A 57,671-nucleotide genomic window follows, 5' to 3' on the forward strand; every position below is an offset into this window, starting at 1 on the left:
GGGCCTTATGTGGTAGGCTTTGCCGGTTTGCACGATGGGCGGTTATGACCCGGTGTTTCGGCACGGGCGTTCTGATCGTCCCATTTGTCCGCCTTCAGGAGTTCTCATGCGTCTGACCCAGATTTTCGCCGCCGCCGCCATTGCGTTGGTCAGCACCTTTGCCGTCGCCGATGACGCGGCCGACAAAGCCATCCGTAAAAGCCTGGAAAACCTCCAGCTCGAGGTGCCGGTAGAAACCATTACCGCCAGTCCATTGCCCGGCCTTTATGAAGTCAAACTCAAAGGCAGCCGCGTGCTCTATGCCAGTGCCGACGGTCAGTACGTGGTGCAGGGCTACATGTTCCAGCTCAAGGACGGCAAGCCGGTCAACCTGACCGAGAAGACCGAACGCCTGGGCATTTCCAAGCTGATCAACGACATTCCGGTCGCAGAAACCGTGGTCTACCCGGCCATCGGCGAAACCAAATCGCACATCACCGTGTTCACTGACACCACCTGCCCGTACTGCCACAAACTGCACGCCGAAGTGCCCGAGCTGAACAAGCGCGGAATCGAAGTGCGTTACGTGGCGTTTCCGCGCCAGGGCCTGGGTTCACCAGGTGACGAGCAGCTGCAGGCGGTCTGGTGCTCGAAAGACAAGAAAGCGGCCATGGACAAAATGGTCGATGGCAAGGAGATCAAGGCCGCCAAGTGCGATAACCCGGTTTCCAGGCAGTTCGCCCTCGGTCAGTCGATCGGCGTGAACGGCACGCCGGCCATCGTTTTGGCCGACGGTCAGGTGATTCCGGGCTACCAGCCGGCGCCACAAGTCGCCAAACTGGCGCTGGACGCGAAGTAATTCGTATCGTCACGGTCAGCCTGTGACGATCATGACCCGGCGGCAACCTGTGCCGGGTCGTCAATAGAGAGCCGCGAGCATGCGGCTGTTTTCACGGCCGGCCTCGAGTCGGCCGTTTTATGGGGAGTTCACAGTGAAACCGGTCAAAGTAGGCATCTGTGGGTTAGGGACCGTCGGTGGCGGCACCTTCAACGTACTTCAGCGCAACGCCGAGGAAATTGCTCGTCGTGCCGGGCGTGGAATCGAAGTGGCGCAAATTGCCACTCGCACGCCAAAGCCTCAGTTCCAGACGACCGGTATTGCGATTACCAACGATGTCTTCGAAGTGGCCACGAACCCTGAGATCGACATCGTCATAGAGCTGGTGGGCGGCTACACCGTTGCCCGCGAGCTGGTACTCAAAGCGATCGAGAACGGAAAACACGTGGTCACCGCGAACAAGGCGCTGATCGCCGTTCACGGTAATGAAATTTTCGCCAAGGCGCGCGAGAAAGGCGTGATCGTGGCGTTCGAAGCGGCCGTGGCTGGCGGCATCCCGGTGATCAAGGCGATTCGCGAAGGCCTCTCGGCCAACCGCATCAACTGGGTGGCCGGGATCATCAACGGCACCGGCAACTTCATCCTCACCGAAATGCGTGAGAAGGGCCGCACCTTCGAAGACGTCCTCGCCGAAGCGCAAGCCTTGGGCTACGCCGAAGCCGATCCGACGTTCGACGTTGAAGGCATCGACGCGGCGCACAAGCTGACGATCCTCGCGTCCATTGCGTTCGGTATCCCGTTGCAATTCGACAAGGCCTACACCGAAGGCATCACCAAGCTGACCACCGCCGACGTGAACTACGCCGAAGCGCTGGGCTATCGCATCAAGCACCTCGGCGTTGCGCGCAGCACCGCGGCGGGTATCGAGTTGCGTGTGCACCCGACGCTGATTCCGGCCGATCGCTTGATCGCCAACGTCAACGGCGTGATGAACGCGGTAATGGTCAATGGTGATGCTGCCGGTTCGACGCTGTTCTACGGCGCTGGCGCCGGCATGGAACCGACCGCTTCGTCGGTGATCGCCGACCTGGTGGACGTGGTTCGCGCCATGACCTCTGACCCGGAAAACCGTGTACCGCACCTGGCCTTCCAGCCGGATTCGCTGTCGGCCCATCCGATCCTGCCGATCGAAGCCTGCGAAAGCGCCTACTACCTGCGCATTCAGGCCAAGGACCATCCGGGCGTGCTGGCCCAGGTGGCGAGCATCCTGTCGGAGCGCGGCATCAACATCGAATCGATCATGCAGAAAGAGGTCGAAGAGCATGACGGCCTGGTGCCGATGATCCTGCTGACCCATCGCGTGCTGGAGCAGCACATCAACGACGCGATCACCGCCCTGGAAGCCTTGGCAGGCGTGGTTGGTCCGGTCGTACGGATCCGCGTCGAGCACCTGAACTAAGCCGTTATCGTTCACCGGGCCCGCCTGCGGGCCCGGCTTTGCGAACACTGTCCATTGGAGTCAGTCATGCGTTATATCAGTACCCGCGGCCAGGCACCGGCCCTGAATTTCGAAGACGTCCTGCTGGCGGGCCTCGCCACCGACGGCGGTCTGTACGTCCCGGAAAACCTGCCACGTTTCACCCAGGAAGAAATCGCTTCCTGGGCCGGCCTGCCGTATCACGAACTGGCCTTCCGGGTGATGCGCCCGTTCGTCACCGGCAGCATTCCCGATGCCGATTTCAAAAAGATTCTGGAAGAGACCTACGGCGTGTTTTCCCACAACGCCGTGGCACCGTTGCGTCAGTTGAACGGCAACGAATGGGTACTTGAGCTGTTCCACGGCCCGACCCTGGCCTTCAAGGATTTTGCCCTGCAACTGCTCGGTCGCCTGCTCGACTACGTGCTGGAAAAACGCGGTGAGCGCGTGGTGATCGTGGGCGCCACGTCCGGCGATACCGGTTCGGCCGCCATCGAAGGCTGCAAGCACTGCGAAAACGTCGACATCTTCATCCTGCACCCGCACAACCGCGTGTCCGAAGTGCAGCGCCGGCAGATGACCACCCTCTTCGGCGAGAATATCCACAACATTGCCATCGAAGGCAACTTCGATGACTGCCAGGAAATGGTCAAGGCGAGCTTCGCCGACCAGAGCTTCCTGAAAGGGACCCGCCTGGTCGCGGTGAACTCGATCAACTGGGCGCGGATCATGGCCCAGATCGTCTACTACTTCCATGCGGCCCTGCAGCTGGGCGGTCCGGCGCGCTCCATCGCGTTTTCGGTGCCCACCGGTAACTTCGGCGACATTTTTGCCGGCTACCTGGCGCGCAACATGGGCCTGCCGATCAGCCAGCTGATCGTGGCGACCAACCGCAACGATATCCTGCACCGGTTTATGAGTGGCAACCAGTATGTCAAGGACGCGCTGCATCCGACCCTGTCGCCATCCATGGATATCATGGTCTCGTCCAACTTCGAGCGCCTGCTGTTCGACCTGCACGGCCGCAACGGGGCCGCGGTGGCGCAGCTGATGGCCGATTTCAAGGCCGGCGGCGGTTTCAGCGTCGAGCAGGACCGCTGGACCGAAGCGCGCCGCCTGTTCGATTCGCTGGCGGTCAGCGACGAGGAGACCTGCGAAACCATCGCCCAGGTGCATGCCGAATGCGGTGAGCTGCTCGATCCGCACACCGCCATCGGGGTCAAGGCCGCCCGCGACTGCCGCCGCAGCCTGGCCACGCCCATGGTGATCCTGGGTACCGCACACCCGGTGAAATTCCCCGAGGCGGTGGAAAAAGCCGGGGTCGGCGAGGCGCCTGCACTGCCACCGCACCTGGCGGACCTGTTCCAGCGCGAAGAGCGTTGCACCGTGCTGGCCAACGACCTCAAGGCGATCCAGGCCTTCGTTAGTGCCCATGGCAACCGCGGCAAGCCGCTGTAACCGTCGCGGGACTGGTCGAAACCGGTTGCCACCAGGCGCCGGTTTTTTTGTGTTTGCGGTAGGGCGGCAGGCCGCGGCCCGCTAGAACCCCAAGTGGACAGGTCGTTTTCACGACGCTGGAGACTCTCCTGAGCCAGACAGCGCCCCGAGGCCACTCGAGATGACGAATTTGAGCGTGCCGGGATCGAAAGTGACTACCAACGGGGTCTGCGACTGCCTTGCGGCCTGTTCCGCCTTTCACGCCGAACTCGGCCCGCTCAGGGCTCGCGCCGAGGCGTCGACACTGTGTTGGCGAGCGCTGCGCGGGGTAGCGGTGGCCTTTACGGCGTGTTGCCCACAATGACCGCCTGGCTACTGTCGCGCCTGCAGCTATTGGCCGGCATCGCCGCGCTGATGCTGCTGGTGCAACTGGGTAATAGCCTCAGCGACAATGCCTTGAACCTCTGGGGTGTGATCCCGCGTCGGGCCGAGTCCTTGCCGGGAATTCTGATCGCCCCCTGGCTGCACGGCGGTTGGTTGCACCTGTTCGGCAACCTCAGCGGGCTGCTGGTGGTGGGCTTGTTGGCGCTGCTGGAGTCGCGCCGGGATTTCCTCCAGGCCAGCGTGACGATCATCCTCGGCAGCGGCCTGCTGGTGTGGTTGTTCGCCCGTCCCGGTATCCATATCGGCGCCAGCGGTTGGTTGTTCGGTCTCTGGTCCCTGCTGCTGGTGCGGGCCTGGTATCGCCGCAGCTGGCTGGATCTGCTACTGGCCATGCTGGTGTTGGCCTTGCATGGCGGCTGGGTCTTCGGCCTGCTGCCGCAGCAGGGCGTTTCCTTCGAGTACCACCTGGCTGGCGCGCTGTGCGGTGGGCTCTACGCTGCCTGGCGCCATGCGCCGCGCCAGCGGGGGCGGGGGAAAGGCTGAGGGCATGTCAGCGCCCCACGCGGTAACGGTGAGACGCCGGCACGCTATCCTTCACCGTTCGTCACGTGCCGATTCGGATCGCCGTGCCGGCTCGGCGCTTGATCAGGCGCCAAGCTGGTCGGGTTGGCCGTCGCGGCTACGTCGTGGGGCGCGTCGTAAGCCATTGCGGCCGCATTGCGTGCAGCACGTTTCGGTTGAGCCTGAGCTGCTCCTGGCTGACGTGGCTATGCTTCGAGCACGGAGCACGGAGCACGGAGCACGGAGCACGGTGCACGAGGTCGAGGTGGTTTTACTGGCGTTATCGCGGGCCGGGTTGAGCGTACGCTTATTGAGGTGGCGCAATGAGGCGGTGTCTTAGGCTTATTCAGCTTTGCATCCTGTGCGGGGTGGGACTGTCCAATACGGCGGCCGCCGATAGCTTCCAAGTCGGGTTCTACGACTATCCGCCGATGATGATCAAGCATGCCAATAGCGGTATTTACCAAGATATATTCGATGAGTTGGGCGCGTTGCTCGGCGATACCTTCACTATTCATTACTACCCCTATCCCCGGATTGGCTTGTTATTCAATGAGGGGCGGTTGGATATCGAGCCCGGTGTGTACGCGGGCTGGGTGCGAGGGCAGCCGGTGCCTGGCGAATTTTCGGTGCCCTTTGGCAAGATCGTTGATGTCATGGTGTTTGCCCCAGGCAAGGCGTTTGCGGTCAATACGCCCAATGACCTGCGCGGCAAGGCCTTGGGCCTGGTACGTGGCTATGCCTACCCGGATTTGCGCGTACTGATCGAGGCCGGCCAGATTGACCGTCGTAATGCATTGAATGAGATGCAGCTGTTGCAGATGCTGTCGATTTCGCGCTTCGATCAGATCGTGATCAATAAGGCGGTGGCGCAATACAACATCCTTAGAACGCCTGAGTATCGCGCGCTGGAAGTGGGCGATGCGATCAGTGTGTTCGATGTGAGCATGCGCGTGCATCCGCGCCACAAAGCCTGGTTGCCCAGGCTGGATGAAGCCATTTTGACCTTGAAACGTAATGGCACTCTCGAGCGTATCTACGCCAAGTACGGCGTGACGCGGTGACTGGAATGGCCGTGGAATTCAGATACTGCCCTCGCGGCGCAATACGACGATCTGTTCCAGGCTGTACCCCAGCCCGCCCAGCACCTCGGCATTGTGTTCGCCCAAATCGGCGCCGACCCAGTCGACGCCGCCGGGTGTGTCGCTAAGCTTGGGCACTATGCCGGGCATCTTGAACGCTTTGCCGTCCGGCAGCTTGGCGCTGAGAAACATCTCCCGTGCCAGGTACTGTGGATCGCTCAGCATGTCTTCGGCACTGAAGATGCGGCTGGCCGGCACCTCGGCCTGGGTCAAGACGGCCAGCACCTGCTCCAGCGGCAGCGAAGCGACCCAGCGGTCGATCACGCCGTAGAGCTCGTCGCGGCGGGCATCGCGACCGTCGTTGCTGGCCAGCGTAAGGTCGTCGGCCAGGTCCGGGCGACCGATGGCGCTCATAAAACGCTTGAAGATCGCATCGCCGTTGGCACCGATCTGCACATGCTTGCCATCGGCGCTGGTGTGGATGGAAGAGGGCGTGATGCCGGGCATGATATTGCCGCTGCGTTCGCGGATAAACCCGAATACGTCGAACTCGGGCACCATGGACTCCATCATGGCAAAGATGGCCTCGTACAGGGCCACGTCCACCACCTGGCCGCTGCCGCCGTTGATTTCGCGATGCCGCAGCGCCATTAACGCGCCGATCACCCCCCAGAGCGCGGCAATCGAGTCACCGATGGAGATACCGGTGCGCACCGGCGGACGGTCCTCGAAGCCGGTGATATAACGCAAGCCGCCCATGGACTCGCCCACCGCGCCAAAGCCTGGCTGATCCTTGAGTGGCCCGGTCTGACCGAAACCGGACAGGCGCACCATCACCAGTTTCGGGTTCAATGCATGCAGCGCATCCCAGCCCAGGCCAAGTTTTTCCAGCACGCCGGGGCGGAAATTCTCGATCAGGATGTCCGCGTCGGTCAGGAGTTGTTTGAGGATGGCCTGGCCGTTCGGGTGCTTGAGGTTAAGGGTCACAGACTTTTTGTTGCGCGCCTGGACGAACCACCAGAGCGAGGTGCCTTCGTACAGTTTGCGCCACTTGCGCAGGGGATCGCCGCCGTCCGGCGACTCGACCTTGATCACCTCGGCGCCGAATTCGGCGCAGATCCGCGCGGCGAAGGGGCCGGCGATCAGGGTGCCGAGTTCGACGACTTTAAGACCGGACAGGGGTTTGCTGGGCAGGTTCATTGAGCACTCCGGTACGAATCAGTCGGCCAAGCCTATTCGATCGCGCCGGGTCTGGGAAAAACCTTTGCACAATCCTGGGTGGGATGGACAACCGCAAAGCTGCGGGCCGCGCTCCAACGCCGACGTTGGGTCGTGGTCGCGGCAATGTTACTGCTGGTCGCATGGATACCGTGGTGCCGTGCAATGCCTACTGGCACAATGGTTTCGGCGATTGCGGCGACCCGGTTTGTCGTTGCGTGATGCTGCCTGAGCCGTTGGGCTCCCTCCACTTATGCAAGGATGTATATGCGCGTTTTCACCCCTCTGTTGCTCGGGTTGCTCTGCCTAGCCTCGAGCGGCTGCACCTACTATTACTACAACAACCAGCGTTTCAAGCACCCCGAGCCGGCCTATCAGGCCCAGGCCCGGGTACTCAATTACTACCGCGGCAGTGTCGCCGCCAGCCCTGTACGGTTCGCCGGTCGGGCCTTGCTGATCTCCCCGGATAGGGCGCTGCTGGAACGTTCGATACCAGACCTTCTGGACAAGTCAGGCGCCAAAGCCGCCGAGTACCTGATTCGGTCGACTGGCAACGATCTCAAGGCCCATGCCGCTCTGTTGCAGGCCGCGGGTGTATTCCAGGCAGTCAGTGGGCAAGAGTCGGCTGATCCCCTGACCGCTGCCCAGGCGGCGATCGCAAACTTCGACGCCGTCTACTACGTGCAATTTGACGCCCTCCAGCAGCGTTCCTGGTACCTGCTGACGAGAAACAGCGCTCAACCGGTCAAGCTGCTGCCTGAGCAGCACGGACCGCTCACCTTGCCGCAGCTCGATCAGTGGGTCACATCGGTTGCGAGTGCCTATCGTGAGCACGGCGGAGCAAACCCTTTGCCAGTGGCCGCACCGTCCGTTGCGCCCGCCGCGCCGCTTGCGCCGGCTGCCAGAGCCGACAACGCTACTGTGCCGGCCACCAGCCCCTCGATCAGTTATGACGAATGTATCCTGCGGGTCAGGCGAATCAGCGACCAACAGCTGCGATTGCAGGCATTGCCGTCCTGTGACGAGGCGCCGCGCCGATAGTCGACCGCATGCCCGGGTCCGGACTGCCCTCGGGCGTATTGGGCGCCATTCGCTTGCACCTGCCGGTCCCAACGTCGAGTCCGACAGCTGATTCTGGCCCGGCGTCAATGGCGCCCCGGGTCGGTGTTGAGCGGACATGGCTGACGTTCGGCGAAGCAGGCAGCGCCTTGCCTTTCGCGGTAGACTGATCGGCTTTCCGCTACCTAGAAGCCCTTTTCATGGCCCAGCCCTCGACGACCTACAAAGTCGACCTCAACCTGACCGATATCGACCGCAGTGTTTACCAGAGCCTGCGCTTTACCGTCGCCAAGCACCCGTCGGAAACCGAGGAGCGCCTGGCCGCGCGGCTGATCGGCTATGCCTTGTTCTACCACGAGCAACTGGCGTTCGGCCGTGGCCTGTCCGATGTCGACGAACCGGCGTTGTGGGAAAAGAGCCTGGATGGCCGGGTGCTGCACTGGATCGAGGTCGGCCAGCCGGACAGCGACCGCATGACCTGGTGTTCGCGGCGCACCGAGAAATTCAGCCTGGTGGCCTATGGCAGCCTGCGCGTCTGGCAGACCAAGGTGCTCGACCCGGTGCGCAGCCTGAAGAACATCAACGTGGTGGCGCTGGACCAGGAGGCCCTGGCCAACCTCTCCAAGGACCTGCCACGGGCCCTGAACTGGAGTGTGATGATCAGCGACGGCGAGTTGTTCGTCACCGACGAACGAGGTCAGCATGAAGTGCCGATCGAGTGGCTGATCGGCGAACGCTGAAAGCGCTTGCGATGCGGTTGCACTCACGCCGCGTTGCGCGCAAGTTCTGACGAATGAATAGGCCGTAGGGCGGGTGCAACCCGCCAGGCGTTGACTCTGGCGGCGTGCCTGCGCCCCTCACGACAAGACCGAACATGCGCATCGAAGCCCGACCATTACCCGCCGTCCTGCCCCAACTGGGCGACCTGCCGCCGCTGCTGACCCGCCTGTATGCGGCCCGCGGCGTGGCCACGGCCGCCGAGCTGGACAAGGGGCTGGCCCGGCTGATCCCGTTCCAGCGGCTCAAGGGTATCGAAGCGGCGGTGGCGCTGCTGGTCGAGGCCCTGGAGCGAGAGCAGCGGATTCTGATCGTCGGCGATTTCGACGCCGATGGCGCCACCGCCAGCACGGTCGGTCTGCTGGGGCTGCGCCAGCTGGGCGCGGCCCATGTCGATTACCTGGTGCCCAATCGCTTCGAGTATGGCTACGGCCTGACCCCGGAAATCGTCGCGGTGGCCCTGCAACGCCAACCCGACCTGCTGCTGACCGTGGACAACGGCATCTCCAGCGTCGAAGGGGTAGCCGCGGCCAAGGCCGCCGGGCTGACCGTGCTGGTGACCGATCACCACTTGCCCGGCCACGAACTGCCGGCGGCGGACGCCATCGTCAACCCCAACCAGCTGGGCTGCGAGTTTCCCAGCAAGGCCTTGGCCGGGGTCGGTGTGATGTTCTATGTGTTGCTGGCCCTGCGCGCACGTTTGCGTGAACTGGACTGGTTCGCCCGCCGGCAACTGGTCGAGCCGAACCTGGCCGAGCTGCTCGACCTGGTGGCCCTGGGCAGCGTCGCCGACGTGGTGCCGCTGGACGCCAACAACCGCATCCTGGTGCACCAGGGCCTGGCGCGCATACGCGCCGGCCGCGCGCGGCCGGGCCTGCGGGCGATCCTCGAAGTGGCCGGCAAGCAGCCGGGTCGCATCACCTCCACCGACCTGGGCTTTATCCTTGGCCCGCGCTTGAACGCGGCGGGCCGCCTGGACGACATGAGCCTGGGCATCGAATGCCTGCTGTGCGGCGACGAGCAATCGGCCCGCGACATGGCGGTGCAGCTCGATCAGCTCAACCAGGACCGCAAGGCCATCGAGCAGGGCATGCAGCGCGAAGCCCTGGCCCAGCTCAAGGACTTGCCGTTGGAGGACATGCCCTTTGGCCTGTGTTTGTTCGACGCGGACTGGCACCAGGGGGTGATCGGCATCCTCGCCTCGCGCTTGAAGGAGCGTTACCACCGGCCGGCCATCGCTTTCGCCGATGCCGGTGCGGGCCTGCTCAAAGGCTCGGCGCGGTCGGTGCCGGGCTTTCATATCCGTGATGCCCTGGACGCCGTGGCGGCGCGCCATCCGGGTTTGATCAGCAAGTTCGGCGGGCATGCCATGGCCGCGGGCTTGTCCTTGCTCGCCGAGCATTTCACCGCCTTTGCGGCGGCCTTCGACGAGGAGGTGCGCCGTCAGCTGTGCGAGGACGACCTGACCGGTCGCTTGCTGTCCGACGGTGTGCTGGCCGCCGAGGAATTTCACCTCGAGCTGGCCAAGGCGCTGCGCAATGCCGGCCCCTGGGGCCAGCACTTTCCCGAGCCGATGTTCCATGGCGTGTTCCAGCTGACCCAGCAGCGCATCGTGGGCGAGCGCCACCTCAAGGTGGTGCTGAAAAGCGAGTGCGGCAGCGTGCAGCTGGACGGCATCGCCTTTGGCGTCGACCGCGAGGTCTGGCCGAACCCGACCGTGCGCTGGGTCGAGCTGGCCTACAAGCTGGACGTCAACGAGTTCCGTGGCAACGAAAGCGTGCAACTGCTGATCAGCCATATTGCTCCGCGTTAGCCACCTCTGACGGCTGGCGTGGACTGTAGGATGGCGTTGAGCGAAGCGATACCCATCAATGATTGACCGGCAGCGCCCGCCAATGCTGTCCACACCTGGGCCTGCGCCACCTCCGGTCGGCAGATGGTAGCGATAATGTTCAGCAGTTGCGGCTTGGGTGGGCAGCATGGGTGTCGCTGCGCTCGACCCATCCTACGGCCTGAATGCCCGCGACGGCGAGGGCAACCCGTAGGATGGCGTTGAGCGAAGCGATACCCATCAATGATTGACCGGCAGCGCCCGCCAATGCTGTCCACACCTGGGCCTGCGCCACCTCGGGCGGCAGATGGTAGCGATAAATGTTCAGCAGTCGGGGCTTGGGTGTGCAGCATGGGTGTCGCTGCGCTCGACCCATCCTACGATGCGGTTGGGCGTCGTTAGCCGCCGTTGAGGGTGGCGGCCGGAGGGTGAGAACCCTCCGCCAGGGCCCGGGCGCTGACGTCCTGCCAGCGGGCCAGGCGCTGGGGTGGCTGGCTGATGCGCTGCGGGGCCTTGGCGAGGAATACGCCCAGGTCGTTGAAGGCGTAGACCGGCAGCAGGTCGGCGCGCTGGCTGGCCGGCAGTATCGCCGGCTGGCGGTTGTCGAGGATCAGGGGTTCGGCGCTCGGGGTGGCGTAGTAGGCCAGGACCATATGCGCCTGGCCCCGCTGGGAGGGCCGCAGCGCCTTGACGAAGGTCAATCGCAGCCTCTCGCTGGGCACGCCCATGCGCATCAGACTGAAGTACTTGGCCAAGGCGAAGTCTTCGCAATCGCCCTGGCCGCGGCCCAGGGTCTGTACCGGGGTCGCCCAATAGTCGTGCTCACCCCAGGTCGCCTGGTCGCTGGCGTAAATCACGGCGTCGTTGATAAAGGCATTGACCCGTTCCAGCTTGTCGCGCTCGTCCAGGCCTTTGTGCTGGTCGATCAGCTGCTGCCAGCGGCCAAGCGTCGCCGCACCAGCAGCCGGCTGCTCCTCGGCCTGACTCGGGGTTCCTTGCAGGGCACCGAGCAGCAGCAGGGCGCGCCAGACGAAGCGCGCCGCACACCTGTTGCCGGCGGTGGGGGAGACTGAGGGCATGGGGACACACAGGGCCAGGGTCGTGCGCCTTTATACCTGTCACCGCGGCGGCCGGGGATGGGCGCCAGTGGCCAAGGGAACAGGTTGTGACGGCCGACACCCCTTGGCCGAACGGGCCGACGAACAGTCGTCTGCCGGCCGGGTGGTTCAGGTCAATTCGCCGACTGCGCGCCAAGCCTCGTCGATGGCTGCATGGGCGTAGGCGTCCCAGGCGGCGTCGGAGTTGGCGATGCTGACATTGCCGAGTTTCTGCCGGGCCTGGTTCATCAAGGCCTCGCTGGCGGCCTCGTCGTCGAACAGGCTGTTGGAAAAATACGAGTAGCCGTGGGTCCAGCGGTTGATGGTGATCGCCAGGATGTCCTTCTGGTGATCGAAACCGCCCGGGCCGAGCATGCGCTGCAGTTGCTCGCGCAACTGAGTTTCCAACTGCTCGAAAGTCGCTCCATAGAGCTTGCCGCGCCCGGCGCGTGCCTGGTCGCGGGCGTTCATGCCGCTGTTCGGACTGGTGGGCACATAGACCATATGCAGGCCAATCGGCTGCTGCGGATCGCGCGGGTGGCGATAGCCGCCGAGGTCGACCGGATAGTCCAGCTTGATCCGGCTGTAGGGCTGGGTGCTGGCGTAGATCTCGTGCACCCCGAGCTTGCGGAATGCCTGCCAGTTGCGGATCAGCACCTTGGTGTACACCAGCGGGAACTTGACGTTCTGGCTCAGGGCGTGGGCCTGCTCGGCGGGCAGGTCGCGCAGCAAGTAGGGAATCATCATGTTGTAGCAGGCCAGCACGCAGTGTTTGCCGCGTACCCGGGCCAGTTCGCCGTTGCGGCTGTAGCCCACATCCACGCCGCCCGCGACGTTGCGCACGCTGACCGCCGTGCTGTTCAGGCGCAGCCGGATCGGCTGCCCCACGCGATCCAGTTGGCTGTAGTCGAAGGGCGCCAGCACGATATCGTCCATGCCCTTGCCCGGTGCCACGGCGGGAATCAGGTCGCGCACCAGCAGGCGCGCGATCGAGGCGTTGCCATCGGGGAAATGGTAGATGTAGGGCTCTTCCATCTCGGCCTTGGCTTCTTCGCTGGGCGGCGCCAGGCCCATGGCGGCGAACCCGGGAAAGCCGAAGTAATAGGCGTCGAAGGCGGCCACAGCATCGATGCTCAGGGCCATAAAATCATTGCTGCGGCCCTGGAAGTAGGCGACGGCCGTCGCGCTCAGGCCGACGTCCTTGAGCAGGAAGTCGCGGTAGCTGGTCTTGGCCAGGTGCGCTTCCTTCTGCTCCGGGCTCTTGCCCGCCAGGTAGTCCTTGGGTGCGTCATGCAGGGCGATCAGCGCCAGGCGGTCCGGCTCCGGCAGTGGGAAGTCCTGGATAAAGGCGGCGATCGGGCGGGCATTAAGCTGGTCGGGGCGCAGGTCGTCGGCCACCATGGGCGTCGGGTCGCCGGTCACCAGCTTGTCCTCGCCAAAGGTCTCGCGGTCGAAGAACACCCCGCGCGACAGGCCCAGTCCCGGGTAGAACGAACGATTGAACGCGGTCTCGAAACGCCGTGGCTCGACCCCCAGGCTTTTCATCAGATGATTGACCTGCTGGCTGAACAGGTGGGTCGGCGACTGCAGCGCCTCGCTGCCGCCGTAGCCCAGAATCATCCGGCCGCCGGCCTCGAATTCGTTGCGCTTGGCATGACCGCCGAAGTCATCATGGTTTTCCACGATCAGGATGCGCGCCTTGGGGTGCCGCTCGCGGTAAAACCAGGCCGCCGACAGGCCGCTCAGCCCGCCACCGACCACCACCAGGTCGTATTCCTCGGTGATCGGCAAGGCGTCGGTGGCAAAGACCTTTTTCTCCCAGCCCATCTGGTGCGCGACCTCGAAGGCGCCGGCATGGCTGCCGCGCAGGCCGGTCAGGGCCGGCGGGTAGTAACGTCCGCTCGGCGCGGCCTGCAGAAGTTGCAGCGGGCTGAGGCCGGCGGCCAGGGTCAGGGCGGCGCCGTTGAGAAAGTCGCGGCGGGTAATGGTCATAAAAGGGTCCTTGCCGATGGGGAAAAGAAGGGGGGCGAGCGCCCGGCAGTGCCGGGCGGGGCGGTTACCAGCCCAGTTGCTTGTTCAGGCCCAGGGCGTCGTAGTAGTCGCCCTGGTAGGCGATCTTGCCGGCCTGGAGGCGGATAAAACTGACCCCTTCGAAACGGATGGCTTTGCCGGTGGCGGGCGTTTCCGGGCCCCAGGCGCCGCTGTTGGTACCGCTGAATTCCCACTGGAAGGCGATGCCCTCAGGGCTGACGATCGGCGTGCTGGTCATCTTCCAGCGCAGGTCCGGCACCGCGTCGACGAACACCTTGATCACCTTGTCCCGCGCCGCGTCCCGCCCCCGTTGCGGGGTGCCGACACTGGCGTCGAAATACTCGACGTCCGGGGCCAGGAAAGTCGCCGCTCGGGCGGCGTCGTGGGCATTCCAGGCCGCCATATAGCCCTCGACCAGGGCCTTGGCGTCGTCGGCGGCCTGGGCCAGGCTGGCGGCGGCCAGCAGCGTCAGGAAGCCGATGCAGCGCAGTGTATTTTTCATTGTTTTAATTCCTGCTCTTGGGGGGGGAATGGTGGGTTGCGAGGCGAACACCTGGGTATCGCGCGCGAAAGGCGAGTCCAGGCGAAAGGGCCGGGAAGCGCACGGCAGGCGCATTTCCCGGCATGGTTGAACCACGCCTGCTCGAGGGCGACTGCCCCGGTCAGTGCTTGAACATCACGTGGCGAACCAGCGTGTAATCCTCCAGGCCATACATGGACATGTCTTTGCCGTAGCCGGAGTGTTTCTGGCCGCCGTGGGGCATTTCGCTGACCAGCATAAAGTGCGTGTTGACCCAGGTGCAGCCGTATTGCAGGCGGGCAGCCAGGCGATGGGCACGGCCCAGGTCCTGGGTCCAGACCGAAGAGGCCAGGCCATAGTCCGAGTCGTTGGCCCAGGCCAGCACCTGTGCCTCGTCGTCGAAGCGGGTGACCGAGACCACCGGGCCGAAGACCTCGCGCTGGACGATCTCGTCGTCCTGCAACGCATCGGCCAGCACCGTCGGCTCGTAGAAAAAGCCCGGGCCCTCCACCGCCTTGCCGCCGGTGACCACCCGGATATGCGGCACCTGGCGGGCGCGCTCGACGAAGCCGCTGACCCGGTCGCGGTGGGCGGCGCTGATCAGCGGCCCCAGCTCGGTGCTTGGGTCGTCCTGCAGGCCGGTCTTGATCGAGGCCACCGCCGCGCCGAGTTTTTCGACAAAGCGCTCGTAGATGCCCTGCTGGGCGTAGATGCGACAGGCGGCGGTGCAGTCCTGGCCGGCGTTGTAGAAGCCGAAGGTGCGGATGCCGTCCACGGCGGCGTCGATGTCGGCGTCGTCGAAGATGATCACCGGCGCCTTACCGCCCAGTTCCATGTGCAGGCGTTTGACGCTGTCGGCGGTGCTGGCGATGATGCCGGCGCCGGTGGCGATGGAGCCGGTCAGCGAGACCATGCGCACGCTGGGGTGATTGACCAGGGGCGCACCGACGCTGGCGCCGCGGCCGAAGACCAGGTTAAGCACGCCGGCGGGAAACAGGTCGGCGGCCAGTTCGGCCAGCCGGAAGGCGCTCAGCGGGGTCAGCTCCGAGGGTTTGAGCACCACGCAATTGCCGGCGGCCAGGGCCGGGGCGATCTTCCAGGCGACCATCATCAGCGGGTAGTTCCAGGGCGCGATGGAAGCCACTACGCCCACCGGGTCGCGGCGAATCATCGAGGTGTGGCCGGGCAGGTATTCGCCCGCGGCCGAGCCGCCCAGGCAGCGACTGGCGCCGGCGAAGAAGCGGAACACATCGGCAATGGCCGGCAGCTCATCGTTCAGCGCCGCGGCGTAGGGTTTGCCGCAATTGTCCGACTCCAGACGCGCCAGCTCCTCGGCGTGCGCATCGATACGCTCGGCGAGTTTCAACAGCAGCAGCGAGCGGTCCTTGGGGGCGGTCTGCGACCAGCCATCGAAGGCGGCAGCGGCGGCGCGCACCGCGGCGTCGACCTGGGCTTCGCTGGCTTCCGGGATGTCCGCCAACTGGGTGCCGCGGGCAGGGTCGAGCACGATCTGGCGGGCGCCCAGGCCCTCCACCAGTTGGCCATTGATCAGCAAGTGGGTGTGCATGGCGAGGTCCTCTCGTTAACAGGCTTGAAGGGCTGAAAGTAAATGGCGCGGTTCATTTGCCGCCGCTGCCGGCGACGCTTTCGCCGCCCTTGGTCAGGTAGTAGGCGCCGAGGATCGGCAGCATGGTCACCAGCATCACCAGCATGGCCACCACATTGGTCACCGGTACGTCGCGCGGTCGCGCCAGCTGGTTGAGCAGCCACAGCGGCAGGGTGCGTTCATGGCCGGCGGTGAAGGTGGTGACGATGATCTCGTCGAACGACAGGGCGAACGCCAGCATGCCGCCGGCCAGCAGGGCCGAGCCGAGGTTAGGCAGGATGATGTAGCGAAAGGTCTGCCAGCCGTCGGCGCCCAGGTCCATGGAGGCCTCGATCAGGCTATGGGAGGTGCGGCGAAAGCGGGCGATCACGTTGTTGTAGACGATCACCACGCAGAAGGTGGCATGGCCGACGATGATGGTGAACATCCCCGGCTCGATACCCAGCGACTTGAACGCCGCGAGCAGGGCGATGCCGGTGACGATGCCGGGCAAGGCGATCGGCAGGATCAGCAGCAGCGAGATGCCGTCCTTGCCGAAAAAATCCCGGCGGTAGAGCGCGGCCGCCGCCAGGGTGCCCAGCAGCATGGCGATCAGGGTGGCGACACAGGCGATCTGCAGCGACAGGCCGATCGACTCGCGCACGTCGCTGCGCGCCAGGGCCACGCTCAGCCACTTCAGGGTGAAGCCCTGGGGCGGGAAACTGAAGGCCGCTTCCTCGGTGTTGAAGGCGTAGAGGAAGATGATCAGGATCGGGAAGTGCAGGAACAGCAGCCCGCCCCAGGCGGCCGTTTTCAGGCCCCAGGAGGCTTTTGCCGAATCAGAGTGCATCGAAGGCCCCCAGGCGTTTGACGAAGGACAGGTAGAGAGCGATCAACAGGATCGGCACCAGGGTAAAGGCGGCGGCCATGGGCATGTTGCCGATCGCTCCCTGCTGCGCGTAAACCATGCTGCCGATGAAGTAACCGGGCGGTCCGACCAGTTGCGGCACGATGAAATCGCCCAGGGTCAGGGAGAAGGTGAAGATCGAGCCGGCGGCGATGCCGGGGATCGACAGCGGCAGGATCACCTGGAAAAACGTCTGCCGCGGTTTGGCGCCCAGGTCCGCCGAGGCTTGCAGCAGGGATGGCGGTAGGCGTTCCAGGGAGGCCTGGATCGGCAGGATCATAAAGGGCAGCCAGATATAGACGAACACCAGGAACCGCCCCAGGTGCGAGGTCGACAGGGTGCTGCCGCCGACGCCCGGTACGGCCAACAGCGCCTGCAACAGCGGCTCCAGGCCCAGCTGCTGGACGAACCATTGGGCGACGCCGCCCTTGGCCAGCAGCAGCGTCCAGGCGTAGGCCTTGACGATATAGCTGGCCCACATCGGCATCATCACCGCGATGTAGAAAAACGCCTTGGTCTTGCCCTGGGTGTAGCGCGCCATGTAGTAGGCGATCGGAAAGGCGATCAGGGCGCTGGCCAGCGACACGGCGACCGCCATGCACAGGGTGCGCAAAATAATGTCGTAGTTGGCCGGCTGGAACAGCGCGGCGAAGTTGTTCAGGGTCAGGTCCGGCGTCACCGCCATGGTGAAGTCGTCGAAGCTGTAGAAACCTTGCCACAGCAGGGTCAGCAGCGAGCCCAGGTAGATGGCGCCGAACCACAGCAGCGGTGGCAGCAGCAGCAGCGCCAGGTACAGGTTGGGACGGCGGTAAAGCAGCCCGGACAGCCGCCGCAGCGGGCCTTCGGCGGGCGCGGTGGCGCGGTGGGTGAGGGTGGTCATATCAGAGCGCCTCGCCCGCGCCGAGGTCCTGCAGCGGCACCATGGCGTCGCGCGCCCAGCAGGCGATCACCTGCTGGCCAACCTGGCGGGTGCTGCCGGGGGCCTGCCACTGGTTGTTGGCCTGGCTGAGGTTGAGCAGCTGACCGTTCTCCAGGCGGATCTCGTAGCGCGTCGCGGCGCCCTGGTACTGGATGTCATGCAGCAGGCCGCTGACCTGTACCAGGCCGCTGGGCTGAACCGCCAGCAGCGGCGCTTCGTCGGCGAAGCGGATATGTTCCGGACGGATGGAAAAGGCCTGCGGCGTGCCGCTCAGCTGCTGCGCCAGGTCGCCGCGCAGGACGTTGGAGGTGCCGACGAACTCGGCGACAAAGGTGGTGGCCGGGTGCATATAGAGGTTGCGCGGGGTGTCGACCTGTTCGATGCGGCCCTTGTTGAACACCGCCACCCGGTCGGACATCGACAGGGCTTCGGTCTGGTCATGGGTGACGAAGATAAAGGTGATGCCCAGCTGGCGTTGCAGCTTCTTCAGTTCGCTCTGCATCTGCTCGCGCAGTTTCAGGTCCAGGGCGCCGAGGGGTTCGTCCAGCAACAGCACCCGTGGCCGGTTGACCAGGGCGCGGGCGAGGGCTACCCGCTGGCGCTGGCCACCGGACAACTGGGCCGGCTTGCGGGCGCCATAGCCGCCGAGGGCCACCATGTCCAGGGCCTCTTCGGCACGGCTCAGGCGTTCGGCCTTGGCCACGCCCTTGACCTTCAGGCCATAGGCGACGTTGTCCAGCACGTTCATATGGGGGAACAGCGCGTAGTCCTGGAACACCGTATTAACGTCGCGCTGGTAGGGCGCCAGGCCGCCGGCCTCGACGCCATGGATACGGATGGAGCCGCCGCTGGGCTGCTCGAAGCCGGCGATCAGGCGCAGGCAGGTGGTCTTGCCCGAACCTGAGGGGCCGAGCATGGAAAAGAACTCGCCGTCCTGGATATCGATGCTGACCCGGTCCACGGCCTTCACCTCGCCGAACAGCCGGGATACATCGGTAAATTGCACTGCAAGCGTCATGGTGCGGAACTCCAAAAAAACCAAACACGGCCGCCCTCTGTGGGCGACCGGTAACTGTTGAAACGGGGGGCTTTCACGGTTCTTAGTAAAAGACAACATGCGGAAAGTCGTTCAGGCAGCGTCGCGAGCGGGTCTCAGCCGCGGCCGGCCAGCGCACAGGAACCGGAGCGTACTTCAGTACGTGAGGATTCCGAGCACTGCCCGGGTGCGGATCAGGCCCGCGCAGCAGCCGCCTGGATGACTTTTAGCGGCCGCCCATGATCGCGATGTAATCCTGAGTCCAGCGGCTATAGGGCACGAACTTGCCGCCCTCTGCCTGCGGGGTCTTCCAGAAGGCGATCTTCTCGAACTGGTCGAAACCGTTGGTGGTGCAGCCTTCGGCGCCGAGCAATTCGCTGGCCTTGCAGGCTGCCGGCACTGCTGGCAGGGAGCCGAACCAGGCGGCGACGTCGCCCTGGACCTTGGCCTGCAGCGACCAGTCCAGCCACTGGTAGGCGCAGTTCGGGTGCTGGGCGTCGGCGTGCAACATGGTGGTGTCGGCCCAGCCGGTGGCGCCTTCGGCCGGGATGGTCGAGGCGATCGGCTGTTTTTCCAGCTGCAGGGCGTTGACCTGGTACGGCCAGGCACCGGAGGCGACCACGCCTTCGTTCTTGAAGTCGCTCATCTGTACCGTGGTGTCGTGCCAGTAGCGGTGCACCAGGGGCTGCTGTTGGCGCAGGACCTCGAGCACGGCGGCGTACTGGGTTTCGTTAAGCTGGTAGGGGTCCTGGATGCCCAACTCGGGCTTTTTCGCCTTCAGGTAAAGCGCCGCGTCGGCCAGGTAGATCGGGCCGTCATACGCCTGCACCCGGCCCTTGTTGGCCTTGCCGTCCGCCAGATTCTGCGCCTCGAACACCACGCTCCAGCTGGTGGGCGCGCTTTTGAAGACGTTGGTGTTGTACATCAGCACGTTCGGCCCCCACTGGTAGGGCGCGCCATAGGTCTTGCCGCCGACCACATACCAGGGCGCGTCCTTGAGCCGAGGGTCGAGGTTTTTCCAGTTGGGGATCAGGTTGGTGTCGATCGGCTGCACGCGCTTGCCGGCAATCAACCGCAGCGAGGCGTCGCCAGAAGCGGTCACCAGGTCGTAGCCGCCCTTGTTCATCAGGCTGACCATCTCGTCCGAGGTGGCGGCGGTCTTGACATTGACCTGGCAACCACTGGCTTTCTCGAAGGGCGTAACCCAGTCGTAGGCCTTGTCGGATTCGCCGCGTTCGAGGTAGCCGGGCCAGGCGACTATATCCAGGCGGCCTTCGCCGGCGCCGACCTGTTTCAAGGCTTCGCCGGCATGCAGGGCGCTACTGGCCAGCAAGGCGGTGGTGAGTGCGCTGAGCAACGCAGTCTTGTGCACGGACATGGGGTTTCCCTCTATTTTAGTTGTGGTCGGGGCAGTGGTACGTCGTGTCGCCGGCCTCGCGGGCCTTGGTTGCCCCTGCGGGGCGTTGTTGTCGGATCAGTCCAGGTGTTGGCCGTGGCGCGCCATGATGTGGCGTACCACGCTGTAGTCTTGTAACGAGTCGCTGGACAGGTCCTTGCCGTAGCCGGAGCGTTTCAGGCCGCCGTGGGGCATTTCGCTGACCAGCATGAAATGGCTGTTGATCCAGGTGCAGCCGTATTGCAGGCGCGCCGCCACCTGCATGGCCTTGTCCAGGTTCTGGGTCCAGACCGAGGACGCCAGGCCGTATTCGGAGTCGTTGGCCCAATCCACGGCCTGGGACAACTCGTCGAAGCGGGTCACGGTGACCACCGGACCAAACACCTCGCGCTGGACGATCTCGTCGCCCTGCTTGCAACCGGCCAGCAGGGTCGGTTGGTAGTAGTAACCCGGGCCGGAATGCACGGCGGCGCCGGTGACCCGTTCGATATGGGGCTGGCCGAGGGCGCGCTCGACGAAACTGGCCACCCGGTCGCGTTGGCGCGGGCTGATCAGGGGGCCGATCTCGTTGTCGGCGTCGCGCTTGCGGGCAAAGCGCAGGCTGGCGACCGCATCGCCCAGTTCGGCGACCAGGCGGTCGTGGATGCCGGCCTGGACATACAGGCGGCAGGCGGCGGTGCAGTCCTGGCCGGCGTTGTAGTAGCCGTAGGTGCGTACGCCCTCGACCACGGCCTGCAGGTCGGCATCGTTGCAGACGATCACCGGGGCCTTGCCGCCCAGTTCCAGGTGGGTGCGTTTGAGGGTTTTCGATGCCGCCTGGAGGATTTTCTGCCCGGTGACGATATCGCCGGTCAGCGACACCATGCGGACCTTGGGATGGGCCACCAGATGGCTGCCGACGCCTTCGCCGCCGCCACAGAGAATGTTGATCACCCCGGGTGGCAGCAGCTCGGCCAGCACCGGCGCCAGGGCCAGGATCGACAGCGGCGTGTGCTCGGACGGCTTGAACACCAGGGTGTTGCCGGCGGCCAGGGCCGGGGCGATCTTCCAGGCGGCCATCATCAACGGGTAGTTCCAGGGGGCGATGGAGGCCACCACGCCGATCGGGTCGCGGCGCACCATGCTGGTGTAGCCCGGCAGGTACTCGCCGGCCAACTGGCCGGTCTGGCAGCGTACCGCGCCGGCGAAGAAGCGGAACACGTCGACGGCGGCGCTGAGGTCGTCCTGGCGGGCCAGGTGCAGAGGTTTGCCGCAGTTCAGCGCTTCCAGGGTCGCCAGTGCGTCGGCCTGGGCTTCGATCCGCTCGGCGATGGCCAGCAGCAGCAACGAGCGTTGGGCCGGGGTGGTGCGCGACCAGCTGGCGAACGCCCGATGCGCGGCCAGGATGGTGGCTTCGACCTGTTCGGCGGAGGCCTCGGCGACGCCGCACAGGCGCTCGCCAGTGGCTGGATTGAAGATCGCCTCGGCCTGGCCTTGGCCAGGCAGCAGTCGACCGTCGATCAACAGCTCGGTACAGATGGGCAACATGTGGCGCTCTTTTTATTGTTCGCCGTCTGAACCGTGCCGGGGCAGGGTTTGCGGGCCTTTGGGGTGTGGAACGAGACTAGAGCGGGTTTAGGTTCGCCACAAATTCTTAATACTGAAAGCATCGTTCGATTAAAACGATAGCTCATTTGCGCAGGGCGTTGCGTCGCCGTACCTGAATACCCGCCTGCGCGGGTATGACGGTGTCTGGGGATCGAGTCCGGCAGTTGGGCAGTCGAGCGCTGAAGCTATGTAGGTGCAGGCTCCGCTCGCGCACTCTCGCGGCGCTAAGGCCCGACGCGTCCTCCTTGTGGTTCGCGGCGCTGACCCTCAGGGGTTCGTCGATCAGCGTCCCCGTTGCGGTTCACGGGCCACGGTGAGGAAGGGGTCGACCAGCGAAGGGCGTGCCGTGCCGCGGCGCCAGGCCAGGCCGACATCCAGGGTTTCGGTAAGGTCGACCAGGGCCCGGGCTTCGATGATGTCGCCTTCCAGCGACCAAGGTCGGTAGGTCATGTCGGGCTGGATCGACAGCCCGAGGCCGGCCGCCACCAGGCTGCGCACCGCTTCCGTGGAGCCGGTGCGCAGGGTGATCTGCGGCTGCAGTCCGGCCCGCGACCAGATGCGCTGGGCGTTCAGGCCCATCTCGTCGACGTTCAGCTGGATCAAGGGTTCGCCCACCACGTCGGCCAGGCTGATGCTGTCGAGCTCCAGCAGGGGGTGTTGCGGCGGCAACCAGAGGCGGTGCGGCGAATGGGTCAGCACTTCGGTCTGTAAGGCGTGGCGGTCTTCCAGGTTGGAGAGGATCAGCACGCCCACATCGATCTCGCCGCTGACCAGCAGGTGTTCGATGTAAGGCCGCTCGTCCTCCAGTACGCGAATCTGCACATTCGGGTAGGCGCGCTGAAACCGGGTCAGCAGGTCCGCCAGGTAGTAGCCGGCGACCAGGCTGGTCACGCCGACCGTCAACTGCCCGGCGACCTGGTCGGTGCTCTGTTGCAGGCTGCGTTTGGCATTGTCCACCGTGGCCAGGATCAGGTGCGCCTGGCGCAGGAACTGGTGGCCCTGGTGGGTCAGGGTCATCCCCTTGGCGTGACGGTTGAACAGGCTGACGCCGATTTCCTGTTCCAATTGCTGGATCGCCAGGGTCAGGGTCGACTGGGAGATAAAGACGGCCTGGGCAGCCGCGGAAATCGAGCCGGTCTCGGCGACGGCGATAAAATGACGAATTTGCCGCAGGGTCATCATGGGGGAACCGCCGGCTAAGAGGCGCACAGGTTCTGGCGCGTGAGGGGCTATATATTTAATCGAAAATACGCTCCATGTATCGTTTTTATTTGATGGGTCGGGCGTGGCCGTGTGCAATATCTGGAAGCACTCTGCGTAAGGAGCGCCGGCGGGCGGCGCGCTACAGTCTGTGGCTCACTCAGCCGCGCCTGGAGGCCGTCATGAATACCCGAGGTTTGCTCGATCAACTCTTTAAGTCGGGCCAGGAATTGCTGAAACAGAAATCCGCCGGCGGGGCGTCCGGGGGGCTGGGCAATGCCCTGGGCGGGCTGCTCGGCGGGGGCGCCAGTGGCTCGGGCAAAGCCTCGAGTGGCGGTGATCTAGGTGGCTTGGGCGGACTGCTCAAGGGCGGCAGCGGTGGAGCCTTGGCGGCCGGGGCCCTGGGCTTGCTGCTGGGCAACAAAAGCGCGCGCAAACTCGGCGGCAAGGCCCTCACCTACGGCGGGCTGGCCGCGCTCGGGGTGCTGGCCTACAAGGCCTACGGCAGTTGGCAGGCGCAGCAGGCCGACGCGCCCCAGGGTGAGCCGCGGACCCTCGACCGGCTGCCCGCCGCCGAAGCCGAAGCCCATGGCCAGGCGATCCTCAGGGCCTTGGTGGCGGCGGCCAAGGCCGACGGTCATGTGGATGCCCGAGAGCGGCAACTGATCGAAACCGAGCTGGGCAAGCTCAGTGGCGATGCCGAGCTGCAACGCTGGCTCGAGCTGGAACTGAACAAACCGCTGGATCCGGCCGAGGTGGCGCGGGCCGCCACGTCACCGGAGATGGCGGCGGAAATGTACCTGGCCAGCCTGCTGATGGTGGACGAGGAGCATTTTATGGAGCGCGCTTACCTGGAAGAGCTGGCCCGGCAACTGAAGCTCGATCCGGCCTTGCAGCGGGAGCTGCAGGCCCAGGTGCGCGACGTGGTCAGCGAGGGCTGAAGGCGACGGCCCGCCCGGCGCAAGGGAGGCGGGCGGTGTCCCGATGGAAAGTTCGGTGTGCGGCCAGGCGCTGGTTGGCTGAGCACCACGCCTTTACACTCGCCCGTCTGGTCTTGCCTGGCATAAGGAGGGACGCCGTATGCGCATCGATCTCAAGGCAGGGCTGCTGGCCTGTTTGTGCAGCTGGAGCGCGGCCGCGTCGGCGGCGCTGGACGCCCAATTGCTGCAGGTGCAGCGGGCCGAGGTGCAGATGCTGCGCACCGGCACCGAGCTGTTTGTGCACCGCGGCGAGGGTGGTCATGCCGAGTTGACCGCCAGGGTCGAGGCGCAGTTGCTGGCCTTCAAGGACAGCCTGGCACGGCTGGAGGCGGCGCCCTTGTCCGGCGAAAGCCGGGCCCTGCTGGAGGCCCTGACCCCGCACCGGCTCGCCTTTGAAATCAAGATACTCGAGGGCCTGGTTTACGATCCGGCCTCCCCGGAATTGCCCTGGCAGTTCAATTTCGAGTTCGCCAGGGTGCAGCGCGCGCTGTTGCTCGGGCTGGAGCGCCTGGGCCGCCAGGCGCAACAAGCCCATGCCATGACGCCCCTAGAGCTGCGCCTGCTGGACTTGCCAGCGAAAATCCAGTCGCTGGCCAGCCGCTATACGGCGCGTGCCTATATCGGCGATATCGACAGCGGCCCGGACGAGCCGGCGCATTACCTGAGTCAGGACATCGATGCGCTGGCCAGCAGCATCGACGCCGACCTGCTGGCCCTCGAGCAGGGCCTGGGTCCTGGGCCGGCCCGCGAGGCCTTGCGGCCGCTGGCGACGCGCTGGAAGTTTATCCGCGGTCGTTTGCTCGACTATCAGGACAACCTGGCGCCCTTGGTGGTGGCGCGCCAAGCCGGGGAAATGGCCGAGGGCCTGCTGCGCCTGCAGGCGTTGTAGTCCGCCTGACAGCCTCGCCCGAGGCTGGCCGTGTTCACCGAGTCTCCACACAATCACCACGCAGGCTGCAAACGGCCGCCACCTGCGCCGTCGATGCTCAGCCCCTGTACCACTTTCCTGCAGGGGTTCCCTTATGCCGTATCTGCCCGCCCGCGCCGTTGCAACGCTGCGCCTGTTGTTCGCCACGCTACTGCTGGCGCCACTCGCCGCCCAGGCCCAGGCTGAGCCTGACGGCGATAACAGCCAAAGCCCGTACTTTTCGGTGCACAGCGACGATCCGGCCAACGACCGCCTGCCGCTCAAGTCGACCCAGGTGCGCGCCCGGGTGCTCGGAGTGATCGCCGATGTGACCGTCACCCAGCACTACCGCAACGAAGGCAGTCGGCCGCTGGAGGCGCAGTATGTGTTTCCGGCGTCGACGCGGGCGGCGGTCTACGCCATGCAAGTGCGCATCGGCGAGCGTCAACTCAATGCCAGCATTCGCGAAAAACAGCAGGCCAAGCAGGAGTACGAGGCCGGCAAGCTGGCCGGCAAGACCTCGGCCCTGCTCGAGCAGCACCGCGAGAACGTCTTCCAGATGAATGTGGCCAATATCCTGCCCGGCGACGAGGTGGCGGTGGAGCTGCATTACACCGAGCTGCTGGTGCCCACGGACGGCGTCTATCGGTTCGTCTTTCCCACCGTGGTGGGGCCGCGTTACAACGGCGCGCTGGCCACCGGCAGCGGTACCGCCGAGCCCTGGATCGCCACGCCCTATCAGTGCACTGCCGCCACAACTGATGCTGTCGGAGCTGCGGCAATAGACGAGTCTGCGCCGGTCTTCGATCTGCAGGTGCAACTGGCCACACCCACGCCGGTGCGGGAGTTGGTCTCGCCCAGCCATGCCATCGACATCGATAAAGGCGCCGACAACCAGTCCCGGGTGCGGCTGGCCGCGGCTACGACGATTGCCAACGACCGCGATTTTATTCTCGACTACCGCCTGGCCGGCGACCGCATCGAAAGTGGCCTGCTGCTCTCCAAGGGCTCCGAGGAGAATTTCTTCCTGGCCCTGGTAGCGCCGCCCAAGGCGGCGCCGAGCCAATTGATAGTCCCGCGCGAGTACCTCTTCGTGGTGGATATTTCCGGCTCCATGCACGGCTTCCCCCTGGACACCGCCAAGGTCCTGCTGCAACGCCTGCTCGCGGGCCTGCGCCCGTCCGATAGGTTCAACGTGATGCTGTTTTCGGGCAGCAGCAGCCTGCTGGCGCCCGACTCACAGCCGGCCAACGCGGACAACATCGCACGCGCGCTGACCCTGTTGGACACCGAGATGGGCAGCGGCGGCACCGAACTGCTGCCGGCGCTACGCCAGGCACTGGCGGTCCCCGGCGACCAGGAGCGTGCGCGCAGCTTCGTGGTGATCACCGATGGCTTCGTCACGGTCGAGCGCGATGCCTTCGAGCTGGTGCGCAAGCACCTGGACCAGGCCAACCTGTTCGCCTTTGGCATCGGCAGCTCGGTCAATCGCCAATTGATCGAGGGATTGGCGCGCGCCGGCCAGGGCGAACCTTTTGTGGTGCTGGATAAAGCCTCGGCGGCCGAGCAGGCCGAGCGTTTTCGCCGGATGATCGACGCACCGCTGCTGACCCATGTGCAGGCGCGGTTCGAGGGGCTGGACACCTATGAGGTCGAACCACCGGCCCTACCGGACCTGTTCGCCCAACGTCCATTGGTGCTGTTCGGTAAATGGCGCGGCGAGGCCAAGGGCCGCCTGTTGATCGAGGGCCAGCAGGCTGGCGGTGCCTACCGGGTCGAGTTGCCGATCCGCGCCGACCAGGCCCAGGCCGAGAACCAGGCACTGGCGTTGCTCTGGGCGCGCCATCGGGTGGCCAGCCTGACCGACCAGGAAACCCTGGAAGGTGATTTTGCCTACAGCCAGGCGATCCTCGACCTCGGCCTGAAATACCACCTGCTGACCCCCTACACCTCCTTTGTGGCGGTGGACGAGGTGGTGCGCACCGCCCCCGGCACTAGTCCCGCGGCCACCCCGCAGCCGTTGCCGTTGCCCCAGGGCGTCAGTCCCCTGGCGGTCAGCCCGCTGACGGTCGGCGCGGCGGTCCCCAGTACGCCCGAACCCAGCACCTGGGCCATGTTGCTGATCGCCGCCCTGGGCGGGCTGCTGCTGCACCGCCGCGGTCCTCGCGGCGCGGGGGGAACGGTCTAGGACGGGGGTTATCCAACCTCCACGAGGCCAGACTCCGGTCTTTTGTCCTGTGTGCCGTTCGGCCAGGTGGCTGCCGTTCTGGAGTCGCGTTTGGTGATCGTCAACCGCCGTTCAACCCGTCGAGGAACTCGTTATGGCAACTTTAGATACCCATGTCACCGAACGCCGCCACCTGGCGGACCGCCGTGTCGGCGGCGCTCGCACCCTGAATGCCTTGGACTGGATCGCCTTGCTGCTGGTGATAGTCGGGGGCCTCAACTGGGGCCTGGTCGGCCTGTTCAACACCGACCTGGTGGCCACCCTGTTCGGGCCCATGAGCCCGGTATCGCGGGGGCTGTATTGCCTGGTCGGCCTGGCTGGGCTCTATGCGATCTACCTCTGCGCGCGACTGGCCAGCAAACCCTGGCACTGACTGTCTCGCGCTCCTGGGATAGGCCCGGTTTCCGGGCCCATCCGCGACGTCTTCCGGTTACCCGCGACACCGACAGGTGCGTGCCACGCCCTGGCGCGCGGGTGTGCACACTCGATCAGGACATCTGTTTATGCGGTCTTTATTAAACCTGTACCTGCCAAGGTGCACGTCGTGGTCTGAGCGGACGGGTGCCTGCTGGCTGCTCTTGCCATTGCTGGCGCTGTGGCCGGTCTGGCTGTGGAGCGCCCGGCGCCTGGGCGACGGCTCCGACGACCCCTTGGGTCTGGTGGCCCTGCTCTGGTTACTGGTGGCGCTGTGGCGCGCCCGCGACACACTGCAGCCGTCGCCGCGTCTGGCCTGGTTGAGTCTGGCGCTGTGCCTGGCGGCGCTGGCCAGCCTGCCTGCGCTCGGCCTGCCGGCCCTGCTGCGGGCCGTGGTGGCGGTGCTGGCGGTGTTTTGCGGGCTGCTGGCCGTGCGTCGTGCCCAGCAGCCCGTGTTGGCCTGGCTGGGTTTGGCGATCCTGGCCCTGCCCATCCTCTCGTCCCTGCAGTTTTTCGCCGGTTATCCCCTGCGCCTGGTCACCGCTCAGGCCAGTGCCGGCGTGCTCGGCGCCTTCGGTCTGGACGTGATCCGCCAGGGCACCACGCTGGAAGTGGGCGGCCGCCTGGTGATGGTGGATGCGCCCTGTTCGGGGATCCAGATGGCCTGGGTTGCCTACTTCACCGCGTGCGCCACGGCCACCTGGCTGGGCCTGGGCGACCGGGCGTTCGCCCGCCGGTTGCCGCTGCTGGGCCTGATGGTGCTGGGCGGCAATATCCTGCGCAACACCCTGCTGGTGCTGCTGGAATCGGGCTGGTTCAGCGGGCCGGCCTGGGCCCATGAGGCGATCGGCCTGCTGGTGTTCGCCGGGGTCTGCGCCCTGGTCCTGGTCTATATGGCCGGTGCGTCGCCAGGGGTGGCTCCGCCCCGTGTGGCGCCGGCCCCCCCGGTGGCGCCTGCCACGCGCCGCGCCGCGCCGCGCCTGCGGGCCGCCCTGGCGTTGGGCTTTCTCGGCGTGGCGTTGTTGCCGGCGCTGCGCGCGCCGGCGGAACCGGTGGCGCCCGCAGCCTATGTCGAATGGCCCCGGCAGTTCGCCGGGCGGACGCTGCGCCCTTTGGCCTTGTCGGCGGTCGAGCAACGTTTCGCCGAGCAGTTTCCCGGGGCCATCGCCCGTTTTACCGATGGCCAGCAGCAGCTCAGCCTGCGTCATGTCACGGCCGCCACCCGCAAGCTGCACCCGGCCGCCGACTGCTACCGGGGGTTGGGCTACCGGATCCGCGATATCGCCCTGGAAAGACGCCCCGACGATGCCCGGCAGGGCCTGCAGCGCTGTTTCGTGGCCGAGCGCCGGGGGGCGCGGATACGGGTCTGCGAGTACATCGAGGATGCCCGGGCGCGGACCTTCAGTGACACCTCGGCCTGGTATTGGGCGGCGCTCAGCGGCCAGTCCGAGGGCCCCTGGCGCGCCGTGACCCTGGCACGCGCGTTTTAGAGTTCGTTGCCTGCGCGAACATGGCGGGCTGGGGGCGCCAGGGGGTAGGTTCGGCCCCTGGTCGTAGGAGCGCCCCATGGCCGCGGGGCGCGGGCGCCGTGGGCGATCCCCTTGCCCCGTCGGGATCACTGATAGCCGGCTGCCAGTGCCGGCGGGACTGGGGTATACTCGCCGGCTTTCACAAAGTTTCGTCAGCGAGTGCCCAAAGCCATGGAAATCAACCCGATCCTGAACACCATCAAGGACCTGTCCGAGCGCTCCCAGACCATTCGGGGGTATCTTTGACTACGATCACAAACATGATCGTCTGACCGAAGTAAACCGCGAGCTGGAAGATCCGAACGTCTGGAACAATCCGGAGTACGCCCAGAACCTGGGGCGTGAACGCGCCCAGCTGGCACAGATAGTCGAAACCCTGGACACCATGAGTGCCGGCCTGGGCGATGCCCGCGAGCTGCTGGACATGGCTGCCGAGGAAGAGGATCAGGGCGCCGTCGACGACGTCGTCGCCGAGCTCGAGCGCTTGCGCACGGCCCTGGAAAAGCTCGAATTCCGCCGGATGTTCAGCGGCGAGATGGACCCGAACAACGTCTACCTGGATATCCAGTCCGGCTCCGGGGGCACCGAAGCCCAGGACTGGGCCAATATCCTGTTGCGCATGTACCTGCGCTGGGCCGACAAGCGCGGCTTCGAGACCGAAATTATCGAACTGTCCGCGGGCGAAGTGGCCGGCATCAAGGGTGCCACCGTGTATATCAAGGGCGAATACGCCTTCGGCTGGTTGCGTACCGAGATCGGCGTGCACCGCCTGGTGCGCAAGAGCCCCTTCGACTCGGGCAACCGCCGGCACACCTCGTTCTGCGCGGTGTTCGCGTCGCCGGAAATCGACGACAACATCGAAATCGACATCAACCCGGCGGACCTGCGTACCGATACCTACCGTTCCTCCGGTGCCGGCGGCCAGCACGTGAACACCACCGACTCGGCGGTGCGGATCACCCACGTGCCGACCAACACCGTGGTCCAGTGCCAGAACCAGCGCTCTCAGCATGCCAACCGCGATACGGCAATGAAGATGCTGCGGGCTAAGCTGTACGAGCTGGAAATGCAGAAACGCAACGCCGCCTCCCAGGCCCTGGAAGACACCAAGTCCGATATCGGCTGGGGTCACCAGATCCGCTCCTACGTGCTCGACCAGTCGCGCATCAAGGACCTGCGGACCGGGATCGAGCGCAGCGATTGCGACAACGTGCTGGACGGCGACCTGGACGAGTACCTCGAAGCGAGCCTCAAGCAAGGCCTGTAACACAAGACAGCGTCCCCGCAAGGGGACGACGGGGGTGCGGGGGCTGGTGCGACCGCCGGCTCGCCCCTCCGCCCACGCCTCTTCCCGACGGGAAGAGCGGACGAACCGGTGATGGAATCCTGACGAAATGAGCGACCAACAACCCGATCTGCATGCCCTGCAACAGGAAGAGAACAGCCTGATCGCCCTGCGCAAGGAAAAACTGGCCGCCGAGCGTGCCAAGGGCCAGGCCTTCCCCAACGATTTCCGCCGTGACAGCTACTGCGCGGACCTGCAGACCCGTTATGTGGACGCAAGCAAGGAGGAGCTGGCCGCCGCGGCAATTCCGGTCAAGGTGGCCGGGCGGCTGATGCTCAACCGTGGCTCCTTCCTGGTGCTGCAGGACATGAGCGGCCGTATCCAGCTGTACGTCAACCGCAAGACCCTGGCGCCCGAGCTGCTGGAAGCGGTCAAGCATTGGGACCTGGGCGATATCATCGCCGCCGAGGGCACCCTGGCGCGTTCCGGCAAGGGCGACCTGTATGTCGAGATGAGCAACGTGCGCCTGCTGACCAAGTCGCTGCGTCCGCTGCCGGACAAGCACCACGGCCTGACCGACACCGAAACCCGTTACCGCCAGCGTTATGTCGACCTGATCGTTAATGACGAGACCCGTCAGACCTTCCGCGTGCGCTCCCAGGTGATCGCCCATATCCGCACGTTCCTGATGCAGCGCGATTTCCTCGAAGTGGAAACACCGATGCTGCAGACGATTCCCGGCGGTGCGGCAGCCAAGCCCTTCGAAACCCATCACAATGCGCTGGACATGGGCATGTACCTGCGCATTGCGCCGGAGCTGTACCTCAAGCGCCTGGTGGTCGGTGGTTTCGAGCGGGTGTTCGAGATCAACCGCAACTTCCGTAACGAAGGCGTTTCGACCCGGCACAACCCCGAGTTCACCATGCTCGAGTTCTACCAGGCCTATGCCGACTACGAAGACAACATGGACCTCACCGAGGAGTTGTTCCGCGAGCTGGCGCAGCTGGTGCTGGGCACGACCGACGTGCCGTACCAGGGCAAGGTGTTCCATTTCGGCGAACCCTTCGTACGCCTGTCGGTGTTCGATTCGATCCTCAAGTACAACCCCGAGCTGAGTGCCGAGGACCTGCGCGATATCGACAAGGCGCGGGCCATCGCCAAAAAAGCCGGGGCCAAGGTGCTCGGCTTCGAAGGCCTGGGCAAGCTGCAGGTGATGATTTTCGAAGAGCTGGTGGAGCACAAGCTGGAGCAGCCGCACTTCATCACCCAGTACCCCTTCGAGGTTTCGCCGTTGGCGCGGCGCAACGATGACGATCCGAGCGTCACCGACCGCTTCGAGCTGTTTATCGGCGGCCGCGAGATCGCCAACGCCTATTCCGAGTTGAACGACGCCCAGGACCAGGCTGAGCGGTTCCAGGCCCAGGTGGCCGACAAGGATGCCGGTGATGACGAGGCCATGCACTACGACGCCGACTTCGTCCGCGCCCTGGAGTACGGCATGCCTCCAACGGCAGGCGAGGGCATCGGCATCGACCGCCTGGTCATGCTGTTGACTGATGCGCCGTCGATTCGTGACGTGATTCTCTTTCCGCACATGCGCCCGCAGGCCTAAGTTAAATCAGCCGCCTCCGGGCGGCTTTTTTATGGCCGCTGGGCCGACTGTTTGTTACCTGGGGTGCGGTTTGGTGGTCTAAGAGGTGCCTGTCCAATCCCCGTAGTGTTCAAGCCAGAGGAATACCCTGCCGTGACCCGCCCGTCCGTTCCAGAGAGCGCGGCCCATGTGGCCAATGCCGTCGCCGAAAGTGTCCAGTACCAGGGACGCAAAGCCAGTCGCCAGGGAAGCGAACAACGCCGTCAGGCCATTCTGGATGCCGCCATGCGGCTGATCGTGCGCGAAGGTGTGCGCGCGGTGCGCCATCGCGCGGTGGCGGCCGAGGCCGCCGTGCCGCTGTCGGCCACCACCTACTATTTCAAAGACATCAATGACCTGATCACCGATACCTTCGCCCAGTTCGTCGAGCAAAGCGCCGCCTACATGGCGGAGTTCTGGAAGAGCACCCAGGGCCTGCTGCAGGCCCAGGTGGACAAGCTCGATGGCACCCAGGCCTCCCGTCGCCTGGTGGCCGACGAGATCGCCCGGCTGGCCGTGGAATACGTGCGGCACCAGCTGCTGACCCGTCGCGATGACCTGATGGCCGAGCAGGCGTTCCAGCAGGAGGCGCTGCTCAATCCGCGCCTGCATGCCCTGGTCCGGGCTCATCGGCAGATTTTGCTGCAGGGCGTCACGCATTTCTTCCAGGTATTGGGCTCGCATCAGCCGGAGCAGGATGCCAAACTCTTGACCGGCATTATTGTGCGGATGGAGTATCAGGGCCTGCTCGACGGCGTCGAGCACCTGGACAGCGAGGAAATGCTGGCCATCCTCAAGCGCTACCTGTATCTGGTCATGGGGCTCTGAGCCCCGCCCGTTGCGTACCGCCGCCCGGCGGTCGCGGCGCACAAGGAGAACACGATGAAAGCCTGGCGCGTAGTGGTCGCCTTGTCCTTCCTGCTGTTGAGTGGTTGCCTGGTCACCTTCAAGGATCCGATTCCGGCTAACGAGGCCGCGCCCATTCCGCTGTTGGGGGAGTGGACGCGCAAGAACGAGTGGGGCGAGCAGCTGTACCTGGAAGTCAGTCGTGCCGGGTCCAACCTGTACAAGGCCAAGTCCTATGTGGACAGCCCGGACAACCTGGCCAGTCTGGAGGAGTTCGGCTTCACCGTAGCCCATCACGGCGATCGTTGGTACCTCTCGGCCGGCTTGAGCAAGGCCCTGGGGGGCAACTTCGCCATTGCCGGGTTCGAGCTGACCACGGACAACGAGCTGCTGGTCTACAACCTGGACGTCGAGCGGATCCTCCAGGAAGTCGGCCAGGGTCGCCTGCAGGGTCAGGCGGTGGAAACCAGCCAGGGCGAAGGTGCGTTGGTCACCACGCCGCTGGAGCAGGTCATGGCGTACCTGGACGATCCGGCCAACTCCGACGTGTTCGTCGAGGTGGCGCGGTACCAGCGCGACGGGCAGTAGCGGTCTTTTTCAGCAGGGAATCCCCTGTGCGGTCCAGACGAATGAGGGGCGGATGACCATTCACAAGCCGTTGGACGGGTATCAACTGATCATTCGCGGGCTGTCCGACCGACTGGTCGAGGCCCAGACACCGATCCGCATCCTCGATGCGGTCAAGTGGGATGATGGCATCCGCGCCGAGTTCCTCAAGGGCGGCGGCAAGGTGCTGCCGAAGGTCGACCGGGACTATTACCTGAGCCGGCCGCTGGCCTTCGACGCCGACGCGAAGAAGCTGGAGTTCCAGAACATCGAGCGGGACATTACCCGCCAGCTGGGTCAGTTCAACCCGGTCGGGCAGATCATGCGGCGCATGTGCAAGGAATACCGCATGGTCATCCGTATGCTCGAGGCCCGTGGCACGCCGGACTTCGGGCTGATCTCCCAGGAGCTCTACGGCGCGGCCTCGGATGCCTTCCACGCCGGCGACCCGACCCTGGCCGACCTGGGCCTGATGTTCTCCGATTTCCTGAACAATATCGCCCTGCGCGGCGACCTCAAGGACGAACCCAAGACCCTCAACGCCGAGCAGGCCGTCAGCCTGTTGCAAAGCCGCCTGAACACCGTGTTCGGTGAGGAGGAAGGCACCATTCGCGTGTTCGAGTCCGACGGCATCCTTGCCGATGCCGCGGCGGGCGCCGACTACATCAAGATCCGCAGCGACGCGGTGTTCAACGAGCGTGACGTACGGGCGCTGGAGGTGCACGAAGGGCTGGTGCACGTGGGCACCACGCTCAACGGGCAGAACCAGCCGATCTGCACCTTCCTGTCCAAGGGCCCGCCGTCGTCCACGGTGACCCAGGAGGGGCTGGCGATCCTGATGGAAGTGATCGCCTTCGCTTCGTATCCGACCCGCCTGCGCAAGCTGACCAACCGGACCCGGGCCATCCATATGGCCGAGCAGGGGGCCGATTTCCTTCAGGTGTTCGAGTTTTACCGCGACCAGGGTTTCAGCCTGGAGGACAGTTACGGCAACGCCAACCGGGTGTTCCGCGGCTCGACCCCCGACGGCTTGCCCTTCACCAAGGACCTGTCCTACCTCAAGGGTTTTATCCTGATCTACAACTATATCCAGCTGGCGGTGCGCAAAGGCAAGCTCGAGCAGATCCCGCTGCTGTTCTGCGGCAAGACCACCCTGGAAGACATGCGCACCCTGCGCCAGCTGGTGGACGAGGGGCTGGTGACGCCGCCCAAGTTCCTGCCGCCGCAGTTTCGCGACCTTAACGCGCTGTCGGCCTGGATGTGTTTCTCCAACTTCCTCAACCACCTGAGTCTGGATCGTATCGAAGCCGACTACGCGAATATCCTCTAAGGCCTGTGAATGCGCTCCTGTGTCATTCCCGCGAAGGCGGGAATCCAGGGGTTTGAGCGGGTGAAGCTGGCGACAGGGCCCAAGCGCTTTCGGCCGGTGCCCTGCTGATGCGGCAACGTGCACCTGCCCTGGATACCCGCTTGCGCGGGTATGACGGTGTATGGGGGGGATTGCAGGCGTCGGTTCGGGTTCGGGGCTGGCCGACAGGGAGTCGCTGGTCGCAGTGACAGCCTGGCCATGGGCATGACGGCGCAGGCGTCCCGCGTCTGCCTCACGCAGGCGCTTTCTTGTCGTTCCCCGCGAAGGGTCTCTTTCGTCATTCCCGCGAAGGCGGGAATCCAGGGGGTTGAACGGGTGAGGGGACCGACGCGCTCAACAGCGCCTTGCTCGTGTCCGGCTGAAGCGATGGCGTCGCCAGCACTGGATACCCGCCTGCGCGGGTATGACGGTGTATGGGGGTGGGATTCCAGGCGTCGGTTCGGATTCGCGGCTGGCCGATAGAGAGTCGCCGGTCGCAGTGACAGCCTGGCCATGGGTATGACGGCGCAGGCCTCACGTCTGTCCCACGTAGGCGCTTTCTTGTCGTTCCCCGCGAAGGGTCTCTTTCGTCATTCCCGCGAAGGCGGGAATCCAGGGGTTTGAGCGGGTGAGGGGACCGACGCGCTCAACAGCGCTTGCTCGTGTCCGGCGCAAGCGATGGCGTCGCCAGCACTGGATACCCGCCTGCGCGGGTATGACGGGTCTAGTCCGGGCTTCGCGGGCGCAGCGGTGCCGCCCGGACTGGATGCGGACCTGCGCGGGTATGACGGTGTATGCGGCCACCCGCGATTGAACCCGTGCCCAGGCCCCAGGGACTAATGCGGGCGAGCAACCCGCCCGCGGCAGGCGATGGCCCAGGCGGTTATGCTGGGCGACCATTCCTCGGCGTTCTCCTCAGGTAACCCTTATGGCCAGCCATACCCTCGACTACGAAATCCTCGGCACGTCGGCACAATGCGTGGAGATCATCCTCGATCCCGGTGAAACGGTGATCGCCGAAGCGGGCCTGATGAACTACATGACCGATGGCATCCGTTTTGATACCCGCATGGGTGACGGTTCGGCCAGCGGCGTGCTCGGCACGCTGTGGAGCATGGGCAAGCGCCTGATCACTGGCGAATCGCTGTTCATGACGCATTTTTCCAATGGTGGCAAAGGCCAGGCCCGGGTGGCCTTCGCCGCACCCTATCCGGGCACCGTGGTGCCCATCGCCCTGAGCGAAGTCGGCGGGCGCCTGATTTGCCAGAAAGACGCCTTTCTGTGCGCCGCCCACGGCACCGAGATCGGCATCAGTTTCACCAAACGCCTGGGCGCAGGCTTTTTCGGCGGCGAGGGTTTTATTCTGCAGAAGCTCGAAGGCGATGGCCTGGCCTTTGTTCACGCGGGTGGCTGCGTGATTCGCAAGGAGCTGAATGACGAAACCCTACGCCTGGACACCGGCTGCCTGGTGGCCTTCACCGACGGCATCGACTATGACATCCAGTTGGCCGGCGGCCTGAAAAGCATGCTGTTCGGCGGCGAGGGCATCCTGCTCGCCACCCTCAAGGGTACCGGCAGCGTGTGGATCCAGAGCCTGCCGTTTTCGCGCCTGGCCGAGCGGATCTACGAAGCGACCTTCAAAGCGCGCGAGGAAACCCGCCTGGCTGCGGAGAAGGACAAAGGGAAAGCCTAGATGAACGCCTGGCGATTCCCGCGCCGGTCGCCGCTGCGCGCGGCCTGGCTCCTGGGTCTGACGCTGCTGCTGGGGGGCTGCGACTCGCTGCTGTTCTACCCCGAGCGGCCGCTGCCGATAACCCCGGCCAACGCTCACCTGGCCTACCGCGACGTCTTTATCGAGGCCACCGACGGCACACGCCTGCACGCCTGGTGGTTGCCCGCTCAGGCCGGGGTGCCGCTGCGCGGGACCGTGCTGCACCTGCATGGCAATGGTGGCAACGTGGCCTCGCACCTGGGCGGCAGCTGGTGGCTGCCGGCCCAGGGTTATCAGGTCCTGCTGCTGGATTACCGTGGCTATGGCCGTTCCGAGGGCCAGGCCGGATTACCGGCGGTGTACCAGGACCTCGACGCGGCCTTTGCCTGGCTGCAACAGGCACCGGAGGCGCGGGGGCGGCCGTTGTGGGTGCTCGGGCAGAGCCTGGGCGGCGCCCTGGCCGTGCGTTACCTGGTCGAGCACCCGGCGCAGCGGGCCGGGGTTTCGGCCATGGTGCTCGACGGCGTGCCGGCCAGTTACCGCGACGTGGCGCAGTGGGCGTTGAGCGGCAGCTGGCTGACCCGGCCGCTGCAGGTGCCCTTGTCCTGGCTGGTGCCCGATGGCGACAGTGCCATCCGGGCCATGCCGCAGCTGACCGGAGTACCCCTGTTGATCTTTCACAGTCGCGATGATCGGGTCGTGCCCCTTTCCAACGGGCTGCGCTTGTATCAAGCTGCGCCGCCGCCACGGGCCTTCCAAATCACCCGTGGCGGCCATGTACAGACCTTCGCCGAACCGGCCTGGCGCGCGCTGATGCTGCGGTTTCTCGACGACCCGCAGGCGGTGATGGTGCGACAGCCGGTGCCAGGCGGGCCTGAAGACACCTCTGACGAGCGGACCGACGAGAAATCCCATGAGCCAAGTTAACCCCATCCCCCTGATCCTGACCGGTATCGGTAGCATCTGCGCCACCGTGTTTGTGCTCTGGCAGTACGGCTACCTGCATATCGCCAAACCGGAGGATGCGCTGTTGCTGTCCGAGTTCACCATGCTCAAGACCGTGCCCGGGGAGGACTACAAGGTCTCGCTCAAACCAGCAAACCAGGTGGCCCAGTGCGTCGATGGCGTGCTGGTGTTGTTCGACCTGGAACAGCATGGCCTGACCGGGGTGCTGGTCGATTCGCGCAAGCAGGCGGTGCGCTGCGTCGGCCAGGAAACCCCGAAAGCGGACGGCGCGGCCGTTACCCCCTGAGGGTTGCTAACGAGCAGAACTGAAAAACCCGCCAACAGGCGGGTTTTTTTGGCGCGAAAGACTCAGTAGGCGCTGAGGCTGGTCCGCGGCGCTACGGCTTTACCGTCGTTGGAAATGGTCACTTCCACCCGGCGGTTCATGGCCCGGTCGGAGGCGTTGTCATTGCCGGCGATCGGGAAGTCCTTGCCGTAGCCCATGGCGACGATGCGCGCCGGGCTGACACCCATCTTGATCAGGGCGAAGCGCACCGAGTTGGCGCGACGCTCCGACAGGCTCTGGTTGTGCGTCGCCGAGCCGGTGGCGTCGGTGTGGCCCTCGATGATCACCTGGCGCTCCGGATACTGTTGCAGGAACTCGGCCAGGGTCTGCACGTTGCGCAGGCCGTTGGGCTTGAGCTCGGCGCGGTCGACGTCGAACAGCACATCGCCGAAGGTCACCAGGGTGCCACGGTCGGTCTGCTTGGCTTGCAGGTCCTTCTGCAGTTTGGCGATTTCCTGGTCACGGGCCTGGATCTGCGCGTCGCGTGCGGCCAGGCGGGTTTCGGCGCGCTGGGCGGCGGCACCCTCGAGGGCAGCTTCGGCGTTTTTCAGGTTGATGGTCTGCTTGGCCACCTCGACCCGCTGGTTGGTCAGGTAGGCCAACTGGTCGACCTGCTGCTGGTCGGCGTCGTTGCGGAAGGCCTGGTCGGCCTTGCCCAGCCAGTCGGCGGCGTCCTTGGTTTCCAGGGCGGCCAGGGTGCTGGCCTGGGGGTTGCTTTGCAGCGCGCTGTAGTTGGTGCGCGCCTGCTCCAGGTTGACGTTGGGCTGGTTGGCGCAAGCGACCAGGCCCAGGCTAAGGGTCAGGAGCGTGGGGATCATCAAATATTTGTGCATGGCTCATTCATCCTAAATTCAGCGAAAACAACGGGCGGAGTGCGGCGGCTCAAGGAGCGCTGCGCAGGCTTTCCTCGCGCAATTCCTCGATGCCCTGTTGCGCATCTTGAACAGCCTTCTCGGCTTTGGCCGCTTGCGATTTACGCTCGGCGACCCGCGCATCCCACTCGGCCTGTTCGGCCAGACGCTTGGCTTCTTCGTAACGCTGGTCCTGCATGGCGCGATCGGCCTGGCTCAACTTGTCCTGGGCAGCCTTCATCTCAACCGCGGCGTATTCCGGGCCGCCGGCGCTGACCGCGCTGTTGACCGCCGATTGGCTGACGGCGAACTGTTCGGTCGGCGGGTTGCCGGCACAGCCGGCCAGCAGCAGCGCGCTGCCCAGGGCCAGCCCGGCCAGCTGCAGGCGTCGCAGCGACTGAGACCCACGCAGTGTCTTGACGGTGCTTGTGTTCATGGTGATTAACTCCATTGGTATAACTGACGATTTTTTCCATCATTGGCATTGGGCCAATGCGCACTGCTGCGCTGGCAAACGGCAGGAGCGAGCAAATCGCTTGAGGCGCTGACGCTGCGTGCCGTGACAGTTGCTAGGATGATGGCCAAACAAAATCGTTCAGGTTTTTTGACGCCAAGCTATCGATCTGGGCAATTCAGGCAGGCATGCGCCGTCGCCCGCGCCGCCGTGGGGACGGGCGGGTCGCAGCGGTGGGGGTCAGTGGCTGGCGGCGTCCGCGGCGGCGCCCAGTTCACGCAGGTGCTTGCGCGACAGCGCGAGGAAACGTGGCGTCGGGCCGATGTCTTCGTAGAGCGGGTCGCCCTGTTCGTCAGTGGCCACCACCTTGCTACCCTTGACGTAGGGCAGGCTGGCCTCGAGCTCTTCGAGGGCCGCTCCGATCAATTCGCCGAGCAGGGCCTCGGGGCTGCGTTTGGGGTACATCTCGGCCAGCGCGGCCAGGCGCGCCGCGGCTTCCAGGTCCAGGTGCACCTGATAGGGGCTGCGGGTCAGGCGTCCGCTGGCATTCTGTTCCCATTGACGGACTAGATCGCGAATCTTCATAGGCACCTCGTGCAGTACCCACTCGTGGTGGGCGGTGGACGGCAGCCGGGCTGCCGCATGTGTCTTGCGCAGGCGCCTCATGGGCCCCTACCTGGTCAAGCCTAGACGGCCGCGCCGGAATGGGTGCGCACACGTCGCACCCTTGTAAGAAGTTGGCGTGCTGGGCACTCTTGGTACTCCAGGAGAGGAGGCGGCAGTCATGGCAGAGATCGACGCGCGTTTGCGCGAGAGCGTTCACCAGCTCGGCGAGTTGCTCGGCAACACCATCCGCGACCAGCACGGCGCGGCGTTTCTCGAGAAGATCGAGCGTATCCGCAAGGGCGCCAAGGCAGCGCGCCAGGGCTCCAGCGCCGGTGCCGAGCAGTTGACCAGCGGCCTCGACGATCTGGGCGAAGATGAACTGCTGCCGATGGGCCGGGCCTTCAACCAGTTTCTTAACCTGGCCAATATCGCCGAGCAGTACCACCGGGTGCGCCGCCGCACGGCGGGCGAGCCCGAACCGTTCGAGAGTCGGGTGCTGCCCGAGCTGCTGGCCCGCTTGCAGGCGGACGGCCACAAGGGCGAGACGCTGGCGCGCCAGCTCGGCCGGCTGGACATCGAGCTGGTACTGACCGCGCACCCGACCGAGGTCGCGCGACGCACCCTGATTCAGAAATACGACGCCATCGCCGCCGAGCTGGCCGCCCAGGATCACAGCGACCTCAGCGCAGCCGAGCGTCAGCTGGGCAGCGAACGCCTGCAGCGGCTGATCGCCGAGGCCTGGCACACCGAGGAGATCCGCCGCGTGCGGCCGACGCCGGTGGACGAGGCCAAATGGGGCTTCGCGGTCATCGAGCACTCCCTCTGGCAAGCGCTGCCGAAGGTCCTGCGCGCCACCGACCAGGCCTTGCACCGGGCCACCGGGCTGCGCTTGCCACTGGAGGCGGCGCCGATCCGCTTCGCCTCCTGGATGGGCGGTGACCGCGACGGCAATCCCAATGTGACGGCGGCGGTGACCCGCGAGGTGCTGCTGCTGGCCCGCTGGATGGCCGCCGACCTGTACCTGCGTGATGTCGACCAGTTGGCGGCGCAGTTGTCCATGCAGCAAGCCAGCGCCGCGCTGCGCGCCCGCGCGGGCGACAGCGCCGAACCCTACCGTTTTGTGCTTAAGCAGCTGCGCGAACGGCTGCGGGCCACCCGCGGCTGGGCGCAGCGCGCGCTGGACGGCGCGCAGGCGGCGTCCAGCGAGGTGCTGCAGGACAACCGTCAGCTGCTGGAGCCGCTGCAGCTGTGTTTCGATTCGCTGCATGACTGCGGCATGGGCAGCATCGCCAACGGTCCGTTGCTCGATTGCCTGCGTCGCGCGGCGACCTTCGGTCTGTTCCTGGTGCGCCTGGACGTGCGTCAGGATGCCACCCGGCATGTCGCGGCGTTGACCGAGATCACCGATTACCTGGGGCTCGGGCGCTACGCGGACTGGGACGAGGAGGGGCGCATCGCCTTCCTGCTGCGCGAACTGGACAATCGCCGGCCATTGCTGCCGGCGCACTGCACGCCCTCGGCCGATACCGCCGAGGTGCTGGCCACCTGCCGCGAGATTGCTGCCGCGCCCGCCGCCTCGCTGGGCTCTTACGTGATTTCCATGGCCGCCGGTGCCTCCGACGTGCTGGCCGTGCAGTTGCTGCTCAAGGAGTGCGGGGTGTTGCGGCCGATGCGCGTGGTGCCGCTGTTCGAAACCTTGGCCGACCTGGATAACGCCGGTCCGGCGATCGACCGCCTGCTGGGCCTGCCGGGCTATCGCGCCCGCCTGCATGGGCCCCAGGAGGTGATGATCGGCTACTCCGACTCGGCCAAGGATGCCGGCACCACCGCCGCCGCCTGGGCCCAGTACCGGGCCCAGGAAACCCTGGTGCAGGTGTGTCGCGAACATCAGGTCGAGCTGTTGCTGTTTCACGGCCGCGGCGGCACCGTGGGGCGTGGCGGCGGTCCGGCCCATGCGGCGATCCTGTCGCAGCCGCCGGGTTCGGTGAACGGGCGTTTTCGCACCACCGAACAGGGCGAAATGATTCGTTTCAAATTCGGCCTGCCGGACATCGCCGAGCAGAACCTCAACCTGTACCTGGCCGCCGTGCTGGAAGCGACCCTGCAACCGCCGCCTGCCCCGGAGCCGGCGTGGCGAGCGCTGATGGACCGACTGGCCGCCGACGGGGTGGCGGCCTACCGCGCGGTGGTGCGTGAGCACCCGCAATTCGTCGCCTATTTCCGCCAGGCCACGCCCGAGCAGGAGCTTGGACGCCTGCCCTTGGGCAGTCGCCCGGCCAAGCGCCGCGAAGGCGGGGTGGAAAGCCTGCGGGCTATCCCCTGGATCTTCGCCTGGACCCAGACCCGCTTGATGCTGCCAGCCTGGCTGGGCTGGGAGCAGGCCCTGGGCCAGGCCCTGGAGCGCGGTGATGGGCCGTTGCTGGCGCAGATGCGCGAGCAATGGCCGTTTTTTCGCACCCGCATCGACATGCTCGAAATGGTCCTGGCCAAGGCTGACGCCACCATTGCCGGGCTGTACGACGAGCGGCTGGTCGAGCCTGCGTTGCTTCCTTTAGGTGCACAATTGCGCGACCTATTGTCGCAGGCCTGTACGATCGTACGGGGGCTGACCGGGCAAACCCAGCTGTTGGCACACAGCCCCGAGACCCTGGAGTCGATCACCGTGCGCAACACCTACCTGGACCCCCTGCACCTGTTGCAAGTCGAGCTGCTGGCCCGCGCCAGGCGGCGTGAAAGCCCGATCGAGGGGCCCCTGGAGCAGGCGTTGCTGGTCAGTGTGGCGGGTATCGCGGCGGGGCTGCGCAACACCGGCTAGACCCCTTTGCGGGCCTGGCAAAGGCCCGGTTTATCCGACTTTAGGTGGCTTGTGCGGTAGGAGTGCGCTGTGTATCTTGATCAACCTTTTGGCTGCACAGCGCTGCCGGGAACCTATTCAGAGATTGGCCCCACGAGGCGAGTCCGACGATTTTCCTATTTCAATTTTAAGGAGCACATCGATGCGCGTGATTCTGCTAGGAGCGCCCGGTGCCGGCAAAGGTACTCAGGCCCGCTTCATTACCGAGAAATTCGGTATCCCGCAAATCTCCACCGGCGACATGCTGCGCGCCGCCGTCAAGGCGGGCTCCCCCCTGGGCCTGAAGGTCAAGGGCGTGATGGACAGCGGTGGCCTGGTCTCCGATGACATCATTATCGATCTGATCAAGGAACGTATCACCGAGGCCGATTGTGCCAAGGGGTTCCTGTTCGATGGTTTTCCACGCACCATCCCCCAGGCCGAAGCGCTGCGTGAGGCCGGCGTGACCATCGATCACGTGGTGGAAATCGCCGTGGATGACGAGGAAATCGTCAGTCGCATCGCCGGTCGCCGTGTGCACCCGGGTTCGGGGCGTATCTATCACACCCAGTACAACCCGCCGAAAGTGGCCGACCAGGACGATGTGACCGGTGAAGAGCTGGTGCAGCGTCCCGATGACAAGGAAGAGACCGTGCGCCACCGCCTGTCGGTCTACCACTCCCAGACCAAGCCGCTGATCGACTTCTACCAGAAGTTGTCGGCCGCCGAAGGCACCCCCAAGTACAGCTTTATCGCCGGTGTCGGTTCGGTCGAAGAGATCACCGCCAAGGCGCTGGCCGCCTTGAGCTAAGTCTGCGCGTGCGGAACAACGGCCCCTCCGGGGCCGTTTTCGTTTCTGCCATGGCGGCGTCGCGCAAGGCTCGCCGACCCATAGCAGAAACACCGTCCTTGTCCAGCTGATCAGGGATGGGGCAGGGCCCCCGCCGCCACGTCGGATGTTTGGTATCAAACACCGGCCGGCGCACCGGACTGTTGCGCTGTCGCGACCTGGCGCTGCCTGTCAAATCTTGTTACCCCCTGATCTTTCGGCCCTCTTGGAAGTCTAATGGGATTTCCACGGCGGGCTGTCTGCGTCGGTATGTCCAGCCCGTTCCGGTGAATATGAGAGCCAAGTAGGATTCCTTTCATTTGCAAAAGACAGCCTGAGAAAAATGTAACAAGATGATGTCGCTTGCCCGCAAGGCCATGACGCTTCCTTGCAAGGTCTTGCCGGCTCAACCTCATCTCAGACCCGTGCGGCTGCACAACGACTGGCTCAGGCCTTTTTTGCAGCGGCAGGGATGCGTTTGGCCTGAGAAAAGCGCCCTGCATATAAATGGCATTAATAAAGGGTAGTCCGATGTCCACAGTCTCCAGCAACAAAGCTCCGCTCGGCGGCGCCTGCGCCCCAGAACCGACCCTTTCCCCCTCCCTGCAACTGCGGGCAGATGTTTTGCGTCGGTGCCGCCAGGAGGACGCGGCCGGATCGGCGCAAGAGGCCCCGGCGACGTCCGCGCTCGCCGAGAAATATGCCCGCTACAGCCGGCCGGGGCTCTCCAAGTTGCTGCACGCCATCCGCATGGACATCGTCTATACCCGAGCCCGTGGCGATTACCTCTATTACCAGAAGAACGGCGAGGAAGTGCCCGTCCTGGACATGCTCGGCGGGTTTGGCGCCTGCCTGTTCGGCCATCTGTTCGAGCCCTTCGTGGCATTGCAGAAAGCCTACCTGGACGCCGGCGTGCCTTTTCTGGCCCAGGGCAGTTGCCGGTCCCAGGCCGCCTTGGTCGGCGAGCGCCTGGATCGCATGCTGCACGCGCGCACGGGCGCGCATTACGTCAGTGTCCTGCTGAACACCGGGGCGGACGCGGTGGAAGCGGCGTTGAAACACGCGGAAATGCGCCGGATGCACCGTTTCCAGGCACTGCGCGAGGCGTTCGAGGAGCAGTTGGTCAAGGTGCGCCAGGGGTTGCTGAACCAGACCCTGACCCTGGACGAGACCTTCCGTGCCGCTGCCGAGAGCCAGTTCGGGGTGCCGCGGGACCTGGGGAACGAGGCGACGCTGGCCGCCCTCTCATGGGCCATGGGCCAGGCGTCGAGCCGCAGCCCGACCGCCCTGGCGGTCAAGGGCGGCTACCACGGCAAGACCACCGGCGCCCTGCAGGTCACCTCTGGCGAAGCCTACCGCAAGCCGTTCGCCGGCCTGGGGGCGCAGGGCCGCTTTATCGACGCGAGCGTGCCGGGCGCCCTGCTGGCGGCGATCGATGACAGCCTGGTGTATCTGCCAGCGATCAGCCTCAGCAAAGGCGAGGTCCGCCTGACCCGGCAGGCCGTGGCCAATCTCAACGCCCTGTTCGTCGAACCGCTGCAGGGCGAAGGCGGCATTCGCAGCGTGCCGTTGGCCTTCCTCGAGGAAAGCCGGCGCCTGGCGACCCAGCACGGGTTCCAGCTGGTGTTCGACGAAATCCAATGCGGCATGGGCCGCACGGGCACCTTTCTCTACTCCGAGCAGCTGGGCGTCACGGCTGACTGCTACCTGCTGTCGAAGAGCCTGGGCGGCGGTATGTCCAAGGTGTCGGCGGTGTGTTTCGCCCGGCACCTCTACCAGCCGGACTTCGATGCCATCCACAGCTCCACCTTCGCCGAGGATGACTACAGCGCCGCCATCGCCTTGCGCGCGCTGACCCTGCTGGACGAAGTCCCGGCGATCATGGCCGCCGCCGCGCAGCAGGGCGAGTACCTGCGTCAGGGCTTGCAGGACGTCTGCGCTCACTACCCGGGCATCCTCAAGGAAGTCCGTGGCCAGGGCTTGCTGCTGGGCATCGAGTTCCAGCCGCAGTCCGACGCGAACTCCTTGTTTATCCGCACCCTGTCCGAGCAAAAGTTGCTGGGATACGTGATCGCCGGCTACCTGTTGCACGAGCACCGGGTACGGATCAGCACCACCTTGTCGAATGCCTTCACCCTGCGCCTGGAGCCCTCCGCGTTTGTCACCCAGCAGGCGTGCGACCAGGTGGTGGCCGGCATTCGCCGGGTCGCCGAGATCCTCCACAAGCTCAACGCCGGCCAGTTGCTGCGGTATGTGGTCGGCCGGGAGCAGTGTGGCGATGACAGTCCAGTGGCCTGCTACCGGCAGCGGAACGCGCCGGCAGGCCGGTTTGAGCCCGGGCACAAGACCGTCACCTTTATCGGCACCCCGCTCAGCGCGCGAGATTTCGCCGATGCCGACCCGAGCCTCGCGGACTTCTCGGATGCCGAGCTGGGTGGCCTGCTGGCGCGTTTCCGGCCCGTGGCGGCGCCCGTGCACCTGCAGACCCACACCATCACCTCGGCCACCGGCGACAAGGTCAATTTCCGCTTCGTCGCCTTGCTGCACGAGCCCCTGCATATCACCGAGCAACTGGCCACCGGTTCCCTCGATGAGATGGTCGGCCTGATCCGCGACACGCTGCACGAGGCCGAGGAAAGCCGCCATGTGGCCTACGGCTTGGGCGCCTACACCTCCATCGTCACCGGCAATGGCCTGCGCCTGGTGTCCGACAAGCTCAGTATCACCACCGGTAATGCGCTCACCGTCGGCATGGGCGTGCAGGGCCTGTTGCAGACCGCCCAGGAGAAGGGCCTCGACCTGAAAACGTCGACCTTTGCGGTGGTTGGCGCCGCCGGCAACATCGGCTCGGTGTACACGGAAATACTCGCGGATCATGTGCCCAGGGTGATACTGGTGGGCCGTCGGCAGAGCGAGGCGCGGCTGATCAAGGTGGCCATCGAGGTCTACCTGAACGCCTACCGGGATCTGCTGGCGGGCCAGTACCCCGAGACCAGCGTGGCGGCAGTACTGGCGACCAGCCAGAGCTTCGCCCGGTTGCGGCAGGGCGAAGGCCTGGACGACCCGGGCCCGTTCCTTTACCGGGAACTGCAGCAGGAACTGGGCGAGGCCGCGCCGGTTATCGTCAGCACCGATCTCTATAGCCTCAAGCAGGCCAACCTGATCCTGACCACCAGCAACGCTGCCGAACCGATCATCTTCCCCGACATGCTGGGCAGCCAGCCCAGCGTGATCTGCGATGTGTCGGTGCCCAACGACGTGGATGCGTCGGTCACCCGCCAGTGCCCCCAGGTGCAGGTGGTGCGTGGCGGCCTGGTGCGCTTGCCGGGCAACCCGGACCTGCGCTGGTCCGGCAAGAACCACATGGGCAACGGCGTGACCTACGCCTGCATGGCCGAAACCATGTTGCTCGGCCTGTCCGAGACAGCGGCGCATTACAGTTATGGCCGCATCAGCAAGATGCAGGTCAGGAAGATCCTCGCCCTGGCCGCGACCCACGGTTTCGACCTGGCGCGGATCAAGGTCGACAGCATCTTCTGAACCCCGGGCGATCGACGCCGCAGCACGCGCAAAAGGAAGTGGGCAATGACGCAAGAATGCATGGCGACAAGCCAGACCGACGTGGATCAGGACCTGGTGGTCAGCCCCGAGACCCTCGAGGGTCGCGGCGACCTGCGGGCCCGCCTGGGCGGCAAGGCCGCCTCGCTGTACGAATTGATGGGCTGGGGCCTGCCGGTACCCGAATGGTGCTGCGTGACCACCACGGCCTTCGAACACACGCTGCGGGCCAACGGCCTGGCGACCGTGGCCGAGTGGCTGCACACGCCGTCGCAGCCGCTGCCCATGCCTCTGGAGACGCTGCGCGAGGCGATCCTCGGCTGTGCGCTGCCGGCCGGGATCGCCCAGGGCGTGCAGCGCTTCCTGCAGCGTTTCCCCGAGGCGCATTTTGCCGTGCGCAGCAGCGGCACCCTGGAGGACGGGGCGCAGGCCTCCTTTGCCGGCCTCTATGTCACCTTGCTCAACGTGCGCCGTTACGAGGATGTTTGCGACGCCCTGCGCACCTGCTGGGCGGCGCTGTTCGAGGAGCGCGTGCGGCGCTACCTGCAGGACCGTCATATCAGCGGTGCGATGGGGCTGGCACTGGTCGTGCAGCGGCTGATCCCGGCGCAAAAAAGCGGCGTGCTGTTCTCCGTCGACCCGGTGCGCGGCTGTGACACCGAGGTGCTGGTCGAGGCTTGTTTCGGCCTGGGCGAGGCGCTGGTCGCGGGCCAGGTGACGCCCGATCGCTACCGCTATGACTGGTTTGCCGGGCAGGTCCTGGAACGCACGGTGGCGCACAAGGAGGTGCACTGCGTGCGCTTGCCCGCGGCGCCCTTTACCCGCCTCGAACCGCTGGATGCGCAGCGAGCAGGGCAGGCCGTGCTGTCCGAGGCGGAGGTGAGCGAACTGGTCGAGCTGGCCCTGCGGGCCCAGGAAAACGCCGGTTACCCGGTCGACGTGGAATGGGCCAAGGTCGGCGAGCAGTTTTACCTGCTGCAAAGCCGCCCTATCACCCAGCTGGGCCATGGGGGCATCCCCGGGCAATGGACCACCGCCGATTTTCGCGATGGCGGGGTCTCCGCCACCGTCTGCACGCCCTATATGGCCTCGCTGTATAAGTCGGTCTTCGACGTCACCATGCCGGCCTACCTGAGCCGTATCGGTCTGCCCAGCGGCGGCGATCAGGGTGCCTGGCAGCAGAGCTTCTTCGGCCGGCCGTACTGGAACCTGCAGTCGGTCAAGCGCCGACTGAGTCATATCCCGGGCTTCAAGGAACGGGTGTTCGACGAAGGCCTGGGCATCGTGCCGGGCTACCCCGGCGATGGCCTGGTGACGCGCACCACGCCGCGCACGCTGCTGACCGCGGTGCGGGTGCTGGTCGCGCTGAAGGCGTCGTGCCGCCGGCAGCTCAAGGACAATCCTGGCTTTGTGGAGGCGCAGCAACGCCGCCTGCAGGAACTCGGAGCGCTGGACCTGGCGAGCCTGTCCAGCGAAGCGTTGTTCGCCTTCGCCGAGCAGTTCCTCGGTCAGGAGTATTTCCGCAGCGAGTCGACCTACTTCAATTTCATCTATGACAACTCGAACCTGAACAACCTGTTCCAGGAGGCGGTGGCCAAAGTCGATTTCCCAGCCGCCGATTTCCCGTTGCTGCTCAGTGGCCTGACCGGCGTCTCGCACCTGGCCCCCATCGAGTCGCTGTGGGTGCTGCGCCAGGAAATCAAAGCCGACGCCGAGAGTCTGCGCTACTGGCAACAGCACAGCGCCGACGCCATTGCCGAGGCGCTGGCGGCCGGTGAGCGGCGTTTCTTCCTGGACCGTTTCGCCGACTACCTCAAGCGCTACGGGCACCATGCCAAGCAGGAACTGGACCTGATGGTGCCGCGCTACCTGGAGGACCCGCGACCGGTGATCGCCAACTGGCAGGAAGCCCTGGGCCAGCCGGACGACTTCGATCCGCGGCTGCGCAACCAGGATCAGCAGCGTCATTTCCAGGCCGCGCGTGGCCGTTTCCTGGCCGCGCTGCCGTTCTGGAAGCGCCGCGGCATGGCCGCGCGACTCGAGCAGGTGCGCGCCTTTCTCTGGTGGCGCGAGGAGCTCAGGGACCTGTCGACCCATTACTACTACCACGTGCGCCGGGTGACCCTGGCCGTGGCCCAGCGCTGGGTCGAGCAAGGCGTCCTGCGCCAGCCCGACGAGGTGTTTTTCCTCGAACTGGACGACCTCTTGCGCCTGCTCAGGGGCCAGCTGCCCACCGCCGACGTCACGGCGCTGGTGGCGCGTAACCGGCGTTACTACCGCAGCTTCGCTCGCTACACCATTCCCGACGAACTGGGCGCGGGCTTTTCCACCGGCAGCGGCCCGGCCGCCAGTGGCGACCCGGGCGGCGAGCGTTTCGCGGTGGCCGGCAGCCCCGGCATCGCCTCGGGCACGGCCCGGGTGATCGCCAATATCGATGATGCCGACCGCCTGCAACCGGGCGATATCCTGGTGACCCGCTGCACCGATCCGGGCTGGACCCACAAGTTCGCGCAACTCAGCGGCGTGGTCACGGAGACCGGTGGGGTGCTGTCCCATGCCGCGGTGATCTGCCGTGAGTACGGCATGCCGGCGGTGCTGGCGGTGCAGAAGGCGACCCTGTTGATCCGGGACGGCGAGTTCATCAGCATCGACGGCGGTACCGGTGCCATCACTCTCGGCACCGGCGCCAGCCAGATCAGCCTGGCCCAGCGCCGGCAGGCACTCTATCCCGTCGCCGTGGCCGGAGGTGACGCATGAAACTGATCGGTGTCTACAACCCACCGACCCTGGTGACCCTGGCTGGCCTGCTCTGCGGCTTCGGCGCCTGCTGGCTGAGTTTTGCCGGACGGCTCGAACTGGCGGTGGTGGCCTTGATCTGGGCGGGCATCTTCGACCTGTTCGACGGGCTGGTGGCGCGCCGAACGCAAATGACCGCCCGGGAGGCGGCATTCGGCGTGCAGATCGACTCCATCGTCGACATGGTCAGCTTCGGGGTGGCGCCGGTTCTGGTCGCCATCGGCTTCGGCCTGGGGGGGGTATTCGGGCTGATCGCGGGGCTGCTGTACGTCTGCGCGGCGGCCCAGCGCCTGGCATTCTTTAATGTGCTGCAGGAGGAAAGCCACGCCAGCAGCGGGGCCGGGCTGACCTGCTATACCGGCCTGCCGGTAACGTTCGCCGCCTTGATCTTCGGCGCCTTGCTGATGCTGTGCGACCTGCTCAGCCCGGCGCTGTTCGGGCTGTTTTTGCCGCTGCTGCTGATCCTGGTCGGCGGGCTGTTCGTCTACCCGCTGCGGATTCCCAAGCCCAGGGGGGCCGCCTACCTGGTGTTCCCCGTGCTCGCCTGCCTGCTGACCGCGTACTGGCTGGTGCGCTAGCCCTTTCTTCACTCCACAGAACGAGTCCTTATGTTCACGCTGTTCGATGCCATGCTCACCGCGTTGTACCTGATGATCCCGTTGATCCTCTCCGGCTCGCTGCACATGCTGGTGGTCAGTCGCCATTGGCTGGCGCCGCTGGCCGTGCCGATCAACCAGCCGGCCTTCGGCGCCAACAAGACCTGGCGCGGCATAGTGGTCATGCCCCTGGCCACGGTGCCCGGGGTCTATCTGGCGCAGTGGCTCGAACCGCTGCTGGCGGAGCATCTACTGGCCAGCCTGGTCGGCCTCAACCCTTGGCTGCTCGGCCTCGCGCTGGGCATCGGTTATGTGCTGGCCGAGCTGCCCAACTCCTATATCAAGCGCCGCTTGAATATCCAACCGGGCAAGCAGCCGGAACGCCACGCGTTCTGGTTCGGCCTGATGGACCAGGCCGACTCCGCCATCGGCTGTGCGCTGGTGTACTGGCTGCTGTTGAACCCGGGGCTGTGGGTGATCCTCGCGTTTATCCTGCTGGGGCCCTTGCTGCACCTGGTGATCAACCTGCTGCTGTACAGCCTCGGCCTGCGCAAGCAGCCATTTTGAAGGGGCCGCTTATGGACAAGGGCAGCCCCGCGACCCTGTATTACCACGACCGCGAAAGCGGGCGCCGGGAAGCGGAGATCATCTACGGCGAGGCCGAGCTGAATTTCCTCTACGGCACTTTCTGGGGGCGTGCGTTGCGTCGCCTGTTCGTGACACGGCCCTGGTTCAGCCGGCTCAATGGCCTGACCAAGCGCCTTGGCAGCAGCCGTGACGCGATTCCGCGTTTTGTCAGCCAGTACGGCATCGATGCCGGTGAAGCGGAGAAATCGCTGGCCGAGTACCGCTCCCTGGACGATTTTTTCAGCCGTCGTCTGAAGCCCGGCGCGCGGCCCCTGGACCCCAATCCCAAGGCGTTGCTGGCGCCCGCCGATGGTCGGGTGTTGGTCTACCCGCGGCTGGAGGGGCAGGCCCTGCGGGTCAAGCAGCAGCGGGTGTCGATTGCCGAGCTGCTGGGCTGTCCGCGGGCGGCGGCAGAGGTGGAGGGCGGTTGTGCCGTGGTGGTGCGCCTGGCACCCAAGGACTATCACCGCTTTCATTTCCCGGCCGACGGCCGGGTCGGTGCGTCACGCGCCATCGCTGGCCAGCTGGAGTCGGTGCACCCCATCGCCCTCGCCGCCGGCGCCCGCAGCTTCGCCAACAAGCGGGTGGTCAGCCAGCTGGAGACGCCGCTGTTCGGCACCCTGTACCTGGTGGATGTCGGTGCCCTGACCGTCGGCACCATTGTCCAGACCCACCGGCCCGGCCCGGTGGCGAGGGGCCAGGAAAAAGGCTATTTCCGTTTTGGCGGCTCGACCCTGGTGCTGCTCTGGGGGCCGGGCGGCCCTGCCCTGGACCCGGACCTGATCGACAACAGTGCCCGGCACCTCGAGACACTGGTCAAGGTCGGCACCCGGATTGCGGCGTTACCTTGATGCCTTCCCCATTTCCCTCAGCAGTCGAGACCATGACGCCTTATATCTTCCATGCCGGTAACGTCCAGGCAGAGCCTCCCCAGGGGCTGGGCGGCAAGGCGCGCAACCTGTTCCATCTGCAGCGGCACGGAGTGCCGGTGCCGGCCTTTCTTTGCTTGTCCAGCCGGGCCTTCAGCGAGTCGCTGCAGGGGTTGTTGCCCGCTATTCGGCAGCTGCTCGGCGAGTGCGACTATGACAATGCGCAGCGACTCGGCCTGGCCTCGGCACGGATCAAGGCGCTGGTGATGGGCTGTGAGCTGCCGCGCGCGGCCGAGGTCGAGCTGCAAGCCCAGTTGGCGCAGCTGCGCTGCTGGGGCTCGTTCTCGGTGCGCTCTTCGGCGGCCAACGAGGACGCCCAGACCAGTTCTTTCGCCGGGCAGTTGAGCACCTGGCTGCACGTCGCCGCAGGAGAGGTGGTCGAGCGAATCAAGGCCTGCTGGGCCAGCGCCTTCGACCCCGGCGTGCTGATCTATATGCGCCGGATGCACCGCGACCCCCTGGACAACCCGGTATCGGTCATCGTCCAGCGCATGGTGGCGGCCAAAAGCGCCGGCGTGCTGTTCCAGGCCGATCCGCACGGCGCGCTGCACCGGCAAGTGATCGCCGCCGGCTACGGCTTGGGCGAGGGCATAGTCGCCGACAAGGTCGAAACCGACCTGTACTACTTCGACAGGCTCGACGGCAGCTGGACGCTGCAGGTCAACGAGAAACTGCGCGGGATCGGCTACGGCGTCGGCGGCGGCACCGAGTTTTTCGCCGTGCCGGCCGAGCAGCGCGGCGCGCCGGTGCTGGACGCCGGGCAACGCCAGGCCTTGATCGGCCAGTCGACGAAGATCGCCACGCTGTACAGCCACTACCAGGATATCGAGTGGGCCTTCGACGAGCAGGACCAGCTGCATATCCTCCAGGCGCGGCCGATCACCACCATTCCCCAGGGCCAGGAGCGGGTCTTCGACAACAGCAATATCATCGAAAGCTACCCGGGCGTGATCCTGCCGATGACCTTCTCGGTGCTGCATCTGGATTACTACCAGTGCATGCGCGAAGCCCTGATCCGTTGCGGTATACCGGCCTCGGTGGTGCGCAAGCGCGAAGACGTGCTGCAGCACCTGGTCGGTTATCTCCAGGGCCGTGCCTACTACAACATCAGCAACTGGTACCGCACCCTGCTGGTGGTGCCGTTTTTTACCCAGAAGATCATCCGCTACTTCGAACAGATGATCGGCAGCGAAAGCTCGTTCGCCGACGCGCTGGACGACCAGAGAATCACCGCGTGGGAGCGCGTGCAGCTGTGGCTGCGTTTTCCGCTGTGTTTTATCCGTAACCTGCTCCGTCACGATCGGCTGATCCGCGAGTATTTCCAGATCACCGGCGAAATTCGCCGGGAGTTCGAGCGCCTGGACCTGGAGCAGTTGTCCTCGGACCAGTTGATCGGCCACCTGACGCGCGCTTCCAAGCGCTTTACCCGCAGCATGGGCATCCCGATCCTCAACGATTTTTTCGCCATGATCTTTATGGCGGTGACCCGCGAGCAGTTCCATCGCCGGGGTATCCCCGACGCCGACAACCTGTTCAACCGGCTGCTGGCCAACCAGCAAATCGACAGTACCAAGCCGGTGGAGTCGATGCTGGCGCTGGCCGCGACGGTCCAGCAACAGGCGGCGCTGGCCGAGGCCCTTACCCAGCTCCTCGACGAGCCCGAGCAGAACCAGGTCGACAGCCTCTACCGGCGCCTGGATCAAAAGGGCTTCGGCGCGTTCCGGCAACAGCTGCAGAGCCACCTGCAGCTCTATGGGCATCGTGCGCCCAAGGAGCTGATCATGGAGGTGCAGACGTTTCGGGAAAGCCCCTTTCACCTGCTGCGGATCATCCTGGCGTCCGCCACGGCCGGTCCGCCGACGCGCACCGAACAGGACGATGCCGATGCACTGTTTAACCAGCATCTGCAGCCGATTCGCGGTAAAGGCCTGCTGCGGTGGCTGCTGAAAAAAACCCGGCAGACGGTGGCCTACCGGGAAGCGACACGCCTGGATCGCGGGCTGCACTTTTCGTTTTTCCGCACCACGCTGCAGCAGATTGGCCGGCGTTTCGTCGAGGAAAAACGCCTGGAACGGCCAGAAGATATTTTCTACCTGACCCTCGCTGAGCTGGAGGCCTACCGCAAGGGCTGCTCCCCCAACGGCGATCTCAAGGGCCTGGTGCGGTATCGCCAAGGCCAGGCCGACGCCTGGCGGCAGGCGGACCCACAGGACCGGCTGTTCACCCGCGGCACCGTCTATGCCAATCTCCTGGCCGAGAAGCGTCTCGAGCCCCATGCCGGCTCGGGGCTGCTGCGCGGTACCGGTTGCTCCAGCGGCCTGGTCACCGCCCAGGCCCGGGTCATTCGTGACCCCAATGGCGCGGCCGAGGTGAAGGGCAGAATTCTGGTGTCCGAGAGCACGGATCCTGGCTGGGTGTTTCTGATGGTGATCTCGGCCGGGCTGATTTCGGAACGCGGCAGCCTGCTGTCGCACACGGCGATCATCGGCCGCGAACTGGGCATTCCGACCCTGGTCGGGGTGAAGAACGCTACCCAACTGATCGAGGATGGCGCCACCCTGACCATCAATGGCAGCACCGGCGAGGTGCAGATCCATCCCGCGGCCGCGTCCTGATGCACTTTGATACCCGCCTGGGCGGGTATGACGGCGTAGCGGCGGACCACCCCCTCTCCCCGCGGGAGAGGGTTGGGGTGAGGGGGGCGACTTGCGCCAGGGCCGTACCGCCAACCTGGCTACCCGCCTGCGCGGGTAGGTCAGTCGCGCAGAGCGCAGCCTGAGCACCACGCACAGCCGCTAGGCCCTGGCGTACCCCCAGGCCAGGTCGCCCAGGTGCCCGAGGATCGGCACCAGGAAAAACAGGAAACCGGTGATATAGAACGGTTTGGCGGTTTCGGCGCAGGGCCGGCGCAGCAGCCGGTATTCCAGGCGCAGGATCAGCGGGGTCATCAGCAGCAGGCCGCCGAGAAAGCCCCAGGGCAGGCCATTCGAGCACGCCAGCCGCAGTCCAACCCCGGCACTGAGCACAAACAGCAGCAGCGAGAGGCACGCCAACAGCGCCGGTTCGACCCGGGTGATCGCGTTCAGGCGTTGCACGGCGCTGTCGCGGCGGTCCGGCACCGAGTGGGCATAGTCATGGGCCAGGGCTCCCAGCCAGATAAAAGCCCCCATCAGCAGCTGAGCCGTCCCTATTTCACCATACAGCAGCAGGCCGGCGTAGAGCGGGAAAAGGCCCAGGGCGCCATCCAGTAACGCGGTATGGAGCAACGGGTGCAGGTCGGGCTTGAACCTGAAAAACAGGCTGAAAAATACCAGGGTCAGGGTGACCAGCAGCAGGGCTGCGGGATGGCCGATCTGCAGCCCCAGCAGGCACAGCACGGCCAGGGCGCGAAAGGCGTTGATGCGGTTCAGCGGGGCGCGGCCCGAACACAGGGCGCGTTCGGGGTGGGCCAGGCGGTCGAGGGGGATATCGCAGATATCGTCGCTCACGCGCAGCAGAAACAGCAGAAGGCACATGGACAGCCAGCCGCGGAAAAACAGCAGCGGCTCGACCGCGAAGTCGTGCAGGCCGGCGGCGAACAGCAGCAAGGACAGGAGCGCGGTCAGGAGCAGAGGGCTGCGCTCCCGGGCATACAGAAGTACCGCGTGGACCATCGAAGGACTCCAGGCTGTCAGCGGGTGGGTGCCGAGCCGGCGCCCGGTGGGGGTCGGCGTGAAAGTGCCGAGTCTACCCCTACCGGCCGCGTTTGCCTTGCCGGTGAGCCGTCCGCTCCCTTAGCCGAGCGGTGCGCGCGCGCTGGGTTTATACTGCCCCACCTTTTTGAACGCGGACCCGCCGATGACCACCTTGCTGGCCCTGGACACTGCCACCGAAGCTTGCTCCGTCGCCCTGCTGCACGAGGGCCGGGTGCTCAGCCACTACGAGGTGATTCCACGCCTGCATGCCCAGCGAGTGCTGCCGATGATTCGCGAACTGCTGGCCGAGGCGGGCGTGGCCCTGTCGGCGGTCGACGCCATCGCCTTCGGTCGCGGCCCTGGTGCCTTCACCGGGGTGCGCATCGCCGTCGGTGTGGTGCAGGGACTGGCATTCGCCCTGGAACGGCCGGTGTTGCCGGTGTCCAACCTGGCCGTACTGGCCCAGCGCGCCTGGCGCGAGCAGGGCGCGCACCAGGTCGCCGCCGCCATCGATGCGCGGATGGACGAGGTCTACTGGGGCTGCTACCGCGAGGCGCAGGGCGAAATGCAGCTGGTTGGCGTGGAAGCGGTGCTGTCCCCCGAAGCGGTGGCCTTGCCCCGTGACGCGACGGGCGACTGGTTCGGCGCCGGCACCGGCTGGGGCACCTTCGGCCCGCGCATCCCGCTGGCGACCTGTGGCCAGGCGCCGCAGCTGCTGCCCCACGCCCAGGACCTGCTGAGCCTGGCGGGGTTCGCCTGGGCCCGGGGCGAGGCCCTGCCGGCCGATGAGGCCCAGCCGGTGTACCTGCGGGACAAGGTTGCCACGCCCAAGGCGGAACGCTAGGCGGAGCCCGTGGCCTGGTGGGGCGCCCGCTGACGCAGCGGTATCGGCCAAGCGTCACGACTCGCGTCCAACCACACATCTGCTTTTTTCCGCGCCGGGCCAAGTGCCATTGCTAAGCGTGCGCGGTCCCGTTAGATTTGCAGCAATTCTCCATTGCTTCCCTCTTGTTCGAGCAGGCCGGACTGTCACCCATGCGGATCGACGGATTCACCACTTCACCTTCGCTGGACCGCGCGACCCGACCGGGTACCGCAGTCACGCCCTTTCGCGACGTCCAGCGCGAGGTCGAGCAGCGCCGTGAACAACCTGCCTCGCCGTCCAGCACCCAGGGTTTTGAAACCCTGCCCCAGGCGCGGCGCGTGCAAGGTGCCAATGCCAGCACCGACAGCTTGCCGGCCCGTGCCCAGGACCTGTACAAGACGGCCGCATTGAACGACCGCGCCGCCCAGGCGCTGGCCAGTTACACCAGTACCGCGCGTTATGGCGCCGAGGCGGATTCCCAGGAAGTATTGGGCCTCGACCTCTACGCGTGACCTCCACCATGTTGCCCTATTACCTCGGTTGCCCCTCCTGGAGCGACGCCGCCTGGCGCGGTGACCTCTACCCGCTGGACGCCCGCCAACCCGATTTTCTGGGGCTGTATGCCCAGGTGTTCAACGCCGTCGAGGGCAATACCACCTTCTACGCCCGCCCTGCGCCGGACACCGTGCGCCGTTGGGCCGCGTCGATGCCCCAGGGGTTTCGCTTTTGCGCCAAGCTGCACCGGGACATCAGTCACGGCGGTGACCTGCGCGAGCAGCTGGAGGCGGCGCTGAGCGTTCGCCAGCTGCTGGCACCGCTGGGCGAGCGTGTCACGCCCTACTGGCTGCAACTGCCGGCGCTGTTCGGTCCGGCCCGTTTGCCCGAGCTGGCGTTTTTTCTCGAGGGATGGGGCGACACGGCCCTGGCGGTGGAGGTACGCCATCCACAGTTTTTCAGCAAGGGTGACGAGGAACGGGCGCTCAATCGCCTGTTGCTGGACCGCGGCGTCGAGCGCATTTGCCTGGATTCCCGGGCGTTGTTCAGCTGTGGCTGGGACGATCCGGCGGTGCGCCATGCCCAGGCCAAAAAGCCGCGGCTGCCACTGCGGCCGACGGCCTTCAGTAGTTCGCCCCAGCTGCGTTTTATCGGCCATCCGGAACTGGCGGCCAATGACAGCTTTATGGCGCCCTGGCTGGACAAGGTCGCCGCCTGGATCGAGCTGGGGCTTGTTCCGTGCGTTTTCCTGCACACCCCGGATAACCGCCTGGCGCCGCAGCTGGCGCGGCGTTTCCATCAGCAATTGGGCCAGCGCCTGCCCGGGCTGCCGGCCTTGCCCGAGTTGAGCCTGCCCGCTGCCG

At 65.5% G+C, this 57,671-nt stretch carries 47 protein-coding genes and 1 other RNA gene (1 of these 48 running past the window's edge); 32 read left to right on the forward strand and 16 right to left on the reverse strand.

The window, feature by feature from the left end; genetic code table 11:
• Positions 1-106: 106 nt before the first annotated feature.
• The 5 genes from ABWY06_RS07235 to ABWY06_RS07255 all read left to right on the forward strand — a co-directional run bounded on the left by ABWY06_RS07235 (position 107) and on the right by ABWY06_RS07255 (position 5,740).
• Complete coding sequence (locus ABWY06_RS07235) at positions 107-838, forward strand: DsbC family protein (protein WP_353924889.1); 732 nt, start codon at positions 107-109, stop codon at positions 836-838.
• Positions 839-971: 133 nt separating this feature from the next.
• Positions 972-2,276, forward strand: a complete 1,305-nt coding sequence (locus ABWY06_RS07240; RefSeq protein ID WP_353924890.1) for a homoserine dehydrogenase — start codon at positions 972-974, stop codon at positions 2,274-2,276.
• 66 nt (positions 2,277-2,342) lie between these two features.
• Positions 2,343-3,752: a threonine synthase gene (thrC, locus tag ABWY06_RS07245; protein ID WP_353924891.1), complete on the forward strand. Its 1,410-nt coding sequence runs from the start codon at positions 2,343-2,345 to the stop codon at positions 3,750-3,752.
• A gap of 339 nt (positions 3,753-4,091) precedes the next feature.
• Entirely contained in the window at positions 4,092-4,658 is a 567-nt protein-coding gene (locus tag ABWY06_RS07250; protein ID WP_353924892.1) for a rhomboid family intramembrane serine protease, read from the forward strand.
• A 449-nt stretch (positions 4,659-5,107) separates the two neighbouring features.
• Positions 5,108-5,740 carry a substrate-binding periplasmic protein gene (locus ABWY06_RS07255; protein WP_353924893.1) on the forward strand — a complete coding sequence of 211 codons (633 nt, stop codon included), beginning with the start codon at positions 5,108-5,110 and terminating at the stop codon, positions 5,738-5,740.
• An 18-nt stretch (positions 5,741-5,758) separates the two neighbouring features.
• On the opposite strand, the gene ABWY06_RS07260 is transcribed toward ABWY06_RS07255, so the two are convergent.
• Positions 5,759-6,958: a CaiB/BaiF CoA transferase family protein gene (locus ABWY06_RS07260; protein ID WP_353924894.1), complete on the reverse strand. Its 1,200-nt coding sequence runs from the start codon at positions 6,956-6,958 to the stop codon at positions 5,759-5,761.
• Between the two features lie 285 nt (positions 6,959-7,243).
• Between ABWY06_RS07260 and ABWY06_RS07265 the strand changes: the two genes are divergently transcribed.
• The 3 genes from ABWY06_RS07265 to recJ all read left to right on the forward strand — a co-directional run bounded on the left by ABWY06_RS07265 (position 7,244) and on the right by recJ (position 10,625).
• On the forward strand, positions 7,244-8,017 hold the full coding sequence (locus ABWY06_RS07265) for a hypothetical protein (protein WP_353924895.1): 774 nt from the start codon (positions 7,244-7,246) through the stop codon (positions 8,015-8,017).
• 218 nt (positions 8,018-8,235) lie between these two features.
• Positions 8,236-8,775 (forward strand): YaeQ family protein, encoded by a 540-nt coding sequence (locus tag ABWY06_RS07270; RefSeq protein WP_353924896.1) that lies wholly within the window; start codon positions 8,236-8,238, stop codon positions 8,773-8,775.
• Between the two features lie 134 nt (positions 8,776-8,909).
• Positions 8,910-10,625: a single-stranded-DNA-specific exonuclease RecJ gene (gene recJ, locus ABWY06_RS07275; protein ID WP_353924897.1), complete on the forward strand. Its 1,716-nt coding sequence runs from the start codon at positions 8,910-8,912 to the stop codon at positions 10,623-10,625.
• Positions 10,626-11,041: 416 nt separating this feature from the next.
• Here recJ and ABWY06_RS07280 read toward each other — a convergent pair whose 3' ends face one another.
• From ABWY06_RS07280 to ABWY06_RS07330, 11 genes are all read right to left on the reverse strand, one after another.
• A complete protein-coding gene (locus tag ABWY06_RS07280; RefSeq protein WP_353924898.1) occupies positions 11,042-11,722 on the reverse strand; it encodes a transglutaminase-like cysteine peptidase in 681 nt (226 codons plus the stop codon).
• Positions 11,723-11,869: 147 nt separating this feature from the next.
• Positions 11,870-13,732 carry an NAD(P)-binding protein gene (locus tag ABWY06_RS07285; RefSeq protein WP_353924899.1) on the reverse strand — a complete coding sequence of 621 codons (1,863 nt, stop codon included), beginning with the start codon at positions 13,730-13,732 and terminating at the stop codon, positions 11,870-11,872.
• Positions 13,733-13,796: 64 nt separating this feature from the next.
• Entirely contained in the window at positions 13,797-14,273 is a 477-nt protein-coding gene (locus ABWY06_RS07290) for an ester cyclase (protein ID WP_353924900.1), read from the reverse strand.
• Positions 14,274-14,433: 160 nt separating this feature from the next.
• The gene (locus tag ABWY06_RS07295) at positions 14,434-15,858 is read right to left on the reverse strand and encodes a gamma-aminobutyraldehyde dehydrogenase (protein WP_353924901.1); all 1,425 of its coding nucleotides are present in this window, start codon (positions 15,856-15,858) and stop codon (positions 14,434-14,436) included.
• Positions 15,859-15,910: 52 nt separating this feature from the next.
• A complete protein-coding gene (locus tag ABWY06_RS07300) occupies positions 15,911-16,726 on the reverse strand; it encodes an ABC transporter permease (protein WP_353924902.1) in 816 nt (271 codons plus the stop codon).
• A complete protein-coding gene (locus ABWY06_RS07305) occupies positions 16,716-17,663 on the reverse strand; it encodes an ABC transporter permease (protein WP_353924903.1) in 948 nt (315 codons plus the stop codon). Before ABWY06_RS07305 ends, ABWY06_RS07300 begins: the two co-directional genes overlap by 11 nt.
• A gap of 1 nt (position 17,664) precedes the next feature.
• Positions 17,665-18,720 (reverse strand): ABC transporter ATP-binding protein, encoded by a 1,056-nt coding sequence (locus ABWY06_RS07310; RefSeq protein WP_353924904.1) that lies wholly within the window; start codon positions 18,718-18,720, stop codon positions 17,665-17,667.
• 108 nt (positions 18,721-18,828) lie between these two features.
• Positions 18,829-18,903: non-coding RNA, sX9 sRNA (locus tag ABWY06_RS07315), on the reverse strand.
• A gap of 61 nt (positions 18,904-18,964) precedes the next feature.
• Positions 18,965-20,116 carry a putative ABC transporter substrate-binding protein YdcS gene (gene ydcS / locus ABWY06_RS07320; RefSeq protein ID WP_353924905.1) on the reverse strand — a complete coding sequence of 384 codons (1,152 nt, stop codon included), beginning with the start codon at positions 20,114-20,116 and terminating at the stop codon, positions 18,965-18,967.
• Between the two features lie 96 nt (positions 20,117-20,212).
• Entirely contained in the window at positions 20,213-21,661 is a 1,449-nt protein-coding gene (locus tag ABWY06_RS07325; RefSeq protein WP_353924906.1) for a gamma-aminobutyraldehyde dehydrogenase, read from the reverse strand.
• 342 nt (positions 21,662-22,003) lie between these two features.
• Positions 22,004-22,903, reverse strand: coding sequence for a LysR family transcriptional regulator (locus ABWY06_RS07330; protein ID WP_353924907.1), 900 nt, complete (start codon positions 22,901-22,903; stop codon positions 22,004-22,006).
• A gap of 200 nt (positions 22,904-23,103) precedes the next feature.
• Here ABWY06_RS07330 and ABWY06_RS07335 point away from each other — a divergent pair, with 200 nt between their 5' ends.
• The 13 genes from ABWY06_RS07335 (at position 23,104) to ABWY06_RS07395 (ending at position 37,656) form a co-directional block, all read left to right on the forward strand.
• Positions 23,104-23,862, forward strand: a complete 759-nt coding sequence (locus ABWY06_RS07335; protein WP_353924908.1) for a tellurite resistance TerB family protein — start codon at positions 23,104-23,106, stop codon at positions 23,860-23,862.
• A 139-nt stretch (positions 23,863-24,001) separates the two neighbouring features.
• A complete protein-coding gene (locus ABWY06_RS07340) occupies positions 24,002-24,790 on the forward strand; it encodes a hypothetical protein (RefSeq protein WP_353924909.1) in 789 nt (262 codons plus the stop codon).
• A 133-nt stretch (positions 24,791-24,923) separates the two neighbouring features.
• Entirely contained in the window at positions 24,924-26,996 is a 2,073-nt protein-coding gene (locus tag ABWY06_RS07345) for an XrtQ-dependent VIT and vWF-A domain protein (RefSeq protein ID WP_353924910.1), read from the forward strand.
• 133 nt (positions 26,997-27,129) lie between these two features.
• Positions 27,130-27,408, forward strand: a complete 279-nt coding sequence (locus ABWY06_RS07350) for a DUF378 domain-containing protein (protein WP_353924911.1) — start codon at positions 27,130-27,132, stop codon at positions 27,406-27,408.
• Between the two features lie 130 nt (positions 27,409-27,538).
• Entirely contained in the window at positions 27,539-28,939 is a 1,401-nt protein-coding gene (gene xrtQ, locus ABWY06_RS07355; RefSeq protein WP_353924912.1) for an exosortase Q, long form, read from the forward strand.
• A 210-nt stretch (positions 28,940-29,149) separates the two neighbouring features.
• A protein-coding gene (gene prfB, locus ABWY06_RS07360; protein ID WP_353924913.1) for a peptide chain release factor 2 occupies positions 29,150-30,245 on the forward strand; the annotation gives its coding sequence in 2 pieces (ribosomal slippage) (positions 29,150-29,221 and positions 29,223-30,245; 1,095 coding nt in all).
• Between the two features lie 127 nt (positions 30,246-30,372).
• On the forward strand, positions 30,373-31,875 hold the full coding sequence (gene lysS, locus ABWY06_RS07365; protein WP_353924914.1) for a lysine--tRNA ligase: 1,503 nt from the start codon (positions 30,373-30,375) through the stop codon (positions 31,873-31,875).
• Between the two features lie 132 nt (positions 31,876-32,007).
• A complete protein-coding gene (locus ABWY06_RS07370) occupies positions 32,008-32,721 on the forward strand; it encodes a TetR/AcrR family transcriptional regulator (protein ID WP_353924915.1) in 714 nt (237 codons plus the stop codon).
• A 54-nt stretch (positions 32,722-32,775) separates the two neighbouring features.
• The gene (locus tag ABWY06_RS07375; protein ID WP_353924916.1) at positions 32,776-33,327 is read left to right on the forward strand and encodes a hypothetical protein; all 552 of its coding nucleotides are present in this window, start codon (positions 32,776-32,778) and stop codon (positions 33,325-33,327) included.
• 52 nt (positions 33,328-33,379) lie between these two features.
• Positions 33,380-34,675, forward strand: a complete 1,296-nt coding sequence (locus ABWY06_RS07380) for a flavohemoglobin expression-modulating QEGLA motif protein (protein WP_353924917.1) — start codon at positions 33,380-33,382, stop codon at positions 34,673-34,675.
• Positions 34,676-35,621: 946 nt separating this feature from the next.
• Complete coding sequence (locus ABWY06_RS07385) at positions 35,622-36,386, forward strand: TIGR00266 family protein (protein ID WP_353924918.1); 765 nt, start codon at positions 35,622-35,624, stop codon at positions 36,384-36,386.
• Positions 36,387-37,331 carry an alpha/beta hydrolase gene (locus ABWY06_RS07390; protein WP_502948165.1) on the forward strand — a complete coding sequence of 315 codons (945 nt, stop codon included), beginning with the start codon at positions 36,387-36,389 and terminating at the stop codon, positions 37,329-37,331.
• Positions 37,318-37,656, forward strand: coding sequence for a PA3694 family proteiin (locus ABWY06_RS07395; RefSeq protein ID WP_353924919.1), 339 nt, complete (start codon positions 37,318-37,320; stop codon positions 37,654-37,656). The genes ABWY06_RS07390 and ABWY06_RS07395 overlap by 14 nt, the downstream gene beginning before the upstream one ends.
• Positions 37,657-37,718: 62 nt before the next feature.
• Here the strand turns inward: ABWY06_RS07395 and lptF are convergent, their stop codons facing one another.
• The 3 genes from lptF to ABWY06_RS07410 all read right to left on the reverse strand — a co-directional run bounded on the left by lptF (position 37,719) and on the right by ABWY06_RS07410 (position 39,585).
• Entirely contained in the window at positions 37,719-38,528 is an 810-nt protein-coding gene (lptF, locus tag ABWY06_RS07400; RefSeq protein WP_353924920.1) for a lipotoxin F family OmpA-related lipoprotein LptF, read from the reverse strand.
• 49 nt (positions 38,529-38,577) lie between these two features.
• Entirely contained in the window at positions 38,578-38,997 is a 420-nt protein-coding gene (locus ABWY06_RS07405) for a DUF4398 domain-containing protein (protein ID WP_502948166.1), read from the reverse strand.
• Positions 38,998-39,240: 243 nt separating this feature from the next.
• A complete protein-coding gene (locus ABWY06_RS07410; RefSeq protein ID WP_353924922.1) occupies positions 39,241-39,585 on the reverse strand; it encodes a pilin assembly protein in 345 nt (114 codons plus the stop codon).
• A gap of 199 nt (positions 39,586-39,784) precedes the next feature.
• Between ABWY06_RS07410 and ppc the strand changes: the two genes are divergently transcribed.
• From ppc to ABWY06_RS07450, 8 genes are all read left to right on the forward strand, one after another.
• Positions 39,785-42,421 carry a phosphoenolpyruvate carboxylase gene (ppc, locus tag ABWY06_RS07415; protein ID WP_353924923.1) on the forward strand — a complete coding sequence of 879 codons (2,637 nt, stop codon included), beginning with the start codon at positions 39,785-39,787 and terminating at the stop codon, positions 42,419-42,421.
• A gap of 181 nt (positions 42,422-42,602) precedes the next feature.
• Complete coding sequence (gene adk / locus ABWY06_RS07420; RefSeq protein ID WP_353924924.1) at positions 42,603-43,250, forward strand: adenylate kinase; 648 nt, start codon at positions 42,603-42,605, stop codon at positions 43,248-43,250.
• Positions 43,251-43,799: 549 nt separating this feature from the next.
• Positions 43,800-46,808 carry an aminotransferase class III-fold pyridoxal phosphate-dependent enzyme gene (locus ABWY06_RS07425; protein WP_353924925.1) on the forward strand — a complete coding sequence of 1,003 codons (3,009 nt, stop codon included), beginning with the start codon at positions 43,800-43,802 and terminating at the stop codon, positions 46,806-46,808.
• Between the two features lie 45 nt (positions 46,809-46,853).
• The gene (locus ABWY06_RS07430; RefSeq protein WP_353924926.1) at positions 46,854-49,583 is read left to right on the forward strand and encodes a PEP/pyruvate-binding domain-containing protein; all 2,730 of its coding nucleotides are present in this window, start codon (positions 46,854-46,856) and stop codon (positions 49,581-49,583) included.
• The gene (locus ABWY06_RS07435; protein WP_353924927.1) at positions 49,580-50,200 is read left to right on the forward strand and encodes a CDP-alcohol phosphatidyltransferase family protein; all 621 of its coding nucleotides are present in this window, start codon (positions 49,580-49,582) and stop codon (positions 50,198-50,200) included. The genes ABWY06_RS07430 and ABWY06_RS07435 overlap by 4 nt, the downstream gene beginning before the upstream one ends.
• Before the next feature lie 30 nt (positions 50,201-50,230).
• On the forward strand, positions 50,231-50,785 hold the full coding sequence (locus ABWY06_RS07440) for a CDP-archaeol synthase (protein ID WP_353924928.1): 555 nt from the start codon (positions 50,231-50,233) through the stop codon (positions 50,783-50,785).
• Between the two features lie 11 nt (positions 50,786-50,796).
• Complete coding sequence (locus ABWY06_RS07445) at positions 50,797-51,696, forward strand: phosphatidylserine decarboxylase (RefSeq protein ID WP_353924929.1); 900 nt, start codon at positions 50,797-50,799, stop codon at positions 51,694-51,696.
• Positions 51,697-51,728: 32 nt separating this feature from the next.
• Complete coding sequence (locus ABWY06_RS07450; RefSeq protein WP_353924930.1) at positions 51,729-54,389, forward strand: PEP/pyruvate-binding domain-containing protein; 2,661 nt, start codon at positions 51,729-51,731, stop codon at positions 54,387-54,389.
• Between the two features lie 180 nt (positions 54,390-54,569).
• On the opposite strand, the gene ABWY06_RS07455 is transcribed toward ABWY06_RS07450, so the two are convergent.
• Complete coding sequence (locus tag ABWY06_RS07455; protein ID WP_353924931.1) at positions 54,570-55,427, reverse strand: UbiA family prenyltransferase; 858 nt, start codon at positions 55,425-55,427, stop codon at positions 54,570-54,572.
• Between the two features lie 184 nt (positions 55,428-55,611).
• On the opposite strand from ABWY06_RS07455, the gene tsaB reads away from it, so the two are divergent.
• From tsaB to ABWY06_RS07470, 3 genes are all read left to right on the forward strand, one after another.
• The gene (tsaB, locus tag ABWY06_RS07460; protein ID WP_353924932.1) at positions 55,612-56,292 is read left to right on the forward strand and encodes a tRNA (adenosine(37)-N6)-threonylcarbamoyltransferase complex dimerization subunit type 1 TsaB; all 681 of its coding nucleotides are present in this window, start codon (positions 55,612-55,614) and stop codon (positions 56,290-56,292) included.
• A 191-nt stretch (positions 56,293-56,483) separates the two neighbouring features.
• Entirely contained in the window at positions 56,484-56,825 is a 342-nt protein-coding gene (locus ABWY06_RS07465; protein ID WP_353924933.1) for a hypothetical protein, read from the forward strand.
• 8 nt (positions 56,826-56,833) lie between these two features.
• Positions 56,834-57,671: the 5' portion of a DUF72 domain-containing protein gene (locus ABWY06_RS07470; protein ID WP_353924946.1), read on the forward strand. 23 nt of this gene lie beyond the right edge of the window; the window shows 838 of its 861 coding nt (coding positions 1-838); it begins with the start codon at positions 56,834-56,836; its stop codon lies beyond the right edge, outside the window.

This window comes from Pseudomonas sp., from assembly GCF_040514055.1.
Classification (GTDB): domain Bacteria; phylum Pseudomonadota; class Gammaproteobacteria; order Pseudomonadales; family Pseudomonadaceae; genus Aquipseudomonas.

What these genes read in the sequence shown, in the direction of transcription:
- ABWY06_RS07235 (WP_353924889.1), top strand. Translation starts at nt 107, where the DNA reads ATGCGTCTGACCCAGATTTTCGCCGCCGCCGCCATTGCGTTGGTCAGC.
- thrC (WP_353924891.1), top strand. Translation starts at nt 2,343, where the DNA reads ATGCGTTATATCAGTACCCGCGGCCAGGCACCGGCCCTGAATTTCGAA.
- ABWY06_RS07250 (WP_353924892.1), top strand. Translation starts at nt 4,092, where the DNA reads ATGACCGCCTGGCTACTGTCGCGCCTGCAGCTATTGGCCGGCATCGCC.
- ABWY06_RS07255 (WP_353924893.1), top strand. Translation starts at nt 5,108, where the DNA reads ATGATGATCAAGCATGCCAATAGCGGTATTTACCAAGATATATTCGAT.
- ABWY06_RS07260 (WP_353924894.1), bottom strand. Translation starts at nt 6,958, where the DNA reads ATGAACCTGCCCAGCAAACCCCTGTCCGGTCTTAAAGTCGTCGAACTC.
- ABWY06_RS07265 (WP_353924895.1), top strand. Translation starts at nt 7,244, where the DNA reads ATGCGCGTTTTCACCCCTCTGTTGCTCGGGTTGCTCTGCCTAGCCTCG.
- ABWY06_RS07270 (WP_353924896.1), top strand. Translation starts at nt 8,236, where the DNA reads ATGGCCCAGCCCTCGACGACCTACAAAGTCGACCTCAACCTGACCGAT.
- recJ (WP_353924897.1), top strand. Translation starts at nt 8,910, where the DNA reads ATGCGCATCGAAGCCCGACCATTACCCGCCGTCCTGCCCCAACTGGGC.
- ABWY06_RS07280 (WP_353924898.1), bottom strand. Translation starts at nt 11,722, where the DNA reads ATGCCCTCAGTCTCCCCCACCGCCGGCAACAGGTGTGCGGCGCGCTTC.
- ABWY06_RS07285 (WP_353924899.1), bottom strand. Translation starts at nt 13,732, where the DNA reads ATGACCATTACCCGCCGCGACTTTCTCAACGGCGCCGCCCTGACCCTG.
- ABWY06_RS07290 (WP_353924900.1), bottom strand. Translation starts at nt 14,273, where the DNA reads ATGAAAAATACACTGCGCTGCATCGGCTTCCTGACGCTGCTGGCCGCC.
- ABWY06_RS07295 (WP_353924901.1), bottom strand. Translation starts at nt 15,858, where the DNA reads ATGCACACCCACTTGCTGATCAATGGCCAACTGGTGGAGGGCCTGGGC.
- ABWY06_RS07300 (WP_353924902.1), bottom strand. Translation starts at nt 16,726, where the DNA reads ATGCACTCTGATTCGGCAAAAGCCTCCTGGGGCCTGAAAACGGCCGCC.
- ABWY06_RS07305 (WP_353924903.1), bottom strand. Translation starts at nt 17,663, where the DNA reads ATGACCACCCTCACCCACCGCGCCACCGCGCCCGCCGAAGGCCCGCTG.
- ABWY06_RS07310 (WP_353924904.1), bottom strand. Translation starts at nt 18,720, where the DNA reads ATGACGCTTGCAGTGCAATTTACCGATGTATCCCGGCTGTTCGGCGAG.
- ydcS (WP_353924905.1), bottom strand. Translation starts at nt 20,116, where the DNA reads ATGTCCGTGCACAAGACTGCGTTGCTCAGCGCACTCACCACCGCCTTG.
- ABWY06_RS07325 (WP_353924906.1), bottom strand. Translation starts at nt 21,661, where the DNA reads ATGTTGCCCATCTGTACCGAGCTGTTGATCGACGGTCGACTGCTGCCT.
- ABWY06_RS07330 (WP_353924907.1), bottom strand. Translation starts at nt 22,903, where the DNA reads ATGATGACCCTGCGGCAAATTCGTCATTTTATCGCCGTCGCCGAGACC.
- ABWY06_RS07335 (WP_353924908.1), top strand. Translation starts at nt 23,104, where the DNA reads ATGAATACCCGAGGTTTGCTCGATCAACTCTTTAAGTCGGGCCAGGAA.
- ABWY06_RS07340 (WP_353924909.1), top strand. Translation starts at nt 24,002, where the DNA reads ATGCGCATCGATCTCAAGGCAGGGCTGCTGGCCTGTTTGTGCAGCTGG.
- ABWY06_RS07345 (WP_353924910.1), top strand. Translation starts at nt 24,924, where the DNA reads ATGCCGTATCTGCCCGCCCGCGCCGTTGCAACGCTGCGCCTGTTGTTC.
- ABWY06_RS07350 (WP_353924911.1), top strand. Translation starts at nt 27,130, where the DNA reads ATGGCAACTTTAGATACCCATGTCACCGAACGCCGCCACCTGGCGGAC.
- xrtQ (WP_353924912.1), top strand. Translation starts at nt 27,539, where the DNA reads ATGCGGTCTTTATTAAACCTGTACCTGCCAAGGTGCACGTCGTGGTCT.
- lysS (WP_353924914.1), top strand. Translation starts at nt 30,373, where the DNA reads ATGAGCGACCAACAACCCGATCTGCATGCCCTGCAACAGGAAGAGAAC.
- ABWY06_RS07375 (WP_353924916.1), top strand. Translation starts at nt 32,776, where the DNA reads ATGAAAGCCTGGCGCGTAGTGGTCGCCTTGTCCTTCCTGCTGTTGAGT.
- ABWY06_RS07380 (WP_353924917.1), top strand. Translation starts at nt 33,380, where the DNA reads ATGACCATTCACAAGCCGTTGGACGGGTATCAACTGATCATTCGCGGG.
- ABWY06_RS07385 (WP_353924918.1), top strand. Translation starts at nt 35,622, where the DNA reads ATGGCCAGCCATACCCTCGACTACGAAATCCTCGGCACGTCGGCACAA.
- ABWY06_RS07390 (WP_502948165.1), top strand. Translation starts at nt 36,387, where the DNA reads ATGAACGCCTGGCGATTCCCGCGCCGGTCGCCGCTGCGCGCGGCCTGG.
- ABWY06_RS07395 (WP_353924919.1), top strand. Translation starts at nt 37,318, where the DNA reads ATGAGCCAAGTTAACCCCATCCCCCTGATCCTGACCGGTATCGGTAGC.
- lptF (WP_353924920.1), bottom strand. Translation starts at nt 38,528, where the DNA reads ATGCACAAATATTTGATGATCCCCACGCTCCTGACCCTTAGCCTGGGC.
- ABWY06_RS07405 (WP_502948166.1), bottom strand. Translation starts at nt 38,997, where the DNA reads ATGGAGTTAATCACCATGAACACAAGCACCGTCAAGACACTGCGTGGG.
- ABWY06_RS07410 (WP_353924922.1), bottom strand. Translation starts at nt 39,585, where the DNA reads ATGAAGATTCGCGATCTAGTCCGTCAATGGGAACAGAATGCCAGCGGA.
- ppc (WP_353924923.1), top strand. Translation starts at nt 39,785, where the DNA reads ATGGCAGAGATCGACGCGCGTTTGCGCGAGAGCGTTCACCAGCTCGGC.
- adk (WP_353924924.1), top strand. Translation starts at nt 42,603, where the DNA reads ATGCGCGTGATTCTGCTAGGAGCGCCCGGTGCCGGCAAAGGTACTCAG.
- ABWY06_RS07425 (WP_353924925.1), top strand. Translation starts at nt 43,800, where the DNA reads ATGTCCACAGTCTCCAGCAACAAAGCTCCGCTCGGCGGCGCCTGCGCC.
- ABWY06_RS07430 (WP_353924926.1), top strand. Translation starts at nt 46,854, where the DNA reads ATGACGCAAGAATGCATGGCGACAAGCCAGACCGACGTGGATCAGGAC.
- ABWY06_RS07435 (WP_353924927.1), top strand. Translation starts at nt 49,580, where the DNA reads ATGAAACTGATCGGTGTCTACAACCCACCGACCCTGGTGACCCTGGCT.
- ABWY06_RS07440 (WP_353924928.1), top strand. Translation starts at nt 50,231, where the DNA reads ATGTTCACGCTGTTCGATGCCATGCTCACCGCGTTGTACCTGATGATC.
- ABWY06_RS07445 (WP_353924929.1), top strand. Translation starts at nt 50,797, where the DNA reads ATGGACAAGGGCAGCCCCGCGACCCTGTATTACCACGACCGCGAAAGC.
- ABWY06_RS07450 (WP_353924930.1), top strand. Translation starts at nt 51,729, where the DNA reads ATGACGCCTTATATCTTCCATGCCGGTAACGTCCAGGCAGAGCCTCCC.
- ABWY06_RS07455 (WP_353924931.1), bottom strand. Translation starts at nt 55,427, where the DNA reads ATGGTCCACGCGGTACTTCTGTATGCCCGGGAGCGCAGCCCTCTGCTC.
- tsaB (WP_353924932.1), top strand. Translation starts at nt 55,612, where the DNA reads ATGACCACCTTGCTGGCCCTGGACACTGCCACCGAAGCTTGCTCCGTC.
- ABWY06_RS07465 (WP_353924933.1), top strand. Translation starts at nt 56,484, where the DNA reads ATGCGGATCGACGGATTCACCACTTCACCTTCGCTGGACCGCGCGACC.